We start from the raw sequence: 57,671 nt of genomic DNA, 5'->3' as shown, positions 1-57,671 counted from the left end.
CAGAAGTACAGTCGGGCTTGCCGGGTTTCTGGACGAAGTGGACAGGGTTGTCGCTGCAGTTCGCGTTGAACACATGTTGCGATCCGTCAGTGAGATTGATAGCGGTGACATGTCCCTGGTAGTCGCCCCTGTCGCCGAGATAGCCGCCGTTCGGCATGTAAAGATAAGTCACCCCGTTCTTCGCGGTAGCCATCGTAATGGGTGATGAGCCCTTCTCGTTGAACGGCTTCAGCGTCGTGAGCTCAGGCCAGCCTCCGCCTTTTACTTCGTCTCCGCTTTCGATGTGATATTTATGAACAAAGCCATCCAGACCATATGAGTAAACAAATTCCTTGTTGAAATCGACTACGGGCGAAGAGGTCGTATAGGTCGGTTGATATCCGTTGTTAATTCTGTATGACCCCGATCCGTACTGATGCTGCCATATTTTCTCTCCCGTTGAGGCGTCGAGCGCAACAATGTCGCCCTCCTTTGTCGTTACAAAAATCATGTTTAGCGTTCTGTGCGCAGTGTAAACATTGCTGAGGTAAACCGGCGCGCCATCTGCGACATCGGGCAGAGACACATGGTACAACTCGCGCAGTCCACTTATGTTTTCCTGACCGAGCCCTGTTTCCATTGTATCATTCCCGCTGTGCTGTGCATCGAAATTAAATTGGAGCCAGTCATACACTTCTGGTCTTTTGCTCCCACTCTGTGAATACGCGGGGAATTGCACGCCGACGCAAATTAATGCCGCAACCGTCGCAGCAAGAGTCGTAATTCCTCTGCAATTCTTATTGTAAACCTCGTTTCCCATTCTCATGACACTCTCCTCCTCTTCGAATTTCGCAAAGCTGATTCCTGTTACGTGAGAACCGATACTCTAGGATCCTCTATTTCAGCAGTCAAAGCAAAACAATTTCACCGGGCGGTATCCTGAACTTTGTAGTATCGCTATTCTTGTTCCGGTCCTGTCCGAGACGTATTATTACTTTTCTCTTCTAGATATCGAATCAATTGCTCTCCTTGCCGCATCTTTCAGTCTGCCGTCTATCTCCACTTTTTCCCTGTCCTGAAGCACCGTGAGCACGCTTTTGTCTCCGATTCTGCCGAGCGAGCTGATTGAAACGAGTCTTGCCCAGATGTATGGATCATTGATGTAAGATTCCAGAATACTCATAGTATTTGCATCGTGCGGACCGATCCGACCGATTTCGTTTATTGCGCGCAGCCGCAGAGATTGCGGCTCCCCGTAGTGTGCGAGCTTAACCGCTTCATCGAATGCCTTCGCCGAATCGATGGACGCGAGCGAGGTTAGGGCGGTGCTCTGCAACACTTCTTCGTATGAGTCCTGTGTGAGAGCATTCTCAACAATCGGAAGAGCCTTGTCGGGATCTGTGGCAGACAGTGCTCTTACGGCCGCCGCACGCACGAAATAGTTCTTCCTCGAACTGTAAATCCGGGAAAAAAGGTCGACAAGGTCTTTGTCCTTGAAAGCCGCAAGTCCGTCGATCGCCTGCTCCTGCACGCGCGGATCTTTGTCATCGACCGCATTTCCGAAAGCCTGCTCGACATCAGGCATATGGAAATGTCCAAGAGAACGCACGCATGCTTCGCGCACTCCCCAGAAATCATCTTTACTCAGTGCTTCAAGGAGCGGGGACACCGCACTATCTCCCTTCGCAGTGCCGAGTTCCTCCGCAGCCCAGATTCTCCCAGCGACGTTCGGGTCGTTCGCAAGCTGGTACGCGAGCTCTGGAATAGACTTGCTGAAGTTCAACACTTTCAACAGGTAGTTGTTTTCGTCGAAGTTCACCATCAGGGGCTTGTCCGTTACATCAAATGTATAATTGTTGCTCACGGAGTCGACCCAGATCCTCGCCGTAATCTTTTGCGACGCCGTGACGATGTAAATATCCACGGGCATCTTATACAATGGCGTCAGGCTGTCGATTATCTGAGCCTGAGTGACGTGAAGATCGAGCTTGTGCGAACTCTGATCATAATCGTAGCTGACATCATAGACCGGATGCCCCGCCTTGTAAACCCACTCGTTGAAAAACCAATACAGATTATAGCCCGTCGCTTCCCTGACTGCGTTCTCAAAATCGTGGGTATCGACGTTCCGGTGCTGGAATTCATTTACGTAATGCCTGATCGCGTTCGTGAAAAGTTGATCACCGAGGATTCCACGAAGCATATTGAGTATGTCTGCGCCTCTTGGATAAATGTAGACGCTGAACAGGTCCACCGGGTCGTTGTACCTGTCGTAGACGGTGGGCCTTCTCTCTCGTTCGTCGGCGGAGATCACTTCCCGCTGGTCGTTTGACATTTCATACTGGAAGTAGTCTTCACCGAACGCAGGTCTCGCGTACAGCGCTTCGAAGTATGTAGCAAATCCCTCGTTAAGCCATGCGTTTGACCACGAGCGGCAGGTCAGGAGATCTCCGAACCACTGATGCGCAGTCTCGTGAGCGACAAGGTCGGTGCTTTCTACCTGCGGCTCGGCATCCTTGTCATGTAATGTCCCATCGGTAAGAGTTATCGCGGATACATTCTCCATTCCACCGAATGTAAAATCCGATACTGCAGCCAGCGCCAGCTTCTGCCACGGATAATGGTAGCCGGTGATGTCCGAGTAAAATTTCAAAATGTCCGGCGTGTGTGAGAAGTTGTCCATGGAATATGAAGCTTGAGCAGGGGGAACGTAATAATAGATCGGATCATTGCCGAAATGATCTTCCGCTACCGAGTATTTTCCCGCCACGATCGATATGAGATAGATGACGTGCGGTTCCGTCTCGACCCATTTGAATGTCTTGGTCTTATCGGCATGGTCCGTTGATTCCCTGTCCAGTGTCCCGTTCGAGACAACGACCCAATCCTCCGGCACTGTCGCAGTCAGCGAGCTTGTCAGGAAGTCATCCGGGTAATCGTGGCACGGGAACCAGTATCTCGCGTCCTCCATTTCACTCTGGCTCCAGACCTGCGGCGAGCGTTTAGGATAAGCGGAGTCGGGCTCGATAAAGAAAATTCCTTTTTTCGGAAAAGTCGAATATGTGATTGTATAAATCAGAGTGTCGTCGATACCGTATTTGCCTCCGAGAGCTATCGACAGTGTGTTGCCATCGTACGCGAAGTTCAGAGATTTTCCATCCATGACAATTTTGTCAATCGTCATGTCGACCGCATCGAGATTAACGGTATCGTAGTCTGTCCGGAGCGGTACGATCTTCTCCACAGCGGTTCCGAAGACTTCTTTCTTCTCCATATCGAATTTGAATCTCAAGTCTATGTTAACCATATGAAATTCTCTATCGGGGGGATGATGACGTGGAGGGAGTACATCACCAGACGGAGTTTGAGGATAAGCCTGGCTTAATGAAAAAACGAAAATTAAAAAGGAAACATGTAAAATGGATTTCATTCATCCTCCACGATTTGACTGCCGAAGAAATGAGACCAAGGCGCCGTTTGAAAGATCAACTTAGCAATTCCAACTAATTATAAAAAGAGAAGCGGGGCTAATAAGTTCCCTGGCAGGAAGTGTGGCGGAGTTATCCGTCTATTTTGAGAGTATCCTCGTCGGGATGGATCGTGGCTAGACTGTCTCTGGAAAACGGGGTGACAGGAATGCTCACTCTCCGATTCGAGTAATCATACGGATGTTTGGGATCGCTGAGGTTGCTGTCCGCATAACCCCGCAGCTGTAGAACCTGGTCTTTGTTGAGCGCACCATCAGCCATTACTTTTCTCGCCGCGTTTGCCCTGTCTGTGCTCAGTTCCCAGCCTGTGTAATCTGTTCTCAGGTACTGACGCGCGTCGGTGTACCCCCAATGGTGTCAAAATTAAAAATTGTTAAGGAGGATTGTTCCTTAAACTACTCCAGCACTCAGACGTTATATTTACTATGAAACGGAGGTCGCGATGAAGAAGTTATTTTTCGTGCTGATGTTCGCCTCGACGATTTTTATTGTTCCTCAAGGAACTAAGGCGCAGGGGATTTCATTCCGGGATTTCTATTCTTCACTGTCACCGTATGGCGAGTGGGTCACTGTCGGTGACTACGGAAGATGCTGGCGCCCGATCGGAACGCCGATTGGGTGGAGACCATATACAGACGGTCACTGGGTTTGGACCGAATACGGCTGGACGTGGGTTTCAGGATACCCCTGGGGATGGGCAGCATTTCACTATGGACGATGGACATTCGATCCCGAATACGGGTGGGTCTGGGTGCCTGATTATGTATGGGCACCAGCGTGGGTCGAGTGGAGATGGGGCGGCGGTTACTGCGGCTGGGCACCGATGCCACCTGGATTTCATTTCAGGGTTGACGTCGTCGTCACGGGCGACAACAGGGATTTTGGAGTAGGGATGGGCGGATGGATTTTCATTCGGGCCGACGACATGGGAAGGGATCGATACAGATTCGTTGAGAGAGCAGCGGTTCCGAGAGCGATGGGAAGCACACGCAATGTGACGGAGTTCAGGTTCACCTCAGGAGGCGTGTACAACTCGGGACTTCATCGCGAGGAAGTCGAAAGATTTACGCACAGGCGGATCGAGACGATTGCCGTCGAGCGCTCGAATGAAGCAGGACAGGAGCGACTAGAAGGCAATCGCGTCCGGATTTATTCGCCGGCACCGTTCGCGCCGCAGGTGAGAAACGAAGGACCTGGAGTTCGAAATGGCAGGAGTTCGAATCCACATCCTGGACCACAGCAAGCGGTTCCTCCGGCTCGCTCGAGGGTACGTTATGTAGAACGCCACGACAATCCTGGAAAAGCCCAGCCGCATTATCAGCCGCGGCGAGACGACAGAGGAAAACCTGCAAAACAAGAAAACCCCAAGAACAACGATCGCGGCCGGGAGCGTGAGTCGAAACCGCGAGACAATGGACCAGGTCGCCATCCGTAATAAGAATTCAACGAATATCAGAGAGCCCCGTTATAGACGGGGCTTTTTTGTCCGCCAATTCCACGCGACACACTTATGTCTTTTTAGTAAATTAGTGACGTTATGAAAATTCTTGTAATCGAAGACGAAAAGAAAGTAGCTCGGTTCCTGAAATTGGGGCTGAAGGGTGAAGACCACGAAGTCGATAACGCTTATGACGGCGAATCCGGCGAGAAGATGGCTCTGACCGGAAAATACGATGTCATCGTCCTCGATATAATGCTTCCCAAGAAGAACGGGTTCCTGGTGCTCAAATCGATTCGCGCGGCAGGCGTGCCGACACCTGTCTTGATTCTCACTGCTAAGGGAAATCTCGAAGATAAGGTCGAGGGATTGGATCAGGGTGCTGACGACTATCTTGTCAAGCCGTTCGCGTTCGCGGAATTCATTGCGAGAGTCAGATCGTTGGGCAGAAGGAGCGGCGCGGAGAGAACGACGACGCTTCACGTTGCCGATCTGGAACTCGACACCCTTACTCGCAAGGCGAAACGAAGCGGCAGAGAAATCGAACTGACGAACAGAGAATTTGCGCTCCTGGAATACTTCGTGAGGAATGTCAACCGGGTCCTGACAAGGACGGTTATTTCCGAGCACATCTGGGAGTATAATTTTGATACCGGGACGAACATAGTGGAGGTGTACGTCAACAAGCTGAGGAACAAGATCGATTCGGGTTCCGATAATAAGCTCATTCACACAGTGCGTGGCGCAGGTTACATGATGAAGAGCGAATAATGTTCAAATCTATCCGACTAAAACTCACACTCTGGTATTCGATCGTCCTCCTGATTGCACTCGGGACATTCGGCGTGTCCTCGTACTTGTACACGGGAGAAACTCTCTCCGAGAACCTGAACATTTCACTGAAGAGCGAAGCTGAATGGCTGCGCGACATTCTGGAAGGTAAACTCACAGTCGAGCGCGGGAGGACCCGGAACCTGCGACGCGATCTTTTCGTGCCGCCTTCGAACACCGACACCAGCTCGGAGTCCGACAACCAGGACAGAAGCGATGAAGACTTCGCGATCTGGAACAAGATTTACGAGCACTCGCTTTTGAACTCCAAGAAACAGTTCGTCTACATATTCGACAGGCGGGGGAGAACATTTTACAAATCTTACAATCTCGGCGCCGACACGCTCTCCTCGCCTCCCGACCTGAAACCGTATCAGGTGTCTGTGACGACGGCGATGATAAACGACCAGGCAATCCGCCTGGCGGCGATGAACACAAAATTCTACCGGATACGTGTCGCTTATCCTGAAGATGAAATAAAGGAAGTCCTTCAAAACCTGTTTTCCATTTTTCTACTCCTGATACCTATAGTCTTTCTCATATCGGTCGTCGGCGGTTACTTCCTTGCCAAGCAGTCGCTTCGCCCGGTAGACAGGATTACGCAGACCGCACGCGAAATAACCGCAAGAAATCTGCGGCAGCAAATCGAGGTCGCCAATCCGCGAGACGAGATCGGCCGCCTGGCGGAAACTTTAAACGACATGATCAGCAGGCTCGAAGCCTCCTTTGAGCAGGTGAGCCAGTTTTCCATAGATGCTTCTCACGAGCTCCGCACGCCGTTGACGATAATGAGGGGAGAAATCGAGCTCGCGCTGCGCGGAAGCAGGACGACGGCCTCATACAAGAAAACGCTGGCCAGTCTCCTCGATGAAGTCATCAGGATGAGTGAGATCATTGAAGGATTGATCCTCCTTGCAAAGGCGGATACCGGAGTTGCGAAACTTGAAAAGAAACCGACGCGCCTCGATCAACTGGTAACGGAAATCAAGAGCGACATGGAGATCCTCGCAGACCAGAAGAAAGTGGCGATCTCCATTTCCAAGCTGGAGGAGTTGACGGTGAGCGGCGACGAAGTCAAGCTCCGTCAGCTCATGTTGAACCTCATCGACAACGCGATAAAATACACCCCCTCAGGTGGGCGTGTGACTCTCTCGCTTCAGGCAGTGGATGGCTGTGCGGATTTTGTCGTGGAGGATAGCGGAGTCGGCATCGCTTCGGAAGATCTTGCAAAGATCTTCGACAGGTTCTACAGGGTCGACAAAAGCAGGAGCAGGTTGCCCGCCGGACTCGGACTTGGCCTATCAATCGCTAAATGGGTAGCGGAAGCCCACGGCGGACATATTACGGTTGAAAGCAAATCGGGAGTGGGGAGCAAGTTCAGTGTTTTCATTCCCGCTGACCCGGTCGTCCCCAATTAAGATTTTTTAATCTCCATTTAATTGGCCGGAGCACATGCGTCTCGTATGTTATCACCAACAAAAAACCTACAAAGAAGGTGAAACATATGAAAAAAGTCATGTTGCTTGTGCTCCTTGCATCGTTCGTGGCATTCGGCTCGGTCTATTCACAGGACGCTCCAAAACAGGAGAAGAAGACCGAAATGAAAAAGATGCCGAAGAAGAAAATGGCTATGAAGCACAAGAAGAGCACGAAGATGCGTGCGAAGAAATCAATGAAGCCGATGAAGCATACAAAGGCTATGAAGTCGAAAAAGGACATGAAGCCCAAGACGCCGGACAGTCAACCTTCCGGCAAGTGAGATTTTCTGTCCTCACGCAGAGATGCAAAAAGTCCGCCGATGGCGGACTTTTTTTATTATAAGAGACAAGAACCCGTTGAGAGCGAACCGGGACTTTCTTAGTGTCGCCCTACTTCGGTCAGCTTGAACGGATCGAGGATTTCATCAAGGAGTTTTTCCTTCACGAGCTGCTTCTCCAGAAGTACGGCTCTGATGGTTTTGTTTTTCGCTACCGCCTCCTTGACGACTTCAGCCGCCTTGAGGTATCCGATATGCGGTGTCAGGGCAGTCACAATGCTGACGCTCTTCTCGGCGAAATCTTTGCAGACTGCTTCGTCGGCTTCGATCCCGTCTATACACTTATTTTTCAAAATGCGAAGCGCATTCCCGTAAATTTCAAGCGCGAAAGTCAGGTCAAATCCGATTACTGGCATCATGACATTCAACTCGAGCTGTCCTGCCTGAGCGGCATATGCGATCGTGGTGTCGAGCCCTATGACCTGGAACGATACCATGTTCACCATTTCCAGAATACTCGGGTTGACTTTCCCGGGCATGATCGATGACCCCGGCTGGACGGCAGGGAGCTTCACTTCGGCAAATCCCGTGCGGGGACCGCTGCCAAGAAGACGCAGATCATTCGCTATCCTCGTGATATCCAGAGCAAGGTTGCGGAGCGCTCCGCTTAGAGCGGCTGCGCCGGCCATACTCTGCATCGCCTCGAAATAATTGTCCGCCTGTTTGAAGCCAATCCCGGTGAGTGACGACAACTCTTTCACCATCATGGCACGGTATTTCGGATCGGCGTTCACCCCTGTCCCGACCGCAGTCCCCCCGATTCCGAGATGAGTGAGTTCTTCTCTCGCCCGCTTGATCCTGTCCATATGACCGCGCACGCACGCCGCGTATCCCGAAAATTCCTGGCCGAGTCTTATCGGGGTAGCGTCCTGCAAATGAGTCCGTCCGGATTTGATCACATGGTCGAACTCCTTCGCCTTCTTCAGAAATGATTTCTCCAGGTCCGCAAGCACCGGCAGGAATTTGTCGGTCATCAGAATCGCAGACACCCGGATGACTGCCGGTATCACATCGTTCGTGGATTGCGCCATGTTCACTTCGTCGTTCGGATTGACTAAGGAATAATCCCCGCGTTTTCCGCCGAGAATTTCTATCGCGCGGTTCGCAAGAACCTCGTTGGTATTCATATTGTGAGAGGTCCCGGCGCCGGCCTGGTACACATCCACAACAAACTGGTCCGCGAGTTTCCCGCCGAGCACCTCGTCGCACGCGGCAATTATCGCGTTTGCCTTTTTCTTGTCGAGAAGCTTAAGCTTCCTGTTCACTATCGCGGCGGCTTTTTTGACCAGCACAGTGGCCTTGACCCAATCCTGGTGCGGCCTCACCCCGCTTATAGGAAAATTCACAACGGCTCGCTGAGTCTGAACTCCGTAATACGCGTTGACAGGAACCTTCAGCTCGCCCAGCGAGTCCTTTTCGATTCTGTACTCCATTTTACAGCCCTTTCAAATTTGGACGGAAATTCCCGCCGGTGATGGAACCGACAGATTAGAAATGACCACCTCATTAGAAGTGACCCGACCTAAACCACGCCGGCGTCACCGAACTTGAACCCGATTTCAATTTACCGCTCTCTTTTTTCCGGAGAGGAGTTTGTCTTCGATCTGTGAGGTCGTCAGGATCTTCACACCTTGATTCGACCATTTTCCAAGCAGCTCTCTCCCCTTCTCTTCGTATATCGGCTTCACTGCATCGCTTACCAGGAAGACGTTGTACTTCCTCATCGCAAGAAATCCTTCAACCGCGTAAGCATCGCACACGTCGAGCGCAACTCCGTACACAACAATGTCCGTCGGTCCGAGAATGTCAAGCACGTCGTGAACGTTTGGATTTGAGAAGACATCGAACTTCTGTTTTCTAAACACAATCTCGCCATTATGATCGTTCACCATCGCATCGAGTATCTTCTTATCGAGCTTGATGCTGTCGATCCAGAGCGGGTTCACGGGTTTCGTTGCGCTAATCTTCTCCTGTCCGGACGTGCCCTGCAGACAATGCGGAGGAAACGTCTCGTGAAAGTCGGGTTGATCGGATATCTCGGGATCCGAAAGCGTATGATAATCGACCGATCCGCAAATTGGAATTCTCTGCTCACGTGCGAACGAAGTGAGTTCTTCCAGATTTCCGATCAACGATTCCGCCTCGGGGACATACAATTTGCCGTCCGGCATCATGAAATCGTGCTGCGTATCGACATCCCAAAAGATCAGACTTCCCGCTTCCACATCATTCCCTTATTCAAATCGATCTGTCCGGTCTGCTTCTGGTGAAAAAAACTACTAGTCCGATCCTTTCTCAGGATCTTCCTTCTTGCCGGAAAAAGATTCCTCGAGAGTATGCCAGGCAAGGGTAGCACATTTCACGCGTACCGGGAATTTGGAGACACCGCGGAGTGCAACCGCATCGCCAAGTTCCTCTTCAGATTCCGGGGCGTTTCCCTTCACCATCTCATAGAACTTCCTCGCGACTTTCTTAGCCTCCTCCACTGTCTTCCCCTTGACGAGATCAGTCATGATTGAAGCCGACGCCTGGCTGATCGAGCAGCCTGCGCCCGAGAATTTCGCATCGCTTATCACCCCGTCGCGGACCAGGAGAGTCACTTCGATGTCGTCGCCGCATGATTCGTTGAATCCTCTCGAGCTGTGACTGGAGTTTAAGATAACTCCGTGGTTATGAGGATGCTGGTAATGATCCAGAATTATTTCCGTGAACAGGTCATCTAACGACATCAGCTTTCTTCCTTGGTTTGAAAATTGCCGCCGCTTTCTCAAGTGCCGAGCCGAGCGCCTCGACGTCGGAATCGTTGTTGTATATATAAAAACTCGCACGGGCCGTCGATTGGACCTTGAGTTTTCTCATAAGCGGCTGCGCGCAATGATGCCCGGCCCTGATCGCGATCCCTTTTGAATCGAGGATCGTGGAAATGTCGTGAGGGTGGATGCCATCAATCGTGAAAGACACGACACCCGTCCCTTCGGACTTCGGACGAAGGATGTGGATCCCGTCGATTTTCTGCAGACGATTGACCGCGCGATTTCCAAGCTCGATCTCATGCGTTTCGACATCGCGCATGCCGATGGACAGCAGATACTCGACTGCAGCTTTGAGTCCGATCGCTCCCGCGATGTTCGGCGTCCCGGCCTCGAACTTGTACGGAGGCTTCGCATAGGTGGATGACGTCGGGTATACCTCGTTGATCATTTCTCCGCCTCCGAGAAACGGCTCCATTTTTTCCAACATCTCATACCTGCCGTACAACCCGCCGATTCCCGTCGGCCCGCACATCTTGTGGCCGCTGAACGCGTAAAAGTCGCACCCTATGTCCACGACATTCACGGGCATGTGAGGTGCACTTTGAGCCCCATCGATTATAGTGAGGGCGCCGGCGCTGTGTGCGAGTCTTACAATTTCCTTCACCGGGTTGATTGTGCCGAGGACATTTGAGACATGGACCAGCGATACGACTTTAGTCCTGGTGCTCAGAGAACTCTTCAACGATTCAAGATCAAGACGGTATCCGTCGTCGAGTGTGATAAACTTCAGGACCGCTCCAGTATGCTTTGCGATGATGTGCCATGGAACAAGATTGCTATGATGTTCCATCTCAGTGAGGAGAACTTCGTCTCCCTTTTGAAGGTTATTCAGTCCCCACGCGTAAGCGACCAGATTTATCGCCTCGGTTGCGTTCCTGGTAAACACGACGGTCTCCGGTGCGGGAGCACCGATGAACCGTGCGACCGCGGCCCTGGCTTCTTCATACAAATCGGTCGCCATCTGACTTAGCTCGTAAGTTCCTCGATGTACGTTCGCATTAAATCTCGAGTAGTATTCCTCGAGAGAGGAGATTACTGCCTGCGGTTTCTGGGTCGTCGCCGCACTGTCGAGATATATGAGCGGCTTCCCTCTCGACTCCCAGTTTCGAAATATAGGAAAATCATTCTTTATGTCGTGACGCATGTTGACTCCAATCCTTAAATGCTTCCTTCACTACAACAAAATCCCCGCGCGTAAAATTCTTTTCGAGAAACGGAGATCTGCCTTGCCGACGCGGAAGTTCATCGGATTCTATTATAACGTCAGCGTTTCAGGGCGATTATGATGGTGCCGACACCCGAAAAGATCAGAGCGACATCCCGGAACACCGACAGGATCTCCTCCACGGCGCTGAAAGTCGAGCCGGGTACGATAATCGTGTCACCCGGCAAAAGGAGCGGCGTCTTCACACCCGTGTTCTGGTAATCCGTTAAATCTACGGGTATGACCTGCGTCTGATAGCTGGAATCCGGCTGCAATATTTGTCGCACGATCTTTATGTCGGTCAGCTGCGCATGTTCAAGCGGGCCTCCTCCGAGCGAGACAAGCTGAACCAGGTCCGTAGAGCTCGGGACTTCATATCTCCCCGGGTGCAGGACAAATCCCCAAAGATTGACGACGATTGTCAATCCTTCCCGTCCTCCCAGATAATAATAGGATGGCGCACTTGAACCCTGAGGAGCCACCTGCTGACTGCTGAAAAGTCCCTGCGCTGAAACTTCTTCCCCGATAAATGAAAATAGAATCATCGATAATACGATTGCCAATTTGGATCGCATTTCTTTCCTTTCTAATTGACAGTAAAAGTCTGCCAGATCGATTTTGCTTGCTGGTCTGTTTTGATATTGTATCTATCGATCCGCCATTGGTATTGATGACCCGATGTCAACGAATCGAAGGCGGTTGTAACCGTATCATAGGGAAAACTCGGGCTGCTCCTGTAATCGGAAAACGCTTTTGGACTGACATAAATATATTTGGACGCTATGATATCCTTGAGTCGAAGGACTGTGCTACCGCCGTTCGTATTATCAGTCCATGTGAAGACTATTCCGAGTTTGGAGATTGATTGACCTAATCCCGGGCTGATCAGCGTCGGTCTCGCAAGAAGCATTATGCTGACGGTATCCGACCAGTTGCTGAGGCTTTGATCCGGCGAGACAGCTTTCATGCTGTAGTAATATGTCGGTCCGATGACGACGGAATTATTGTCTATCATCGTAGAATCTGCAGATGATGCGGAACCAATCAAGACGAAATTTACGGGTGATCCATGTGTGTCGACAGAATCGGCCCGGTAGATATTGAAGCCGGCCGTTCCGGGTACCGGGTACCACTGCAAAAATATTCCTCCTGCGGGCGAGTCATCCTGTCCTATGCCTTGTTCCACCACCGAGGTAGGTGAAGACTGCGGGACAAACTGCGGAGTTCCTAAAGTATAGACCCGCGTGCCCTTTGTTGAGCAGCCGTAGAGCACGGGAAAAATCGCCGCCATCGCTATCAATGAAATTTTCTTCATTTGAAAATCCTGTCGAGATAAAACGAAGCGCTCACCCTGTTGACGTTGCCGAGACTCTGGGCAAGAAACGCATAATCGACCTGCATAAAATTAAGATCGATGCCTGCCCCAGCGGTAATGTCACCCGCGTCGAGGCCGGCGCGTATCGAGAGCAGGTTCTTATAGACATACTCGAGGCCGTAACGAAGATCGCCGTATTCCGTGTCCCTGTTAAAAGCGAGGACGACATGGCCGTTTATGGCGTCAACGGGCGCGTCGTACGACAATCCCCACAGTATGGTTCTCGGGATATATTCGGTCGTTTGTGTGTCCCACGCTATCCTGGTATTAGTCACATCGCGAACATTCATTCCGAAAGCTAACCTCCCGCGATCTGAAGCGGATGGGAAAACCGTGAGCGGGACACGGAACATGAATCCGCCGTCGAGCCCGACTCCAGATCCCGCGCGGCCGTAGAGCGAGCGGTGAATTATCTTGAAGTTCACACCGATTGGCATCTCAACGGGAAGCTTGAAGAGGGACCACCCGAGGTCTAAATCGAACTTGAACATCCTCGAGATGTTCAGATAGATTCCGTCGTCGGCACTACTGAAATATCCGTTGTTGGAGCTCGTCTTCACAAGCTGTTCTCTTTGAGTCGGCGATAAGTCGATCCAGTCCAGGTCCGGCTCGAAGGGAATATTGTCCACACTGAGCCTTACCCAGTCGACTGAAAGATTCAGGTCCTGTACTTTCTGCGTATACCCGACGAAGAAGAAATTAGAGAGGGGCGAAAGTATTGAACCGTATTGTGAAGAATACATCATGGTAAGGATCTTAGAATTAACAAGTGCTGTCCCTGCCGGATTATAGTGAAAGGCCGTCCCATCGTCAGCCAGAGAAACGTAGGCGTCACCGAGCCCGAGGGCTTTCGCGCCGACGGGAATCTCTAGAAAACTTCCTGCGTATTGGGATTGAGCGGATACTGTCGACGCCAGAAGTGAAATATATATTATGAGACGCTTCACCTCAACCTCGCCAGTTTTCCGATGTCTTGGACAGTCTTGCCTCCGCTGCTTACGCTGACCTTATAAAAATAGACGCCGTTTGCCACCTGGTTTTGAAAATTATCGGTACCGTCCCACCAAGCCTCGTGATAGCCGACAGCCGTAGGCGAACCGGTACCTCCCCGGAGGAGACCGAAGGTTTCGTTGTTGTCATTGCTGGGGTACCGGATTGTCTTCACCAGTCGCCCGCTCACCGAATAAATTTTTACTTCAACTGCGTCAATCGGGTTGGAAGAAGTGACGTCGAACGCGATAAAAGTGTCGTTTATAAACGGATTCGGATACGCCCCGTAAACTTTCAGGTTGAAATCTGATCTGACCACGAAGTTCACTGTAACAGGCGCGGAGACATTTCCGTTCGCATCTTCAGCCGACAGTACCAGCGCGTGCGCGCCCGAAGTAAGCGGAAGCTGAACTGCAGCCGTAACCGATGTCGGATTGGTGACTGTGTCTGGCAGGATTATCAGTGAGGTGTCAATCTGCTGATTGTCAAGAAGAACTTTGATGCTCTTTCTTGAGAGATATATCCCGTCCTCGTCGTGAAGCAGGAGCGAGAACCGCGGATTGGGCGGGACATTGTCGCCGTCCGAGAAAAACTGTTCCCCGACTGAAACCGTTACCTGTGGCGGTGTGTTGTCGGAGGAAAACCCGGCGACAAATGTGCCGAGCGAGCTGACGGTCGCGGAGACTGCTCCAGCTGCAAAATTCCCTCCAACTTTATTAACCGTGTGAGTCCTGTCGTCATAAATATAGAGATGAAGAGCGGAGAGATTCGCTTTCGTGGTGGAATCGGGATTAGTGACTAGAACTGATACGGTGTAACTGCCGCTCTGAGAGCTTCCGATGGAAAGAAATCTGCAGAATTGAGATCCGCCGCTCTTGTACTTCGCCAGAATTATGAATGGCTGCTGAAACAAAACCGGAGAAAGTTGGTCGACCTGAAATATCTGCCCGGGGGATGCTCCGGTCAGAGTGCCGGTCGTGTCGAGAATTACTGTTCCGCCTGGGCTCGCGGATGTGTAATCGACATTGATGGTGGATGAAGCGAAGTTGTTTTCAGGATGAAGATCATAGCCGTTGGTAAGACTGTCAAACGCGAGGTACATATAAATCCGGTGGCTGCCTGTAGTTAGATTTACAGGTACACTTGCCAACTGTTGAAAGAGAGTGTCGAAACCGACTCGTACCGATCCGAGGAATTTGCCCGCGGGATTCTTCGCTCCATCATAGAAATCTACCCTGACATTTTGTGCCGGGACTTTATTCCAGTCGTAAACGAATGCCTGGAGCCGAACCGATGTGTCTGCGACGACCTTTATGGTCGAGTTCACATTTACATAGCTGCCGGGTGAATACGCGGAAATATCGGATGCCCCAGGCACAGTGTAACTGGCCTGGGTGCCCGTGAATGTTCCACCCGACGATACATTCGCTACTATGCTGCCGATGATGATCTCGCCCGGCTTCAGTGTGTCTCCGCCTACCGAGAAAGTGGCGGAGTATTCGCTTTGCGCAGAAAGTGAAAGCGGAATATTTAGTGTTGCTATGATTCTGTCGCCCGTCGTATTGATGGAGGAATAAATCTTTCCCACAAAATTGACCGAGGTAAATCCCGATCCGGAACTGGCCAGAGCTCCAATCGAAAGCTGAAATGCGGAACCATTTGATGTTATTCCGAACCTTTCGATCTGCGCAAACGAACTTTCCGTGGAGAAATCAATGCTGGATGAGCTCTGGGCGGTGCTATTGTGTACATACACTTTTGCATGGCCCACTCCGGCGAAACCGCCGCTGAAGGGGATATTGAAATTTCCGCTGCCGCTGTTATCCAGCGTCACGTTTGACTGTGCCATGATGTCGCCGTCGAAGTTCGTCAGCTCGACCGTGCCTGTGCCGCCCGCCGGGCCGCCGGAGACGGACCCTGACACGGTCTGGCCGGCCGATGCAGTGTAGGAATTCAGTCTTACACTCGAGTTGTTCGGCGGAAGTTGAATCACGAGCGCGGGATCGCCGATCAGATTATACTGCCCGATCATTCCGACGGACTGCGGCCAGTAATAATAGCTGGCATAATACTCTGCCTTCGCGAGAATGAGATTTGAGCCGACGCTCGTGTTGCTTCGGGTCGAATCGAAAATTAAAGGAAGCAGCTGGCTGTCCATATAGAAATCGTTCAGAAGCCAGCCGAGTCCCGAAGAAGCGACAAGTCCGACCGCTCCCTTGTTCTGCGCAAACAAAAGCGTGGAAGAAAGGGGAACTCCTTCCTGACCGTCAAAAGCGCCGGCAAAACAAGTCATGCTCGCGATGAATGGGTACTTTCCGTTATTCGACATGCTGCTGACCTCGTCATTGGTGAGGATGCCGTTGTCAGCCCAGATCGCACCGCCGCCGTGACCCATGTAATTGACGAGTGAAACGCCCTGGTTAAAATGATTCAAGAGGTCTTGAGTCGTGCCGTAGTATTTGGTGTCCACTTGCGGATCCTGAATGCTCGTATACAGCCTTTCAGTAAAAAAATGGGAAGGAATCATCGCATGCACGACTGAATCCGTTTGGGTGTGAAAGACTTCTTCTTCGCCGGCTATCAGCAAAGTGGAATTCTGCCATCCGAACGACTTATTCAAATAGTAACTCAACGTTTTGTCTATGGCCGACTTCAGCTGGTCGGAAGTCAGTGCCGGGATCCTCCCGACAGCGACATCGGGAAGCGGGTCGTCTCCGTCTACACAAGCGTAGAAATTGTCGGCTGACGTCGCCCCGAAGGTGTAAGTTTGAACGAGCATCACCGGGAGGAGATTGGTAACATCATGGCCGTTCTTTGTGTCCCACGTCCCTCGTCCGACGAGGAGCACGTACTTCGGCGCCGACGACCATTTATGGTACGCGTTCGATATGAAATCTCTTATTGCATATGGGCTTTTTATTCCATAATTGAAATCATCATAAACCTGGACGGCGTCTACCACAAGAGTTTTCACTCCGTGCGTATTGTACCATGACGCAAGCTGGTTCACCGGGTTCGAAGGGTCCTGTGTTTTAGTAATATCGTCAAGCTGGCGGCTCGATATAATTATGTAATCGGCTGAATAGTCGTACGAAGACAATCCCGAATTCGGGACCTGTTCGATCAAAATCGGTCGAAGTTTACCCGCGTCGCTCACCGCTATCAGCTGATCGTCGGGGGATTGCATATACGCCTGGAAGGATGCGGTGTAACCGACTGGCGAGCCCGGTGTATTGATATAACGGATCGTGATGTCGGTGATCTTCGAAACATTCAACCTGTAAACCGAGACGGTCGAGTTATGAAAATTCTGAATGAGGAAATTGTAATAGCCGGGCTGCGCATTGTCGGGAATTGTGAACTTAATGTAATCGTTATCGGCCACATACAAACGCTGGTATTCCAGTTCGACCCAGTTCAAAGCAAACGTAGAGACGGCAACATTTCCCGGGTTCGCGTCGAAGACCTGGAGATTGTTCGACCCGTTGTGAAGCACGCTCTGAGGGATATTAGCAGCCGAACCGACTGAAGATATTTGTATGTTCTGGTCGTCCCATGTCGAATTAAGAACATGAGTCTGGTTAATAAACAACTCGGCCTGGTGTTCGTTTGGTACATTAGGCGAGTTATTCGAACCGTCAAGATGAGTTATCCCGTGAAATGCCGCGGTAAGCGTGAGAGGTTGTATCGAAGTTGTATCGGGATATGAAAGTGTAAACGGAACTGTCACCGTGTGATTGCTCGAGACTTCCGCCCAAAACCAGTGATCACGCCTGTCAAAGTTCTGATTTAGGTCGACGGCGTCCAGTCGCTCGAACCTGAGGTCCTTTTCGAGATGGGCGGTCTGAGTGAATGAGTAGCCTGAAAGATCGACGGCGTTGCTTACTCGATTCAGTGCGCCCGATTCGGTGACGAGCCTCTGAGCAGGGGCGGTAGAATCATCCGTAAGGAGATAGACATTGTTGTCTGTAAAAGGATCAGCGTATAGATCGGGACGGCCCCCGGAGTAGTTGACCCTGTTCGCCGTTCCATAAAATTCAAAATAGCTGTCGCCGGTAAAGGCGGTGCCACCGGAGGTGTGGACGTAAATCGGAATCTGCTTCCCGTGATTCCACAATGTCATGTTTTGTGAAGTGAAACCGGAGAGGTTCACGTGCGAGGTGTCGAGATCGGTGGCGGATACGTGATAAATGCCGTCCTGGTTCACAATAATCCTGATATATGAACCTGCGGGTGGAGGGGCACTGCTCTGCACTTTGTTGGTCAGTTTCGATGATAGAACCCCTGACGGCTTATCGAAGTCCTCAGCGAATGGCTGTGTGGAATTAAGGCTGACCGTTACAGACTCGTAGTAAGTCAGCTGTCTGGAGGTCGGGCTGTAAACGTAAGGAACAACGATCAGAGAAAAGACTTTTCGCCCTCGCATGATCCCGACCTGTTTTAGAATTACTCCGCTAGACGCGCCGAGCGCCGCAAGATCCGGTTCCGCAACTCCGGGAAGTCCGGTGGAGCTGTCTACGAAAGCTGGAGGCGGGCTGGAGAGAGAAAGTATGGCGGGATTGGATCTCTGAACCGAGTAGCTGACATTTCCGGTCGACACAAAAGGGAACGAGATATAAGGAACAGAACCGTACGAGCCATCTATGAGCGAAAGGACGCTTGTTTTGTCGGATGTAATCGTGAGAACTCTTTGAGTGGGCGAAATCGATTTGACACTCAATCCTTTTCGCACAGCCGCGTTCAGCTGAGACGTGAATGTGAAAAGAACTACTAGAAGAAAGACCCTTTTTCTGTCGATCACTTTCCGTGGCAGTTCTTGTATTTCTTCCCGCTCCCACAGGGACAGGGATCGTTTCGGCCGACTTTCTCGGCGACTCTGATCGGCTTTCGTTTAATTTGGCCCTGCGCCCCTTGCGCGGCGGGCTCTCTGTTGCCCTGAAGACCGAGTCCGGCGGCGGAATCGTGATGAAGCTGCATTTGTTCCCGTCTCGGCATCTTCGCCGCTCGGCGCTGCGGGATTTCTTCCGGCACTGCAGGAAACGCCCTGAAAACTATCTGAAGTACTTCTCTGTTTATCCCTTTCAACATCGTCACAAACATATCGAATGCCTCACGCTTGTACTCGACAAGCGGATCCTTCTGTCCGTACGCGCGGAGATTGATTCCCTCCTTGAGGTCGTCCATTTCCCGCAGGTGCTCTTTCCATTTTTCGTCGATGACCTGGAGAGTCGCCATCCTTTCGAGACGACTCATTATCTCCACTCCGAGCTCCTGTTCCTTCCGATTGTAAAAGTCGACAGCCGCGTTGTATGCCCGATCAGCAACGCCGTCCTTACCAAACCGCCTGAATTCATCGGGCGTAAAACTTATGTCTGTGAGGAACGTGCGTCTCAATTCATCTATGAAACCGGCGATATCGCCGTCGTCGTAATAATTCTCCACGATCTCATTCATATGCTCACGGAGCATGTCGAATATCTCGTCCTTCAGACGCTCTCCGACGAGCGCGTGCCTTCTTCTGTCATAAACGACTTCTCTCTGCTGGTTCATGACGTTGTCGTACTCGAGAAGCCTCTTTCTGATTGCGAAGTTGTTCTCTTCGACCTTCTTCTGGGCGCGCTCGACACTTCTCGTAATCATCGAGTGTTGAATGACGTCGCCTTCTTTCATGCCGAACCGGTCCATGACTTTCGCGATCCTGTCGCTGCCGAAGAGTCTCATCAGGTCGTCTTCGAGGGACAGATAAAACTTTGACGATCCGGGATCGCCCTGTCGTCCCGCGCGGCCGCGCAGCTGCCTGTCGATCCGGCGCGCTTCGTGCCTCTCGGTTCCGATGATGTGAAGCCCGCCCTTTTCAACAACACCGGGACCGAGCTTGATGTCGGTTCCACGTCCCGCCATGTTTGTTGCAATCGTGATAGCTCCCGGCATTCCGGCGCGCGAAATGATTTCCGCTTCGCGTTGATGCTGCTTCGCATTCAGAACTTCGTGACCGATACCGCGCCTCTTCAGCATTCTGCTCAGAGTTTCGCTGACTTCAACGCTCGTCGTTCCGACCAGAACAGGCCGGTGCTCTTTTTTCATCTCTTCAATTTCTGTGAGCACGGCGTTGTACTTCTCACGCTTTGTCCTGTATATGAGATCGTCATGGTCGTCACGGACAACAACTCTGTTCGTGGGCACCACCACAACATCAAGTTTGTAAATGTCGTAAAACTCTCCCGCCTCAGTCTCCGCCGTCCCGGTCATGCCGGCGAGCTTCTTGTAAAGTCTGAAATAATTCTGGAGAGTGATCGTTGCGAGAGTCTGTGTATCTCGCTCGACCTTGACACCCTCCTTGGCTTCGATCGCCTGGTGCAATCCCTCCGAATACCGGCGGCCCTGGAGAATTCTTCCCGTGAATTCATCTACGATCAGGACCTTGCCATCCTGCACAACATACTCGACGTCCTTTTCGTAAAGCGAATAAGCCCGCAGCAGCTGGGAGACGGTGTGTATCCTGTCGCTTCGTTCCGCGTATAACTTGTAAAGCTCTTCCTTCTTTCTCTGCATTTGACCCGGCGTGAGGAACTTGTCTGCTTCTATCACGCTGACCTCCGTTCCAATGTCGGGAAGAACGAACATATCTTTATCGGCCTGCGACGACGCTAGAAAGTCTCTCCCTTTTTCCGTAAGGTCTATGACGTGTGTCTTTTCGTCAACAGCGTAAAACAGCTCGTCGTCGATTTCGTGCATGCGAGAGCCCTGGTCCTTCAGATATTCTAGTTCGGTCTCCTGCATCAGGCGCTTATTCGACGGCTCGTTGAGGAGTTTCGTCAGCCTGTTGTGCTTTGGAAATCCCCTGTAGGATCTCAGGAGCAGTACCCCCGCTTCTTTGGTTTTTCCTTCTGCAAGAAGCTTCTCCGCATCTGCCGCGTACTTGTTGATCAGTCTGATCTGCTCATTTACAATTCTCTCTACTCGCGGCTTCATATCGTCGAAGGTATGTTCCGAAGACGGCACAGGCCCGCTTATAATGAGAGGCGTCCTTGCCTCATCGATCAGAACTGAGTCTACTTCATCGACGATCGCGTAATAGTGCTCTCTCTGGACTATATCGTCGGCTTCCACACCCATGTTGTCGCGGAGATAATCGAATCCAAATTCATTGTTGGTACCGTAGGTTATGTCGCACTCATACATCTTTCGTCGCTGGGAGGTATCCATGTCAGACTGAATACAACCGACAGTTAATCCGAGAAATTCGAATACTTTCCCCATCCATTCGCTGTCACGCTTGGCAAGGTAATCGTTAACGGTTACGAGGTGCGCCCCTCTTCCCGGCAACGCATTGAGATAGAGCGGCATCACGGCCACAAGTGTCTTTCCTTCACCCGTCGCCATTTCCGCGATCTTTCCCTGGTGGAGGACTACCGCACCCATCAGCTGAACGTCGAACGGAACCATGTCCCAGACTATTTTGTGTCCGGTGACATCCCAGCTTTGACCTACGAGCCGTTTGCAAGCTTCCTTAACGACTGCAAATGCCTCCGGAAGAATCTCGTCGAGTATATCATATATAATATCATCACGATCGCTCTCAATATTCTCCAGACGCTCGTAAATTCCTTTTCGCTCTTCACCCCGGATATCTTCTTTGAGTTTTTCCTTCAGCTCTGCGATCTCTTTTTCGACTTCGGAAGTCTCACCCCTTATTCTTTCCCTGAACGCTGTGGTCTTTTGCCTTAACTCGTCGTCAGTAAGTCCCTCCACCCCCTTTAAAGCTTCATTAATCTCCACTGCAACCGGGACCAATTTCTTTGCGTCGCGTTCATGTTTCGAGCCAAATATCTTCTTTAGAAGGGATGCTGCCATTTTTCCTCTTAAATAGTCCAAAAAATATAGTTAGGCGGGTACCCGTAATCAAGGTGAACGGAATCAGCCTTCCGCTCCCTCCAACGCACGCTATCAGCCTCTCCGAAGTTTATTCTGGGCCGCCACCTCAGGTGACAGATTACCCCCTCACTATTTTCCCGTACCGGCTGTCCAGATGTTGTTTGTGGCGTCCACGTCGGGAAGTATCTTATCGGGATCGACAACGACGGAATCGAGGGACGAAGTCGATGCATACCTGAAAGTGAACAACCCGCTTCGCTCCCAGACTTCAACAGGTAGATTGAGTCTTCCGGTTTTACCGTCTGATTCTTTGACCTCAACAGTTGTAGGCATCACCATCTTTCCTTTATTCTCAAGGGTGATAAGAGCTCCCTTTGAGGGATCACCGCCGACGTACCTGACGCTGTCAACAGCCTGATCGAGATCGTACTTCTTCACGAACCAGCCTTTCCAGAACCAGTTGAGGTTTTCTCCGGACGCATCGTTCATAGTTCTAAAAAAATCTTCAGGCACAGGGTGTTTATATGCCCAGCGCTCTATGTAAGTCCGGAATGCGTAATCGAATCTGTCTTGGCCGAGAACATATTCCCTCAGCATGTAAAGGCCGAGCGCGGTTTTATAATATTCCAGTGTGTGAACGTATCTCCCCGGAATAGCGTCTGCGTAAGTCACAATCGGGAGCGAGTTGGGTCCGACCATGAAGGGTACAATGTCGCGTGCCGGGTTCTTTCCTTGCGGATCAAATTCATTGTCCCTTTTAGGAGCGTACTCTCCGCGATTGAATTCGTCAGACGCGTAAACGTCGATGAACGTATTGAAGCCCTCGTCCATCCAAGCGTTCGCCCGCTCGTTTGAGCCCACGATCATTGGAAACCAGTTATGTCCGAGCTCGTGCGCGGTAACATACCACATCACCTTGTTGTACATTTTCCACCAGCAGAAAACGATGGCTGGATACTCCATTCCACCGACCGGCCCCGCGACATTTATCGCCGACGGATATGGATATTCGAACCAGTCTTTTGAAAAGATCTCGATACTTCCTTTTACATATTCAGTAGATCTTCCGTAACACGAATCAGCCGAGCTCTCTATCGGGTATACGGACATGGCGAGAGATTTTCTGCCGCTCGGAAGATTTATGCAAGCTGCGTCCCAGATAAACGCGCGGGAGCTCGCCCACACGGCGTCCCTGGAGTTCTTCATACTGAAGTGCCATGTAATCATTCCCTTCGCTGTTGGACGCGTTGCGGCACTTCCTACCTCAGTCGGCGAAACAATGTACACTCTCTTGTCACTTTTTCTCGCCTCGGCAAGCTGCGCAATTTCTTTGCCGGTCAAAACTTTCTGCGGGTTTACAAGTTCTCCCGAACCGACTACAATCTGGTCGGCAGGCACCGTTACCGAATAGTCGTAATCCCCATATTCAAGATAGAACTCTCCCGCTCCAAGAAACGGAAAGCTGTTCCATCCATGGACATCGTCGTAGACTTCCATTCGAGGGTACCATTGGGCGATGTCATAGATTGCTCCATTCTGAGTGTACATCCATCCCGTTCTGCCCATCCCACCCGGCGGGATCACGAACGAGTAATGAATAGTGATCTTGATTTTGTCTCCCTTGGGCCTCATCGCTATCGGGAGCCTGATCTGCATCCTTGTATCATTGATGAGATAATCTCCCTTAATGCTCTTTCCGTGTTCCTCAATCATGACGGATTCAATACTGTCTCCTCCAGCGAATTGAATGTCCGGATTACCGCCGCTTATTATCCCACGTGAGCCCTTTGCGAGCTCGTTTTGCTCAAGCTGCATCCACAGATAAGAAAGCTCGTCCGGACTATTGTTAGTATATGTTATCTCCACTTTACCATTTATTGATTTTGAATTTGTGTCGAGCGCCGCTTCTATTTTGTAGTCGGCTCTGTTTTGCCAATAGTTTGCGCCCGGCGCTCCGCTGGCGTCCCGGAATGGAGAAGTCGAAGCGCTGCCAAAAGCCGGATCGAATGTCTCATGCGGATTGTACTTCGCGTCGTCCTGCGATCTGCATACTTTCGCATGTACTAGAATCGCGAGAAAGCAGATAACGGATAAAAGTCCCTTTTTCATTTTGAATCCTCAGATAATGTGAATAAACAAACCGGATTAAAGATATGCCGAATCGGCAACTTTCCCTATTTAAATCGTACTCTTAATGAGTGACACTCGAAATACGCTTCCGGTCTGTGTCAGAAATATAGTTTTGATCGTTTGCAAAGGCAAAGCATGAAGGAGGCATGATGGCACAGCTTGTTTGGAATCGACTAAGCTCAATACTAAATTCATCTGACTATGAAGATTAAACCGATCGCCGCAGTATTCGGCATAGCCGCTGTTGCAGGGCTGGCAATATTCGTTTATTTGTTGCCTTCATATACGGGTCTCTATTCCGTCGACAGCAGGCTTACTCCTGCTGATGCGCGCTCAATGTCAGAGAGTCTTGCAAAAGAAATCGATGTGAAGATCCCGGCAAGATCGATGAACAATACAACATTCGGCCTGGATGAGATCGCCCTAGTTTATCTTCAGAGCAGTGTGGGTACAAAACGCGGAAACGAACTTGTAAGGTCGGATTCCATACCATTGAATTACTGGACGGTTATTTGGTTCGACCCATCGCAGCAATCAAAAGAGGGAGAGATTTTCCGTGCGAAATATTCCCAGGGGGGACATCTTATATCTTACTCAATCACAATTCCCGACACGGCCGCCGGAAAGCTCCTCGACGAGAGCAAGGCAAGAGACGCGCTCAATTCGTACTGGCGGACCCATAACCTCAGTGTCATAACCGGAACGAACCTGGATGAGTGGAAAGAGAAATCGTCCGAACCTGTGAGGCTCGAGCACCGACAGGACTGGACATTTACTTTTACGAAGCAAAGGGCGGATTCCTTTGGTCTCGAAGGGAGGATTTCAATCAGGATTTCCGGCGATCAGTTGGTCTCATTTGAAAAATCGTACGAGGCCCCGTCGGAGTTCACACTGCTTTATAATTCCAGGAGCACACCTTATGTGTTTCTCACTTTTGCGTCCTGGGTGGTGATTTTTGTCCTCTTCGCAATCGGTCTCGTGATATTCCTGAAAAGATACAACGAAGGAGAGGCCGGAGTCGGCTCATCTCTCCTGGTTAGCGGAACATACTACATCGCGGCTGCCCTATCTATGGTTCTCTCTTTCCCGTCGATCTCCAAAGGAGTTCAGATCTCGACATTAAACCTGTTCTACGAAGGGCTGGTAGTTCTTGCCGCGCTTCTTCTCCTGTGGACACCGCTCCTCGGAATCCTGACTTTCTCAGCGTGGGGCATAGGTGAATCCTCGGCGCGCGCCCAATGGCCGAACAAATTGTTTACCTTCGATGCCGCGACTCATCTGAAGTTCTTTAATGAGAAAGTCGGCATCTCGATACTTCGCGGATACGCGTTCGGCCTGATACTTATGGGTCTCTACGCGATCGCCAATCCGGCTTTCTCACTCAGAGTAGTTCTCGCTAATTCCAGTACTCCTCTGGATTCGTACGTCCCTTCGGTCCAAGTCATAGCCGAATCGTTCGCGCTCGCTCTCTTCTGCGAAACCTTCTACAGGTTCGGTGTCCTTTCCTTTTTCGGAAAGAAACGGCTCGTCACCGGAATCACAGTTTCAGCGGTGTTGTTCGTCCCTTCGCTTTTTTACTCGCTTCCATACGGCGAGTATCAAATCCTCCCTCGCATATTGATCACTGTCGTCTTATCTCTGGCACTGACTTTCATTTTCCTTCGATATGATTTCCTTACGGTCCTGGTCGCGAGCATTCTTTTCAATCTCGCACACTCGCTCGTGCCGCTATTCGGTTCCGAGAACTCCTATTATCGCTTGAACACGATTGTTGCTTTCGCGATTCTTGTTCTTCCGGTGATTCTTTCGTTCGTCGCTCTTGTAAAGAAACAGCACTTCGAGCTTTCAGTCAACCTGATGCCCAAGCATATCCGGCGGATAAGTGAAAGAGAGCGGATGGCGCGCGAACTCGAGATAGCAAAGAATGTTCAGATCAACCTCCTTCCGAGATCCAACCCCTCTCCTTCCGATTTCGAATTCGGAGGAATATGCATTCCCGCCCTCGAAGTCGGGGGAGATTACTATGATTTTGTCCAACTCCCGAACGGAATGATCGGCACCGCGATCGCGGACGTTTCAGGAAAAGGTCTGCCGGCTGCCATATACATGACTCTCACCAAAGGAGCGCTCCAGGCATACGGTGAAGACCAGCCCTCTCCGCGGAAAGTTCTGAACAGGATAAACTCGATAGTATTCAAGTCAATCTCCCGCGGAACTTTCATTAGTATGATCTACGCGGTTCTCGACACGCGTACGAAAGTGGTGCGCTTCGCCAGGGCAGGACATAACCCGCTTGTGTTCTTTTCGACCGGCGCAAACTCGGCGAAACTTTTCACGCCGAACGGACTCGCGCTTGGACTCGACAACTCGGATAAGTTCAATTCTACGCTGGAAGAAATGGAGATTGCGTTGAAGCCTGGAGACGTGCTTGTGTTTTATACCGACGGGTTCAGCGAGGCAATGGACTCACAGGCAAACGAATTCGGCGAGCCGAGACTTGTGGAACTCATTGAATCTGCCCGCCATCTCCCCGTGGACGAGATGCTCACCGAAATCGAAGAAGGTGTCAGGAAATTTGTCGGCAACGCCCCACAGCATGACGACATGACAATGGTTGCGATAAAAGTGAAGCCGACGCCGGCTCACTGACCATCTGTCGCACCCCTAGCCGACAGCCGCTTCAGTATCAATTCATGGATATAAGGATTGCACGCGAGTCCGGTGCTCCCGTAGATTGTGCGGTTTCCCTCGAAGTCGGTAAATACTCCGCCCGCTTCTTCGATGATAGGTTTTATTGCGGCCACGTCCCATGGCTTAACGATCGGGTCGACCATCGCCTCTGCCGAGCCTTCCGCGACAAAAGTGTAGCCGAAGCAGTCGCCGAATCCCCGGTCGTGATACGAAGACTTGACGATATCGAGGAACCTCCTTTCGTAATGCGTCCCGACGAAGTAGCTGAGTCCTCCGAACACAATACCCGCCTTCTCCAGAGTTCTGATTGTGCTGACTCTTATTCGTTTCCCGTTTTTGAATGCACCGTGGTGTTTTGAGGCGTAGTAGATCGACTTCAGCGCCGGTAGAAACATGATTCCCGCGACCATCTCGCCTTCATGCTCGAGGCCGCAGAGGGTCCCCCAGAACGGAATACCTCGGGTGAAATTCCTCGTCCCGTCGATCGGATCGATGATCCACCTGAATTCCTTCCCGACGGCGCTTTCTCCGAACTCTTCTCCGTAAAAACCGTGATGAGGAAATTTACGCGATAATTCGCCGATGAGGAACTTCTCGCACTTTTTGTCGGCAATCGTAACAGGACTACGGTCGGACTTGTAGTCCACTCTCAATCGCGAGCGGAAATACTTGAGAGTGACTTTCTCCGATGCCCTGACAATCTTAAGAGCACATTCCAGCTCTTTGGAATATGATTTCAACAATCTGACCCCCCGATAAGAGTGGAAAAAATTAATGCCAGATTAAGTTACGCGCCCGCTTTTGATTTGTGCGCCTGCTCGCGTCGTGCTTTTATTTTCGCCTTGATCTTCTTCACTTTCCTGTGGTGTTTCTTCGCTGCCTTCTTTGTCTTCTTGTTCATCTTGCTCCTTTATGATTGCCGTTGTGAAATGTCTGAAATCCGAACCCGATTACGGTTCGCTGCACGAGTGGAAGAAGCCGCACTTTGGACAAACGTACCTGCACCTGAATGTCTGAAGTCTCGACCCGCAATTGTCGCAGTAGTTCCAATATTCAGGAGAAGGATCGTTCGGCTTAACGGAGCCTTCGCTGGGTTTCAACTGCAATTCAGGAACATGTCCCGGTTCCAAAGTATGATCGTTTTCCACGTTCACGCGTATCAATTTTAACTAAGGTCGAAAGAAAATCCAATTTGATCCGCCGGACTCCACCCGGGTCAGGACATAAAAAAAGCCGGGCTAGACGGCCCGGCTTTTCAGTCAACCGATTTAAACGTCAGTTCGTACTCACATCCGAAAGATTGGGATCTTTTTGTCCGGTGGTCTCCTTCGACTCGGAAAACTTCAACTCGCCCGATCGCTTATCAATCTTGACTTTCACCACCATTCTTTCCGTGAAAGTTCCCTTGAGCATTTCTTCGGCGAGCGGGTCTTCCAGGTATCTCTGGATCGCCCTCTTCAGCGGACGGGCGCCGAACGCCGGATCGAATCCCTTCTCAGCGAGAAACTCCCTCGCCGGCTTGGTAAGATCCAGCTTAACTCCGAGAGCGCCCAGCCGTTTCCGAAGACTCTCGGTATGAATGTCGATTATCTTCTTGATGTCATCCGTTTCGAGATTATGGAATATAATCACGTCGTCGATCCTGTTCATGAATTCAGGATTAAAAAGACGCTTCATCGCCTCTTCGATGACGCCCTTCATCGATGTGTATCTATCTTCGGACGATGCTTGCCCGAACCCGAACGCGCCGGCCACCTTAATGTCACGGGTTCCGATGTTCGTGGTCATTATCAAAATAACGTTCTTGAAATCCACCCGCCTTCCGAGGCTGTCCGTCAAAATGCCGTCATCAAGAACCTGCAGAAGTATGTTGAAGACGTCAGGGTGCGCTTTTTCGATCTCGTCCAGCAGCACAACACTGTACGGCTTGCGTCTTACTTTCTCGGTGAGCTGACCGCCCTCTTCGTAGCCGACATATCCCGGAGGTGCTCCGACCAGGCGGCTGACGTTGAACTTTTCCATATACTCAGACATGTCGATGCGGACAAGCGCGTCCTCCGAATCGAAGAGGTATCTCGCAAGCGCCTTCGCAAGCTCGGTCTTTCCTACTCCTGTGGGACCGGCAAAGATAAACGAGCCGATCGGTCGCTTGGGATCTTTCAGCCCCGCGCGGGCACGGCGAATCGCTTTGCTCAATTTCTGAATCGCTTCACTCTGCCCAACGACAACTTTCGTCAACTCGTCGGACATTTTGAGCAGCTTCACCGACTCGCTCTCGGCAATCTTGTTAACGGGAATCCCCGTCATCATCGCGACGACGTCGGCCACGTGGTCTTCCGTAACTTCGTGCACTGTCGTCTCGGCCTTCAACTCCCATTCGCGCTTAGCGATTTCAAGATCTGACAGGAGTTTCTTCTCGAGATCGCGAAGACGCGCGGCCTCTTCAAAGTCCTGAGTCTTGACGACCTTGTTCTTCTGCTGTTTTATCTTTTCAATTTCTTCTTCGAGCTCGACTATTTCTTTAGGGGCGATGATGTTCGCAAGATGGATCCGCGAGCCAGCTTCATCCATTACATCGATGGCTTTATCGGGGAGGAACCTGTCGGTCATGTACCTGTCGCTTAGCTTCACCGCAGAGTCTATTGCAGCGTCCGTAAATCTGACGTTGTGATGCTCCTCGTACTTCTGTTTGATGTTATTGAGGATTTGAATCGTCTCATCGACCGTAGTCGGTTCCACCATTATTTTCTGGAATCTCCGGTCCAGCGCGCCGTCTTTCTCGATGTACTGCCTGTAGTCGTCGAGGGTCGTAGCCCCTATGCACTGTATCTCGCCTCTCGCGAGCGCGGGCTTGAACATGTTCGACGCGTCGAGCGATCCTGACGCGCCACCAGCGCCGACAATCGTGTGAAGTTCGTCTATAAAAAGGATCACGTCTTTCGCTTTTTCAAGCTCGTTCAGTACGGCTTTCATCCTCTCTTCGAACTGTCCGCGATACTTGGTTCCGGCGACAAGAGCCGCGAGATCGAGCGTCACAACCCGTTTATTATGAAGTACCCTGGAAACTTTTTTCTGCACGATCCTGAGAGCCAGACCTTCCGCAATTGCCGTCTTGCCGACACCGGGTTCCCCGATCAGGACCGGATTGTTCTTCTTCCGTCTCGCGAGCACCTGCGCGACTCGCTCAATTTCCTTTTCACGTCCGATTATGGGGTCGAGCTTGTCCTCAAGCGCGAGTTTTGTCAGGTCGCGTCCGAAGTTATCGAGGACCGGGGTCTTAGACTTCTCGCTCTTTCGCTGCTCGGTCCCCGCGCCGGGCGCGTGCTGAGTTGTCGGAGCCGCCGGTTGAGAGGGTCTCCCGTTTATAATATTGTCCAGCTCCTGGCGGACACTGTCATACGTTACATTAAACTGGTGAAGGATCTGCGAAGCGACATTATCATCGTCGCGCAAAAGCGACAGAAGGAGATGCTCCGTTCCGATGACATCGGATTTGTAAAGCTTCGCTTCCAGGTAAGTTATCTTTAAAACTTTTTCCGCCTGTTTTGTGAGCGGTATGTTCCCGATCGTAAGCGTGCCCCCGGACGTGCGTACCGTGTCCTCGACCGCTTTCTTTAATTTGTACAGGTCAACGCCGAGGTTCCGCAGTATCTTTACCGCTATCCCCTCACCCTCGCGAATTATCCCCAGAAGGAGATGCTCGGTCCCGATGAAGTCGTGCCCAAGCCTCAACGCCTCTTCGCGGCTGAGTCTGATTACGTCCTGTACCCGGTTAGAAAAATTACCTTCCATTTCAATCCTAATGGTTTAGTTCCGTTCCTAAAATCAACAAATTCGCGTCTTGTCAAGTTTCAACTTATCAATTCAAAGGACTCTGACAGAATTCTTATCGTTAATTTATACTAGCATCCTACTATTATCAAACAACGAAATATGACAAAAAACACCCTTGCCTTCTCTTTCAATTTCGGAATCCCACGAAGAAAATCAAGTCAGCCAGGAAGCGCGTGAAACGGAGGTTCAAATCGGGATTAGGGAACTTGCAGTGGTTGGCGGACTTGGGAAAGTTTTTCCGTGATATTCGGATATCCACTCGACTCTGAATGTCATGCTGGTGATAACGCTCGGAAGGTTTCTCTCTGACCCCGCCAAATGGATTTGAACAATCGACATGAGAGCTTAAATTCAAAAGCTTCGGAACCAATCACTTTTATTGTGGCACTACCGTGAAAATTGATAGACTAATTCAAACTCTGCTCCCTCACGACGAAAAATTCTATACCCTGTTCGAGGAATCAACGAAGCTGCTTCTGAAAGCCTCCGTCGCTCTGAGGAAGATTCCGGATTCCGATGCGGTACAGACGCAGGCGCTCGTGAAAGAGATAGAGGACCTCGAGCACCAGGCGGACGAAGTCACGCACAACATATTTGCAGAGCTCAATAAGACTTTCGTCACTCCCTTCGATCGTGAAGATATCCACGAGCTTGCGTCAGCGCTTGACGACATCATGGATTATATAAACGGAAGCGCGTCCAGATTCGTGCTATACAATGTCCACCAGAGAACCCAGTACCTGAGGCGGCTTAATGAGATAATACAGCAATCCGTCGAGGCAATCGGCAAAGGGGTTTCATACCTGAGAGATTTCCGGAATTCCGCTGCGCTCCAGGAAATCCTGAAGAAAGTAAACGAATACGAGAACGATGCGGACACTGTGTTCGCTCTCGCGGTAGCAGATTTATTCGAAAACGAAAAGAACGTCATCGAACTGATAAAGTTGAAGGAGATCTACGTGGGATTGGAAACGGCGACAGATCGCTGTGAAGATGTCGCGAATGTCCTCGAATCCATATTGATCAAACATGCCTGATACATTCCTTCAGCGATGAGCACACTCGTAGTCCTCATCATCCTCGTCGCGCTTGTATTCGACTTCCTGAACGGCTTCCATGATTCAGCCAACTCAATAGCAACCGTTGTGTCCACCAGAGTGCTCACGCCTCGCAAGGCCGTGGTGTGGGCGGCATTTTTCAATTTTGTCGCGGCCTTTTTCTTTACGCTGAAGGTAGCAGGCACGCTGGGGGAAGGGTTGGTCGAATTGCATTCGGTGACAGTCTATGTAATTCTCGGCGGACTCATTGGCGCAATTCTCTGGGATATCATAACATGGTACTACGGACTTCCAACCAGTTCCTCCCACGCTCTTATCGGCGGATACGCCGGAGCCGCGATAGCCAATGCGGGTTTCTCAGTGATAATCCCTGCCGGATGGACGCCAACACTTGCATTTATCGTGGTAGCCCCCGTGATGGGGCTCTTGGTGGCTTTCGTACTCATGATGAGCGTAATATGGGCATTCCACAAAAGATCGTCTACACGAGTAAACGGCGCATTCAGAAAATTACAGCTGGTCTCCGCGGCTTTCTTAAGTCTCGGTCACGGAACGAACGACGCACAGAAGACGATGGGAATTATAACCGGACTTCTGGTTACCACCGGTTATCTGAGCTCATTTCATGTACCGATCTGGGTCGTTCTGATCTGCCATTTTGCAATCGCAATGGGAACTCTGTTCGGCGGTTGGAGGATCGTGAAGACGATGGGACAAAAGATTACGAGACTCAGGCCCGTGGACGGATTTTGTGCTGAGACGGCCGGCGGCATCACGCTCTTGATAGGAACGTATTTCGGCATACCGATAAGCACGACTCATACAATAAATGGCGGCATCATGGGAGTCGGAGCGACACGTCGAGTCTCGGCAGTCAGATGGGGAGTTGCAGGGAACATCGTCCTGGTATGGGTCCTGACAATTCCAATTTCCGCTCTTATCGGTGCCGGCGCTTACAAGATTATCTCAATATTCATCAAGTAAGAAATCATTGGCTGACTCAAGCTGCGTCCGAACTGCACGGTGCGATCATCCTGCCGTTATAAATTTCGATAGCTGTTCGCTTGTCGCATTGCCGACCAAAGTTGAATTCCCAACTTCAATTACCGGAAGTGCTCTGATTCCCTTCTTGATCACCAAATCCGGTTTCAATGTCACATCGATCTCGGTGAGCTCGAATCCCATGCTCTTCTGGAGTTCCACCAGTCTTCTTTTCACAATTGGACAAAACGGACAACCAACTCCTGTGTAAAGCTTGACCGCCGCATCGGACGATCTCTGTTCACTCGCCGGCTGATCGTCTACAGAGCCGTATCCCATGTACCGCGAGATCTTCGGGAAATAATGAACGTACGCTCTCATCGCGATGTAAATAAATACAAGCCATAGCGCCGCTTGAATGTAATTACCGAACAACAAATAGGCGATCACGCCGCCGATCAATATCAACCAGCTGATGTAAACTAAACTAATGTGACATTGCTGTTTCATTTTGCCTCCTGATTCTCACAACCGACAGACTTCAACGACAAAATATTGATCTACACCCATCCGAAATTACGTGTGCTGTATTTGCTTTCCTCTGACATTTACCCACCACATTCGAGAATGCAGTGGATAGATGAAATTAGATTGTGGATTCGATTCGGTCAACCCGTCCGCAAATTGCCATAGGAATCGTGGTGTTAGGGCAAGTGGCATCTGGGCTGGTCGTCCGCGAGAATGATTATGAGAGGAAACGTGCATATCTTGCAGCGAGAAACAGCTCTGAGAGGTTTGCAAATGGAATTGGGAAGACAGCTTGTGCTCGACGAACTTTTCGATCTGACGCTGTACAAAAATGTGAGCCGGTACGCTCCGAAGGGTATGGAGCCGATGTTCGCAGAGCTTATCCCGACAGAAGCGAGACACTTTGCGTTCTGGCAGGATTTCTTTTCAGTGAAGGTTGATAAGCTCGACCTCAAGCGTCGGATAAAGCTTTTCATTTTGACGATGGTGATCAGAGTTCTGGGCACTCTTGGTTTGCACCTCGTGTTGGAGGCCATTGAAGTTTACGGCGTTCGGAAATACGTGACAGTCTGGGAGAAATACAAAGGAACTCCCACCGGGGACGCAGTCCGGAAAATACTCGAAGATGAATTTCAGCATGAAGACGAAATCGTCTCATCGTCAATTGAAAGGCGTATTCATCCGGAACGGGTGCGGAACATTTTTCTCGGATTGAACGACGGCCTCGTCGAGATTCTCGGCGCAGTATCAGGATTCTTCGCGGCTCTATCGAACATACCCGCGATCATGGCCGCCAGCGTGGCGGTAGCGATTGCAGGCGCGATTTCGATGGCGGCAGGCGCTTATGCTGCCGTCAGCTCGGAAAAAGAAGTGGAAAGGATTGAGACTGCGAAAAAGGAATTCACGGATGAAGGTCCAGTAAAGATCGACGGGGATTCGTCAAGCCCTATGGAATCTGCAGTCGTAGTCGGCGTGTCGTATCTCCTGGGCGCGGTCGTGCCGATATTGCCCATCCTTCTCGGCGCGAAAGTCATCTTTTGGCCTCTCGCCGTCGCAGCCGTCATTATGGTCGTCATCTCGACGATCATCGCGTTCCTTTCAGGCATGCGGATCTCGAGGAGATTGCTTATGAACCTCGCGATACTTCTCATAGCGGTCGGTGTAACCTACGCGGTGGGTCTGCTCGTGAGATCGGTGTTCGGGATTAATATCTGATCAGCTTCCTGGGCTCGCGGGGCGCATCCTTCAATGTGCGTCGAGCCAATTCGGTCCCTTTCCGACTTCCACATCTATCGGAACGTCCAGCTTGAGCGCGTTCTTCATTTTATCGGAAACGAGCTCTTCCAACTCCTTGACCTCATCTTTAGGAGCTTCGAAGACCAACTCATCGTGAACCTGCAGGATCATCCGCGATCTCAGCTTCCTTTTTTTCATTTCACGGTAAATCGCCACCATCGCGAGCTTGATCATGTCCGCAGCGGTTCCCTGAATCGGCATATTTATCGCCTGCCTTTCTTCTGCCATCCTCACCGCCGAGTTCTTGCTGTTGATGTTGGAGAGATAGCGTCTTCTCCCGAGAAGCGTCTCGACGTAGCCGTGCTTCCTGGCGAATTCCAGAGTGCTGTTGATGTATTCTTTCACACGGGGAAATCTCCGAAAGTATGTGTCGATCACTTCCTTTGCTTCGCTCTGTGAAATCCTGAGACGGATCTTTAAGCCGAACGGTCCGATGCCGTACAAAAGCCCGAAGTTCACCTCCTTCGCTTTGCGCCTCATGTCAGTCGTGACCTTGTCAGGGGTCACACCGAACACTTTGGATGCGGTAGTTCGGTGAATGTCTTCGTGCTTCTTGAAAGCATCTATGAGCCCCTCGTCCTTGCAGATATGCGCCATCACTCTCAGTTCTATTTGTGAATAGTCGGCTGAAACCATGACCCAACCTTTTTCACCGGGCACGAACGCTTTCCGGATTTCCTTTCCCATTTCTCCACGAATGGGAATGTTCTGCAAGTTGGGATCGGAAGAGCTGAGTCTCCCCGTCGCGGCCACAGTCTGGTTGAACGAGGTGTGAATTCTCCCGGTCTGCGGATGCACGAGCGTCGGAAGTGAGTCGACATATGTTGACTTAAGCTTCGTAAGTTTCCGGTATGTCAAGATCTTCTCGGCGATCGGATTCTGCGCGCTGATTTCTTCAAGCACGAAGACATCCGTTGAAAATCCTGTTTTCGTCCTTTTTGTCGGGCCGAGTTTCATTTTGTTAAATAAGATATCGCCGAGCTGTTTCGGCGAATTTATGTTGAACTCGGTTCCGGCGAGTTGGTAAATCTCACGCTGCGTATTATCCGCCATCCTCTCGAGCTCTTTCGATATTTGCGAGAGTATTTCAGTGTCTATCGCAACGCCCGTCCGCTCGACCGTCGCGAGGACTTCCACTAAGGGGAACTCCATTTTCTGGCAGAGGTCGGTGAGCTTGAGCTTGTCGAGTTTCTCGCGGAGTACTTCGGCAAGCTGTAGCGCGATATCGGCGTCTTCTCCGGAATATTCCGCCACCACTTTCGGTTCAACATCCCGCATATTCTTCTGGTTTTTGCCTGATCCTATGAGCTCCTCTATTGCCACCGGTTTGTAGTGAAGATGCTCCTTCGCAAGCGCATCCAGATTGTGCTGGGAATCAGGATTGAGAACGTATGCCGCTACCATCGTGTCGAATTCGATTCCCTGTGTAATGACATCGTAGTTCGAGAGAACCAGAAAATCATATTTCAAATTTTGCCCTATCTTCCTGATCTTCGCGGATTCAAAAATCGGTTTCAGAACTTTGATCGCGTCTTTCGCCGATATCCCCTCCCGCGCCTCGCCTCCCGAAAACAAATCTCCGTCTTCAGACACTATACTCACGTAGTAAGCCTCGTGAGGTTTTACCGACAGAGAAATTCCGACGAGCTTTGCCTTCAGCGCATCGGTGTCGGTGGTTTCGGTGTCCATCGAGAGTAACTCGGTTTCTTTCAATTTCACGGCGAGCTTCTGAAGATCCGACAGCCGATTGATAAGTCTGTAGTTATGTTTGACAGTGGCTATCGTGTCGTAGTCGGATGTGTCGGGAGCGATTTCCGCCTCAGGAACGGGTTCATCTTCTTTGCCAGCCGATGGGAGAACCATTTCCCTTGCCTTTCGGAGGAGCGACTTGAATTCAAGCTCTTCAAAAAGACTCGTGATTGCATTACCATCCGGATTCTTTTCTTTGAGCGTGTGAAAGTCGACGCCCAATGGAACATCTGTTTTGATCGTGACAAGCTTCTTCGAGAGAAGGGCCATCTTCTTCCCCTGTTTGATCTTCTCACGCAGAGCCGGCTTGTCTATCTCGTCCGCGCTCGCAAGAAGTTTTTCTACCGATCCGTATTTTTGGATCAGCGGGATAGCAGTCTTATCGCCGACGCCCTTGATTCCGGGTACGTTATCGACAGCATCTCCCGTAAGTGCAAGGACTTCGATAACCTGCGACGGCTTCACTCCGAATTTCTTTTCCACGCCTTTTTCATCTACGATCTCCACGTCCATTCCGCTCTTGCCGGGTTTATACATTTTTATTTTCGGCGTGACTAACTGCATGAAGTCCTTGTCTCCCGTCACCATCATGACGTTTATATTTTCTTTCGAAGCGATCTGGGCGAGAGTGCCGATGACATCATCGGCTTCATAGCCGGGCCGTTCGACTATGGGCACGCCGAACGCCTTGAGAATTTCCTTTATATGCTTCATCTGTTCTATCATCTCTTCAGGCATCTTCTCGCGAGTCGCTTTGTACTCGGGATATTCCTTATGACGGAATGTAGGTTCGGGAGTATCGAAGACCGCCACAAGATAGTCGGGTTTCTCGTCGCCGATGATCTTCAGGAGATAATTGGTGAAGCCAAATGCAGCGCTTGTATTGACACCCTTGGAATTGATCAACGGCCGTCCGATCAGGGCGAAATAAGCACGATAGGCCAGTGCGGTGCCGTCAAGGATGAAGAATCTTTTCGTGGACATCGAGTGCTCCTCTTTGTTCTAATTTAACAAAGATAACGGGTGCTAGAAAATCAAAGGTTTTCTAATTATATGGAATGACATTTCAGCAGACCGGGGAAAATCGTCATTGAGTTTGTACTTCTACGAACGCTCGACTATCTTAATCGAAAAAGGAGGATCGATGTCGGAACAACCTGTCAACACGGAACAACCACCCTCGCCGGGTTCCTCAGGGCAGGAGTCGATTTCATTCCTCGACAAAGCGGCAGGCGTCTTTTACGAACCGTCTAAGGTTTTTGAATCATTGAAGACATCTCCCTTGAAGTTCGCAGACTGGTTCGTGCCGGTTCTCCTTGTCGCTTTGCTCGCGGGAGTCAACGTCTATCTCCGCTTTGCGTCGCCCGACTTGAGGTTCCAGATGGCTCAAATGCAGGAGCGTTACATAGACAACATGGTGACGCAGGGGAAAATGACTGCCGACCAGGCGCAACAAGCTAAGGACAGGATGGAGAACGGTTCGACTTCTGTGACTGTCGTCAGTGTCATCGTGGCAATCGTTGCCGTTTTCATTTTCTTCTTCATTATTGCCGGGATCTGGTTCCTGGTGGGCAAGTTTGCGCTGAAGGGAAACATCACTTACACCCATGCCCTCGGCATACTCGGGCTGTCTGAATGGATCGCCGTCGTGGGAGTTATAATCGGAACCGTTGTTATGGTCGCAATGTCACGACTGGACGGTGGACTGCATCTCGGTTTACTCACTCAGATGAACACGGACAGCAAGGCTTATCTTTTTATGTCGAAGATCGACGTGTTCACAATCTGGTCATTAGTCGTCATAGCGATCGGGCTCGGGAGATTTGCCGGGAGGAAAGGTATCATGCCGGCTGCGTGTGTGTGTGCAGTGTGGGTGATATGGGTACTCGTCAGTATCTTCGCACTTGGCGGTCGGTTCGGCTGATAAAAATTTACAGATTGACCGTATCAAAAAGGCAGGAAACCACAACTCCTGCCTTTTCTTTTTGATAGTCTCAATCCTTTATGAGTCCGGTCAACTCGTTACGAGAAAAATTCCTTCGGGATTTAATCAAATCTCTCGCCACGTCTACCTTGCCCCACGTGTTCCAGAGGAGCACCCCTCTCAGTTTTCCAGTCTCCAGATAGTAGACCACACCTTTCCTGTACTTCTCTTCCCACTCCTCAACTGTTTGCAGCCTCGAATCAATCAAGCCGACCGCTTCATATCCCAGATCAAACATGTCCGTATAGAAGAACGGGAGGTGGTCATAGGACTCGGATCTCCCTGCCATGTTATGGCCGGCGGTAAGTCCCATCATGTTAGCATTATCCTCGTGCTCCACACGCATTCGCAAATCGAGTGGCTTGCTGTAAAAGTTCGCCACGTCACCTGCCGCAAATATGTCATGGTTGTCGGTTCTGAGAAATTCATCGACGACAATTCCATTCCCGACCGCGAGGTTCACTGATTTCGCGATTTCGTCGTTCGGGATGATGCCGAGACCCGCGACTATCCCGTCGGTGGATATCAATTCACCGTTCCCCGTCCTGAGTTTGTAATGCTCGCCGACCGACTCAATTCCATCTACCGTTCCCCCTGATATCACCTTCACGCCTTTTCCGGCATAATACGAATTGAGGAATCCGGACAGTCCACCGGGATATGCCCTTGAACCGATTCCGTCTTCGGGAAAGATCATTGTCACGTGCTTGCCGTTCATGGCGAGTGCAGCCGCAATTTCCGATCCGATGAAGCCGCCGCCTATGACCACAAAATCATTCTTCACTTGGCAAAGCTTTTTCAGTTTCCTGTAATCAGCCACAGTCCTGAAGTAAATGACGCCGTCACCACCGAATGGAAGCTTGCGTGGAGTTCCGCCGGTGGCGAGCAGGAGTTTCTCGTAGCGAAAGGTTTTTCCGTCGCTTGACTTCACAGCCTTCTCCTCCGCGTTTACCGACAGAACGCGGGTGGAGAGAAAGATGTCCCGGGATTCTTCATCCCCCTTTCTCCAGATTGAATCGAGCGGATCGCCTTTCCATAGACCTTTCGATAATGGCGGCCTGTTGTACGGTGCATCGGCTTCTGAAGAGAAAACAGCAATCTTTCCCGATTTGTCCACTTCCCCGATTCCATTCACCGCAGAATCCGCGGTCATACCGCCGCCCACGATGATGTATTTATATTCGCTCATTACTCTCCTTGAATTTCGATAAGATAAGATCCCTGCAGGACGATCCGAATATTCTAACAGAAACTTTCGACATTAGTTCCAAACGCATGGTTAACCGGTTTCCGACACGATTGCTATTTAGTCTGCCGGCTCTTAAACTTACGCGCAATCTAATCTTGAGGGTCCATTACATGAAAGCCGAATTCCTTGATCGTGTGAATCGCCTAGCGACAGATAACGTCTCGAGCGCCCAGCAAATTGTGAAAGATGCTCTCGGTCTGCTTTACGATTACTGCACTGTCGAATTCGCGAGTCCGGATTTCGCAAAGGAACTGGCCTCTTTGTGTTCATCCGTTTCGAACTCGCAGTCCCAAATGGCCGCGCTATCTAACGTCTGCAAACTGGTCACTGCCGGTGTTTCAAGCATGGATGCAGCGCACGCCGCAAAGTACATAGATGATCTTCGTGCGAGTGTGAACAGAGCGCCGACGGATGCCGCTAAGCTGGCAGCTGAGTTGATCAATGACGGGAAATCTTATGCGACGCTAAGCCAGAGCGAATTTGTGCTGAGCGCATTTGGAGCCGCTGCCGAAAACGGGAAGTTTGTCCGCGTATTTGTAATGGAGTCCCGCCCGCTTTTCGAGGGACGACAAACGGCGCGGTCGCTGAAGAGAATGGGACACAGACCGACACTTATCGCTGACGCCTCTGTCGGTTGTTTCATAGAGGAGATTGATTCGGCATTCGTCGGTGCCGACGCGATACTGGCAGACGGCACACTGGTTAACAAAATCGGCTCTTACCCGCTTGCCACGCTGTGTGCCGCGGGAAAAAAGGACTTTTATGCTGTAACCAGCGTGTTGAGATGCGATCCCGTCAAGAAGCCGGCTGATTTCGTGAACAAGGAAGAGAGCTCGCATGAGATATTCGCAAATCCTGAGTTTGAAATAAAAAATCTCTACTTCGATAAAATAGCGCCTCATCTCATCACCGGCTTCATCACGGAAGCCGGCGTCTTCTCACCGATAAGCGGGCTCGAACAACTAAAAGCCGCAATGCATGACCGCTATCGATAAACCTCTCGCCGGCGAAATTCAATCAACGCGACAACGAGTTGGCAAGTTCGAGCGCGAGGTCAACGCGACTACAATACCACTTATAGCTTTCGGCGCAGCTCTCAACGTCGTCATCGGCCAGGCGGTGCAGCTAATCAAACTTCCGATCTACCTCGACTCGGTAGGCACAGTCCTGATCGGATGCATAGTGGGACCTATTGCCGGAATGCTTACGGGCGCGATAGCAAATCTCACACTGGGATTCTTCTTCAATTATGCGTTCATCTTTTTCATACCTGTCGCTCTGGTCATCGGGGCTTTTAGCGGGATGGTTGCCAGACTCGGAGTTTTCAAAAGATGGTACACAGCGGTTGCTTCGGGAATCCTTCAAGGCGTAATCTCTGCAATCGCCTCCGCGCCTATTGCGGCCTTCATGTTCGGGGGCGTGACTATGGGCGGGACGGACTTTCTCGTCTTGTATTTCCGAGCCGTGGGCAAGTCGATCATGCAGAGCACTCTCATGCAGGGACTCGCTGCGGATCCGGTAGACAAGGCGATTAGTTATTTCCTCGTTTATTTACTCTTGACAAGAATCCCGCGCACAATTTTGAGGAGACTTCCGGGCTTTGCCAATTCCCGATAGGTTCGTCAAAAGATACAACCCACTGAATCACTACGCCGTGCTCGCTGTGATTATCGCGGCTTTCTCTTTCAAGCTCGAATGGCAAGCCGTATTGCTCGCGGTTCTGATTAGTGTGACACTGGTTTCGAGGCACCGCAGACAGATTTATAGAGGCTTCATGAAGTTCGTCTTTCCACTTATCGTAATCGGCTTTGCAATAAACGGCATGTTCTTCACCGGGGATGTGGCATTCTCTCTTGGCCCGATAGCGTTTAAAGAGCAGGGTCTGATTTTCGCCGCCACCGTCTCAGTCCGCCTCATGCTCATTGTAATTTCAATCGGATACTTCTTCTCGAAAGTCGAATCAGAAACGCTCGCTGAGTATATGGTCTCAAGTGGCGCCGATCGTCGGCTAGTTTATATTTACCTCCTTTCGATCGCGATGGTACATCTTATGAAGGACAAGCTCGGGAAGATCTTCGTAGCTCAATCGGCACGAGGCCTCGACCCTACACGTGATTTATCCGCTCGCGCGAAATACATTTTACCCCTCCTTGTCCCGCTCGCGTATTCTTATCTAGCTGAAAGCCTCGACAGGGGCATGGCTCTCAACGCGGCGCATCTTGACACCCACATGAGAACGAGAAATGCAGGCGCCAGCACAAGCACACTGCTTGTAATCGAGACGAACATCCCTGGTTTGATCACGGGGAGACTATTACTTGCTGCAACTATCGTGTTCGGAATTTTCGAGTTGCTCGGATGAACATCCTATCATTTAAAAATTATTCGTTTTCGTACTCCGATGATACCCACGCTGCGCTGCACAACATAGCTCTTAATGTTGAGGAAGGGGAAAGTATTGTGGTCTCCGGCCTGAGCGGATCGGGCAAATCGACATTGTGCATGGCCGCATCCGATCTGACTGGAAATTTTCCGGCGTCGATCTCCGAGGGTGAAATTCGTCATGGCAGGCGTTCGGAGTCAACGCGTTCGAGTGTCAGTGTGGTTCTGCAGAATTTTTACGCTCAGATCACGTATTTGCGATCCACGGTCTTTGAGGAGATTGCGTTTCCCTGCGAGAATATCGGTCTCGAAAGGAACGAGATCATAAAAAGAGTCGAAGACACGATATCGAAGATGAAGATAGAGAATCTTGCGTACAGGAACCCTCTCGAGCTTTCAGGCGGTGAAAAGCAGAAAGTCGTCATTGCAGCCGCAATCGCGGTGAAACCTTATTTACTCGTGCTGGACGAACCCATGAGCCAACTTGATTCGGAAAGCACACGTTATCTCGGCGATTTGCTATTAGACCTGAAGCGAGAGGTGACACTTTTTGTCGCAGAAAATGATCCCTACCTCTCTCTCAAGATTGCCGATCGATTGGTCCTATTGTATGAAGGTCAGATTATTGCCGACGGCCCACCCGCTCAGGTTCTCGGACCATTAAGCGAACCGCATGTAGACCTACCCGCCTGGACAAAATGCGTGTCGGAAGCGACGCGCAGAAAACTTTTTTCGGACCGGAGCGATGTAAATCCTTTCGAACTCAATTATCGTCTTGCTTTATCAGCGCTCATGAGCTTGAAATGAAAATCACGTTTGAACGGGTCAGCTACTCATATGTGAACGATCAGAGTGACCGCGGATTGGTTGCCGGCAATAGACTTACCGAAACGAACTCACCTTCGGCTTCTTTCCTGGCTCTGGAGGACGTTTCCTGTGTCATCGAAGAAGCAACAGTATCCCTGCTGGCAGGGCACAACGGTTCAGGAAAAAGTACGTTTTTAAAACTTATGAATGGAATCCTGAAACCATGTGGTGGAACAGTAATCCTGGGCGACATCCCAACGGCCGACAGGAAGACAAGCGAGTTAGCGCGATACTGTTCTTTGTGTTTCCAAAATCCGGACGATCAATTGTTTGCAGCCACAGTGGAAAAAGAGATAAGATTCGGACTTGAGAACATTAAATCAAATGATTCTCTCTACAGGAGTGTGTTGCAGATTCTCAATCTCACTGAATTACTTAAGTCAAATCCATTCGCACTTACATATGCTCAGAAGAGGATTGTGGCGATCGCGGCGTGCGTGGCGATGGATACGCCTATCGTTGCTTTGGATGAGCCGACAGCGGGCCTCTCCATGAGAGAGAAGGAGAATTTGAAGGGCTTGCTGGAATTCCTTAAATCACGGGGGAAGACAATCGTTATCGTATCTCACGATCTGGAATTCTTTCTCCCTATAGCCGACGATGTTGTGTTGCTATCGAAAGGACGAATCAGATACGCCGGTGGCAAGAACGGACTTTTCGGCAAAGGAAATTCACGAGTGGTATTCAGGGAATCCGGAGTGAATTATCCGGTCTTTAGACGTATCGCAGAAGTTCTCGGCCTGGAGGAGCCTTCATTCGACGCAAAGGCGATTATCGATGAGCTCTCAAAAAAGAGAGCCGGCACCACCCTGCGCACAAACGGGTAGCGCCAGCTCGAGGGGGCATAACAACATTTGACAAAGATCGGACTATTCAGGATCGACCGGCAACATTCAGCTCTGCCAAGAGTTCACTCTTTGTAAAGTTTCTCCTGTCTATGAACCCAACTTTGGATCCAAAATCCTTCATAAGTTCCGTCACAGTCCTTACGTTCGTGAGTTCCGTTAGGAGTAGGATCTTTTCCGCATCGCGACATGCCGCTATAACTTCGTCGTTCAGATTCTCCAGCGATGCGTCGACTACAAGAACAGTATCGCTGTCTCTTGGAAAGGCGTCGCTTTCCAGCATATGCGGGCTCACTTTCTTAAGCTTGAATCCCATGCCGTCGATCACTGTGGCAAAAAGGCCGAACAATTCATCGTCGTCGGTTATTACATGAATTCGGTCCTTCTTCCCGTCCGGACGATCTTCTACCTCCGATTGCACTAATGGGGGTGAGCCGGGCAAGTAAACGATTACGGTAGTGCCGAGTCCGAACGAGCTGTTGATCCAGATCGCGCCTCCATGGAGCTCGACAAATTTCTTTGTAAGCGACAGGCCGAGTCCTGTCCCGCCGGATTTGTTGCCTACCTGGATGAATGGCTTGAAAAGTCTATCGAGGTCCTCTTTCTTAATCCCGACGCCCTCATCCGTTACTTTCATCTCAATTCCATCTGCAGACCTCGCTAAGCTCAGTCTAACGGTTCCTCTCTCATGACTATAAGTTATCGCGTTGTTGAGGAGATTATATAGAATCTGTTTAAACTTGACCGTATCCGCAGTGAATATGTCCAACCCCGGTTCAATTTCGATTTCCAATGCGACATTCTTCTTGTCCAGCAATGGTTTGAGTATCCTGCGGATGCTTTCTATAACATCGGTAAGCGAAAATTCCTGGACGTCGAGACTCATTCTGCCGGTTTCTATCTTTGCAAGATCGAGTATGTCATTGATCAGTGTGAGAAGATGTTTGCCGGCGGTTACTATGTTGCCGCTGAAGTCGGCAAGCATTTCCTTTGTCAACTCTTCAGCCTCCGAGTGGATAATGTCCGCGAATCCAATCACAGAATTGAGGGGGGTCCTGATTTCGTGACTCATGTTAGCCAGGAATTCAGACTTCGATTTCGTTGCTGCCTCCGCACGGCGGGCATCGGCAAGAAGTTTCGCGTTCTGGAACTGAAGGCGACGACTTTCATTGTGTAGGGAATTATACGCTTCAAGAAGTCTTGTTCCCATGAAGACAGCCTCAATCGAATCCGGGTTCGGATTAAGAGCAAGCACCGCGCCTGAAAGATCATCGTTGTCCTTCAGAGGAATGACAAGATATCCCTGTGAATTTACAAACTCGCGCGAGGGCAGATCTTCGAGAAGGAGCGGCGGCACGTTCACGATAAAGCCGACCTTTTCGCTGATCTCGTAGGTCTCCATCACAGGAGTCTTTCTGACAAGCGCTACTCCATCGGAGCGAGTCCCATGCATTAGGTCTTTGAGATACGCCCGCTTGTCGCCCGTCGCGATCAAGCGCTGGGTTGCCTTGAGGAGAAACCTGTAGGAAGACATGAGAAACCGCGAATCCTCCACTGGCTCGAAAATTATCACACCCGATCCACCGACTCCTCTCAGCACATTTACGCCTGCGCGTACTCTAAGGCCGTCCCGCCTCATGTATGTGAACTCGCCGGTAGAATGCCCTTCCCCTGACAGAAGGTTCTTCATCTCATTCGGTTGCACGGCACTCGTTAGTATCTCTTCCACTTCATCTGATTGAGCCGTCGACCCTTCGAGGCCGAATATCCGGTAGAATCCCCGGTTAATGTTTGTTACTTTGTATTCGGAGTCCTCATGTTCGCCGTCCCTCTCCAGAATAACCGTTCCCACGCTTAAGTCGTCAAGAGCTCGAAGGATCACGTCATCTCTGCTGATGTGGGGATCCGAATTAGTGATTCCGGTACCCTTTCGGATCGACACCATGACAAGCTCCGTGTCAATCTTCCAGAAGAGATATTGCGACTTGCCGTCCTCAGAATTTACGATTGATGATTCTTTGTCGGCATTTTGGAAATTCAACGAGAGTTTTGTAATTGAGCTTTCTTCCCGATCACTGACTGTGCTCGCGAAAGCCGTGTTGCGGTGAGAGTAATTACCATTACCATCCAAAATCGCGAATGGCGTCTCTGCAGTATTCAAGAGACCCATTCCCGCTTCGCTTATCCTGCTGTAGAGCAATCTGGACATTTTTTCCCACAGAACTTCGTGCATATTACTGTACTCGTCCTGATATGGGATCTTGTCCGTCTTAATCTCGAGGCGCGACGTGAACAACTGGTCGCTGACAACATATATTAGCTTTCTGTCGCGGGGTTTTCCAGCATAGCTTAATCCCTTTAGCCTCAGACTGAGTTCGTCGATTTTTCCTGACAATCCGCGAATGACCCCATCGGTTTTCTCATGACTGCCCCTAGTTTGGAATGAGAAGTTTCCAAACAGCTCGCTCTGGAACTCAAGTGAAATATGATTCGCCTCGTAGGCCACGATAAGACCATGGACGATTTTCTCGATCGACTCTTTCACGGACGACAGGGGAGAAAATCTCAGGCTTGCCACAACCGCTATCCTTCTGGATGAACTGAGTTCTCTTTTTAGAGTCCTTTGCCTTTCAAGTGCACCACGTCCGAGCATCAACAACAACGATATGATGGCCGCGGCGATAAGGACTAATTCACTCATGTTATTTGTTTTCCAGCAGCATGTCAGCTTGTATACTCAAGTGCATCAAGGATCCAGTCGAAGTAATTCTTCCGGAGGAGTCGGCCGGCAGCCATTCTGATTTTATTCACCTCATCGCCGGAGGTATCAAGCCCATGACATTTTTGAACATGATCGGCTTCAATAATGAGTGTCGGCAATTTGTCCACGATCGATTTGATTCTCTCTTCCTTCTGCATTCTCGCATCAACTATAAAAAGATCCATTCGGAGGGCGAGGATGCACGATGTAGCTTCGTCTAACGAGCTGACGAAATGAAGTTCATACTTCGGCTGCCGAAAAGCCGCCCTCACTACCTCCAAGGTTGGTTCATCTTCGATGAGCACGAGCGTTTTGCAGACTAGAGACATCTTTTCCTTTCATGTTTCATCTTGCAAAATCATGCCGCACCCGACAAGTTGGCGACCCTTCGGGAAAACCGCGAAAGCCATTCAAAAACCGAGGGTTATAGGGAGATCTGGATCGTCGTTGCCGTTTTTTTTTGTTCTGTGGGAGTAAAGATTACAGGAAGGTTGGAATTATTACCTTCATAGAAAGCGAATTTCTTCGAAATTGTGACCCCCGAGCCACTTTCCGGTTCTCAGAATATGCTACGAAGGGATTTCCGGCTTGACGAATATTACTTCCTCACGGTCGAGCAGCACAGCTCCCGGTATACCTCTAGCCTTTTTCACAAATTTCCTCATCGTGTACGCAACCGGCACAACGCCACTTGACCTGGCCTTGCTGTAGTGCGCCGCTATACTGGCGGCGTACTTTATGACTGGCTTCTGCGGATAGTCTCGTGAGGAATTCCTGATGATGACGTGTGACCCTGACGCTCCTCTCGCGTGAAGAAAGACATCGTTAGGTTTAGCGAAACCGAATGTGAGTTCATCGTTATTCTTTGCGTTCTTGCCGACGTATATCATGAAGCCGTATTTCTCGAACAAGCGAAACGGGTTCTTTTCTCCTGCCTCTGTCGGATTGCGCTTAGCAAGAGACTCCAGGTTATTGAGATCGCCGGCTTCGTTGGCTTCGCGCAGTAGGATTTCATCCCCCCGGATTTTTTCGGACAGCTCTACCTTCCTGAGCACCGACTGTTCAACTGAAGTCTTCGCTTGTTTTGCCTTCGCGAAAAATATTTGGGCGTTTTGAATGGGGGTCAGCGATGGGTCCAACGAAACAGTGAAGTCACCGTCCGCGATTGTGATCCGAACCTCTTTTGTGCCTTTGCGAATCGAATTGTGATTTGCCATCAGATATTCGGCAGCCGCTTGATGTCTTGTCCATCTGTTGCTGTAAACGTCGGAATCGATTTTTGAAATCGTACGTTTATAAGTCTCTATCCTCCGAGCCAATTTTCCGACGATGTCCTTACGCGCATCCATAAACGTGTCATCTCTCTCGTGAATCAAAACAAAGTCGCGAACACACTCGTTTACCGAATCGTATTCCCTAAATTCTGTCATTGTCAGATGCTTGAGCCGGATTAGGGCAAAACTCACTGCCTTCCCGTCACTCATATAGATTCGAGGTGAAGGGTTATCAAGCTCGTTCTTAATTTCCGTAAGGATTTCGAACAACCTATCCAGGCTGATCATCTTCCCGGTGCTTTTCTGGTCGCTAGATTCAGATTCTCCATGCTCAATGACAGCCTCGTATCGGAAAAGCGTCTCCCTGGCTAACGTAGAGTCAAATGTTGGTATGCGTTTCGATAATCTTCGGGCGAGCTCTCCTTCGGGCCCTCCGGCACATTCTCGCACCTCATCCATGCTCGTCGGAAACGGAACTCCGGATGGGTTCAATTCAATCTTCTTACCGACATGATCATGAGGCCGTAAGAAGGAATTGATCACCATCCCGTCACCGTCCACGTAATGAATGTTAGCAGAACTCCCAAAGAGCAAGAACACGAGACACGAGCTGTCGGAAAACCTCAGAACAATTTTCCTGTCACTTACGGCGACGGCGATTGAGTCGACAGTCTTCCCCACAATTTCCGGAAGGACATTGGCTCCTTTTGGCTTTGGAGCTCCCCGATACAGCGCATATAAAAAATTCTCTCGAGGACTGCACGAGCAGACCAGGGCTGTGATTCCGCCTCTCGCATCCTCGAAATAGATTTCGATGGTGGACTTCTTCTTTGTAACGGCATGAAAAATCTTGGTAGCGAGAAGCCGCCCACGAAACTCGTGAACCAGGCGAAGGAGTGTGTAATAGTTGTTTAACATATCGGCCATATAATTTATATGTTAGTCCCAGTCCCTTCCAATAATTGCTTTTCAGCCCCGACCAATTAATTTTAATAAATGGCAAGGACAGTCAGAAAACCCAGTCTCTATGAAATCATTTATGAAGGAGTCCGTAAGATTCCCAAAGGAAAGGTGGCGACTTATGGCGAAGTCGCGCGCCACTGCGGTCTGCGCGAACATGCGAGGCTTGTGGGATATGCTCTTCATAATCTCCCGGCAAACTCAGGCGTACCATGGCATCGGGTAATCAATTCCAAAGGAGAGATATCATTGCCTCGTGAGAGTGGAAGTTATGAGCTCCAAAGAAGCCTTCTCGAAAGTGAGGGGATAAGATTCAGCGGGAACCGGATCGATCTGCTGAAATATGGAGTGGCGGCGGGAGCGGGCCAAGCAAATCGTCACCACGGAATCAAGAAGCGACGAAATAAGAAATCTTAAGATGACTAAAGAAGCTTACCCGGTTACATCTGCAATCCGCGAGTTAAGGGAGAAGAAAGTCAATTTCATCCCTCATTTTTACACATATATTGAGCACGGAGGCACAAGAGTCTCAGCTGAAAGTCTCAAAGTATCTGAGCGGAATATTATCAAAACACTTGTTCTTGAAACGGAGTTTGGAACTCCTCTACTCGTCCTGATGCATGGCGACATGGAAGTCTCGACCAAACAGCTTGCCCGCGTCCTCGGGGTTAAGAAAGTAGAACTTTGTTCTGCGGAAGTCGCGGAGAAACACACTGGATACCAGTTTGGGGGAACAAGTCCATTCGGTACCAGGAAGCGGCTTCCGATCTACGCTGAGAAATCTGTATTCGACTTACAGACTATTTACATAAACGGCGGTAAGAGAGGCTTTCTCGTTCAGATTGATCCGAGGGATCTGAAGCGCTTGCCTGATGTGACGGAGGTTGAGGTCGCAATTGACGGAACTTGATACGACGTTTTTGACTTTCACAACGCAATCCGGCAAGAGCCCGAAAAGAAACGCGGCCCGGAGGAGGCCAGGCCGCGTTAAGGAGGAGCAGTCGATTCTCAGGGAGGAGGATCGTGCTCTCTGGAGCAAAATGTTCTTTTTTTAAGCCACGTCCAATTTCACGGCTGCGGACGCGACCATTTCAAAAAACGATTCGAGCGGACAGCCGAAGCTGTCGCTGGTGTAGCAATATCCAGTCTCACCCTTGAACTTGCAGACTGAGCAGACCTCAGTTCTAAGCGAAAGCATATATTCGTTGACGCTTCCACCGTGCGCAGACTCAAGAGCCTTTGTGACTTGTGGCAGGTAAAGTTCTAGCGAGCATTCCACTCCCGGCGATGCGATGCATTTTCCACTGGCGTCGCTCTTCGAACAAGCCCTGCACACGCTCGACCTGATAGAATCCAGGTACTGAAAATCAATTTTCGACATTTTCCTGCACCTTATGTTCGCTTTCTTGTGCGCGGATATTGTCTTGTGAATGGTCTTCCACGCCAGGGCGTGAAGCCGAAAAATCAGATCGCGACAACCGCCGCGCTACAGTCTCTTCCGTAAATCGTCTGTACATCGAAATTGCCAAACCAATGAATAGAATGATCGTGCCCGCCCAAAGTAGCCCGATCAGGGGTTTCCTGCTAACTTCCGCGGTAAGAGTTGGAACCGAAGCGGCAGACATATCGCCTGAATGCACCGCGAGATTGACTGTGGCAGGACTCCCGGCGCCCATTCCGACATTCATGCTCATTATTATCAGCATGTCCCCAAAGGCAGTTGCGGGAACAGCATTCTGTTTACCGTTGGTAAAACTCAATGAAGGGACAACCTCTATAGATTTTCCGCCTTTCGAAGCTTCGATTACGGCGCCGACGCCAAAACTCCCGCCCTGTTGCATTGTGGTATGGCCGCTCGTATTCATGTCGAACTTCGTCAGAAGAAGTTTAGTACCATCAGCAAGTGTCGTCGGCTTACCCTTCACGACGGTGACCAAACCGACGCCACCTGCACCCAAGTTGCCGCTACTACCATTTTCAATTTCCATCGGGCTCACATAAATATCGTAAGCGAGGTAACTCTTTATATCAGGCTCGCGCATTGTTCCCTGGTTGTAATCACTGTAATACATCACCGGCCTCAACTCAGACGTCCCGTTACTCCCTTTCAACACGACTTTGAACGCGTCCCTTCCATCTACTTTCGTGTTTCCTGTATAAGTCAGCTGTTGCCCGAGGACATTTACCGTTTTTCCCTGCGGAAGCTGAACGGTGGTTTTCGTTTCCAACGCTGTCGAGGTGATGATGCCGATGAATATCAGTGCGAGTCCGGCATGTGCGATCGGTCCTCCGATGTACCTTGGATTCCCCTTCACGATTCTGACCAGTGCGGCTGCATGCGCCGTGAAAGCAAACGATGCAACACCGATAGTAATAACGGCCACGACATTAGTCACGGAAAGGAGAAGAGCGATAATAGCCGTCAGGATACCAACACTGCCGGGGAGCGCGAGACTTTTGGTGAAAGCATTCTTGTCAGACTTGTCCCACCAGACAAGCTGGCCCAAACCGATTAAGGCGATAATAAGGAGCCCGAGCGGGAGGCTTGTTGTCACGTAGTATGAGGAGTCAACCGCAGTTGGTTTTCCCTGGAGCAGTCCAGTGATTATTGGAGAGGAGGTTCCTACGAGGACGAAAAGCGACAGCACAGAGAGGGAAGCTGCGCCTACGAACAACGCGTTCTCTCGCGACAACAAATTGTGGCTTACCCCCGCGCTCGGGATTGAAATCCTGTTCTTGAAGAACGGAACGAAGCCGAGCAGAGCAAACGTCCCGATCAAAATCAATAGTAGTATGTAAATACTTTTTCCGGGATCCATGAACGCGTGGACCGAAGTATCGCCCAGTACGCCGCTGCGGGTTAGGAACGTACTGTACAATACGAGAACAAAACTAAAAATCACAAAAACAAAACTCGTCTTGAGGTATGTCCTGGTTCGCCTTGCGACGATGACGGTGTGGAGCGCGGCCGCGGAAAAGAGCCAGGGAATCAGTGAAGAATTTTCCACCGGGTCCCATCCCCAGAATCCTCCCCAGCCGAGCGTGACATAAGCCCAGTAACCGCCGATGATTATACCCGCACCCAACGTCAGCACATTCATGACCAGCCACGGCTGGAGATATCCGGTCCAGTTCAGGTAGTCCTTCTTGACAAGACCTGCGACCGCGTACGCGAATGGAACTATCGCGGAAGCGAAGCCGAGAAACAAAATCGGCGGATGAATGACAATCCAGAAATTCTGAAGAAGCGGATTCAAACCGCGACCGTCCTGAGGCTGAGTTCCGTAAGGAACATTCGCGAATGATTCCCATACTTTCATGAAGGGACTCTTGAGTGTGAGAATCGCGAGCACAAAAATTTCAAAAAGCAAGATGACCGGGATAACCGTAGACTCGTATTTGTGTTTTCTGGAATATCTCAGGACAAAAATGCTGATGACCGCTGTAAAGAAAAGCCAGAGAAATAGACTTCCCTCCTGACCCGCATATGAAGTCGAGAAGAGCAATGGCACAGAAAGATTGTTCGCGCTGTAGCTCCAAACATACGAGTATTGATACTGATGAGAGAAGATCAGGAAAAGGAAATATGCATATAGTATTACGGTCGTATAGAAACCGGCAAGGAAAAACATGCGCGCCGGTCGGATATAATCCTCTCTCCTGTGCGATAAAGAGTAATACACAATGCTGGCCGCCGAGGCCAACAGGGGTATTATCGTTAGGTACTGTTCCATCTCTTCTGCTCCAATCTATTTGTAAAATTCCTCATACTGGATTCATTATCATCAATGGTTGTGCCGACAGTTATGGGGGAAAAACGAAAGAATTACGCGAATGGAATTGTGGATGACGCCGAAACGGGTGGCAAATGGGAACAAACACCCGGTTAATTTGCCTCGAATAGAGCCAGACTCTTCAAAAGTCTTCTATTTTACGTGTTCTTCCGTTATATTTTGCATAAAAGGAATGACTCTGGAGACGCTGAACGTTCTTTTCGTGGGAGACATCGTGGGCAATCCGGGAATGGGGATGGTCTCGAACTTCCTTCGGAGCTTTATAGACAAGCACTCGATAGATTTTGTAATCGCCAATGGTGAGAATGCCGCCGATGGAAAAGGCATCACTGACAAACTGGCTCAGAAGCTTTACGCTTCGGGCGTGAATGTTATCACCAGCGGCAATCATATCTGGGACAAGTTTCAAGTCCACGAATACATGATGCAGGAGAAAAATCTTCTCCGTCCTTTGAATTTTCCGAAGGGCTCTTACGGATCTGGGTTCGTGGTTTACGATCTCGGACAGAAAGGAAAGATCGCGGTACTAAATCTTCAAGGAAGAACATTCATGTACCCGATAGATTGTCCGTTCCGCACTTCGGATTGGGCGCTGGAGAAAATAAAATCCGAGACTAACCTGATTGTCGTAGATATGCACGCGGAAGCGACAGCCGAAAAAGTTGCGATGGGTTGGTACCTCGATGGGAAAGTAAGTGCCGTGATCGGAACGCACTCGCATATCCAGACTGCGGATGAAAGAGTCCTGCCTAACGGCACAGCATACATAACGGATGTGGGAATGACCGGTCCATACGACTCGATAATCGGAATGAAAAAAGAAAGCGCTCTCAAACGATTTATTTATGCTACTCCGGCGCGGTATGAGGCGGCGGAGAATGAGGCGAAGTTGGCGGCGGTCGCTTTTACGATAGACAAATCAACGGGGAAATCGGTGAGTATCCAGAGAATTTTTTACCCTCCCTTCTCAGCCGAACAACCAACCGGGTCCGCAGGATGACCGCGAAAATTATAGACGGCAAGATAATCTCACAGGAAATCAAGGATGAGGTGAAGGCACTGACGGATAAGTTGAAACAGCATAACGGAACAACTCCAGGTCTCGCATTCATTCTCGTGGGAGACAATCCCGCCTCACAGGTTTACGTACAGAATAAATCGAAGGCCTGCGCCGCGCTGGGTTTTTATTCGATAACCGAGAAAATGCCGGAAGACTCGTCTCAAGACGCGGTAATTTCAAGGGTCGAGGAATTCAACAGCGACAAGAGAGTTCACGGGATTCTCGTCCAAATGCCTCTTCCGAAACACATCAACGAGTACATGGTAATAGAAGCAATCGATCCGTCGAAAGATGTGGATGCGCTTCACCCTTTCAACATCGGGAAGTTTACTGAGGCAAAAGCCTGGGATGAGATTATGAGCAAGAAGCTCTTCCTTCCGTGCACTCCTTACGGAATGATGATACTCCTCGAGAGATACAACATCGAGGTATCAGGCAAGAGGGCGGTTGTGGTCGGCAGATCAAATCTCGGAGGGAAGCCGACGGCAGCTTTGCTGCTTTCGAAGAATGCAACTGTTACGGTGGCGCATTCGAGGACCGAGAACCTCGACGCCGTTTGCAGAGAAGCGGATATACTCGTTGCCGTTATGGGTAAGGCAAATTTCATCAAAGGAAATTTCATAAAGCCGGGCGCGGCTGTTCTTGATGTTGGGATTAACAGAACTCCCGGCGGTTTGGTGGGCGACGTGGACTTTGAGGAAGCGAAAGAAGTCGCGGGTTGGATCACTCCTGTTCCGGGTGGCGTCGGGGCAATGACGATTTCGATGCTGATGAAGAACACGTATATGGCAGCAGCCAGGACGATGGGGCTATGATATTTACAGAATCGCCGGGTGAACTCACAAAAGGACTTCTCCCAGCCAAGACAAAACCGCATATACTCATTTGATCCTTGATCGCTGAAGACTTTTTGCTTGAAAGCTGAATCTTGAAATTACTCTAGATAAACCGATCGTTTATTCATTGAAAGAAGACTCGACACTCATTGAGTTAGCCCGCGCGGGGGATAAGCGCGCATTCGGACAGCTGGTCAAGAAGTACGAGCAGCTTGTGTATAGTTTCTCATTCAAAATTTGCCGGGACCCTGAGAAGGCTGAAGAAGTCCTCCAGGAAACATTCATCAATGTCTGGAGGGGACTAAAGTCCTTTTCGGGAAATTCCAAATTCTCGACATGGCTGTACAGGATCGTGACAAACAATTGCCTCATGATGCACCGAAAGAAATCCCACGATCCGGTCGTTTCGCTTGAAGAGAGCAATTTATTCGGTGGCACAGGAGAACTGCAGGTTCCACATTGGGGGGAGACTCCCCAAGATGCCGTCGTCAACAAGGAGCTGCGCGCATTTCTCGACAATGCAATTCAGAAACTTCCTCTCGAATATCGCATCGTATTCGTGATGAGAGACGTCGAAGGGCTTTCGACCGAAGAGGTGGGAAAATCGCTCAAATTATCGGTTCCCGCAGTTAAGTCCAGACTCCATCGGGCAAGATTATTTTTGAGAAACGAACTCAACAGTTATTTTTCAAAGTGAAATTAATCGACCACAAGAAATATCTCCTCGAGATGTGCGAAAAGGTTGACCGTGACCTTACCTCTCCAACGTGCAGAAAGTTGAGGGAACATCTGGAGCACTGTCCTGATTGCGCCGCGTATTACGATTCGCTAAAGAAGACGATAATACTATACAGGAACTGTGATGTGGAGATGAAGGGCTCTCGCGTCAAGGAGATTCTCGCCAGATTGGACCTGGAACAACCCATCAAGATTTCAATTCCAAAGAAGCACTCTCGCTGAATCCTCACCCTTTCTATTGCATCATACCGATTGACAAAACTATTGGAGACTGCAATGAAGAGAAACATCGGAAAAGTTGACAGGTGGATAAGAATCGTAGTCGGATTTATCGTGGTGAGTCTGGTTTTTTGGGGGCCCGCGACAGCATGGGGTTGGCTCGGATTGATTCCTCTTGTAACCGGAGTGCTTGGTTTTTGCCCGCTGTACGTCCCGTTTAAATTTTCAACTTACAAAGAGCAGCAGAAGCCGGCGTAACCCGCAGGTCCAGGTCGTCACACTCCAGAATACTTGAGAAGCGCACTCTCGGTACAGTAGCCGCAGTGTTTAGTGTAGGTGCATCGATTGACACCTCCGCGTCGGCACCAAGAGTGCGATTGGGGAGTCTCATTTTTCCAGCTGGATTAAAATGTCTTTTGAAAGGAAATGATATGTTTCTAGACCATCAGGCACAAGAGGAAATTAAAAAGAGGTTCGCAGTGCTTGTGAATCCGGTCAAGATAATAATCTTCACTCAATCCCTGGAATGCCAGTATTGCAAAGAGACGCGCCAGATACTTGAAGAATTGGCCGCGCTGTCGGATAAGTTTACACTAGAAGTCTACAATTTTCTGACAGACAAGGACAAAGTCGGGCTTTATAAGATCGACAAGATTCCGGCAATAGTTATTGCCTCGCCGGACAGGGATTATGGCATCAGATATTACGGCATTCCTTCGGGTTACGAGTTTTCATCCGTGCTCGAGGACATTGAAATGATCTCTACCGGCAGTCATGGACTGAGCGACCTCACAATAGAAAAACTGAAAACAGTGGACCAGCCTGTTCACATACAGGTATTCGTCACGCCGACATGTCCGTACTGCCCGCGAGCTGTGGTTACCGGACACCAGTTCGCCTTTGTCAACGAGAACATAAAGGCGGACATGGTGGAAGCCACGGAGTTCCCGGATCTTTCAATGAAATACAACGTACGCGGCGTGCCGAGGATCGTGATAAACGAAACGCGTCATTTCGAGGGAGCGATGCCGGAGGAGATGTATATCGACGAGGTAGTGAAAGCCCTCGGCGAGAAGCAAGGTAAGCTGATGAACTAAATCCCGGACCGAGACGAAGGAAAAGAGAGGATCAACTCTTCATGTTTCTCAGTAAAGCTTCCCGTTTTTCTCGGCTGATTTGATAATCTCCTCGTTATTGGTCAGTAGAAAGATTTCGTCGGGGAGCGAATAAAAATCACTGTCGTTGGAGAAAATGCACCATAAGTTCCTAGGCGACACAGTCACGGTCTCGTAGAGAAGGTGGTCGCCGAAATCCAAGCTCCCGCCCGCAAAATTCAGAACTGTTTCCCCCGGGTTGGGTGAACCATCGTACACCGGGAAATTCCTCGTAAAAGTACGCTTGAGCATTTTCATTTGAAGATCCCATGCATTCATAAAATCGATATCCTTGTCGCGAAGTCGTTTGAAGTCCCGAATCTGGAATTGTTCGTTTCCCGTTCGCACTTTATAGAAACCCACTTGAATGTTCTTGTAGTATTCTAAGATAACACTGACCGTGCTTAGGCTCTTGATCCCGGATGACTTCAGATAACCTACTATGCTTGAAATCTCACCGTGTCGTCTCTCAATGGTGCGGTCAATGCTTGTCCTGCCAAAGGGGTCTTTGAAATCTATTACAACATTCGTATCAACAAAAAAGGCTTCCTTGGAAAGCCTCCTCTTTGATTCCACCAATTTCAATCCGTCCACGACTATCGCCACGTAGCACCTACGCGGGAAGTCGTGACGCGAAATATTCTCCTATATCTGTAACGCCCTGCTTGATAAGTTTGCGGCGGAATTGCGCATTGTCAATTGCAAGTTCAAGGTCGTCAACATCATCTTGACTCAGACTCATAATTTGTACCTTCTCGTGAAACTCCTCCGTATCCAGGTCCAAGTCGATGCAGAGCTGCCCGAATGCCCTGTTGAGAAACGCACTCGAAATAAATTCGTACCCCGCGAAATCAACCTTCACATTTCCGAAACGCTTCAGACCAGCTTTGATCTTCGTACAAAGCTCCTCTCCCTTTTCGGGAGCGAGCAAGACAGGATTATCGAACAGTTTAACAACTCGTATTGTGTTCATAAATCTTCTCCTGCCATCTTATATAGTTTATCGTCATAAATTACACGAATATTAACGAGAGTCCCGTCAATAGAGTTTCGCATTGTCTCGGTATGAATAGGCATTAAATCCCCACCTGAATGCTGTAAGTATCCGTTTCCCGACACAATTTGAAGCAAACCACCGTTCAGCATAAGGAATTGGCGCAAAAGATGCAAACCCAGTCCTGCCGACTGGTCGACCGGTTCGGTTGAGTGACCTTTCTCTAACGCCCAAGTGATGCAATCAGAATCAGGACTATTTCCGCCAAGAGCTCCAAAGTCCCTGACCCGACCCGGAATGCCATATCCCCTATCATAGAATGCGATTTCAAAGTAACCCATCTTCGGATAAAATTGCCCGGCGGCAGTGACGCCATGTGTTCCGTGGCCGTGCTTTAGTCCATTATGCACGATTTCCCAGAGGTTCTCCACGATTTGCTTGTGTACGCGCGGAGACAATGTGGGTAGACAAGGGATAA

Annotated in this window: 48 protein-coding genes (2 of these 48 running past the window's edge); 22 read left to right on the top strand and 26 right to left on the bottom strand. The window is 50.1% G+C overall.

The genetic code is table 11. The features are described from left to right. The 3 genes from VIS48_16685 to VIS48_16675 all read right to left on the bottom strand — a co-directional run. A protein-coding gene (locus VIS48_16685; protein ID HEY9167792.1) for a PQQ-binding-like beta-propeller repeat protein crosses the window boundary here: on the bottom strand, positions 1-805 show its 5' portion. 752 nt of this gene lie to the left of the window's left edge; 805 of the gene's 1,557 nt are visible here — the first part of the coding sequence; it begins with the start codon at positions 803-805; its stop codon lies beyond the left edge, outside the window. A gap of 165 nt (positions 806-970) precedes the next feature. Continuing rightward, complete coding sequence (locus VIS48_16680) at positions 971-3,286, bottom strand: M1 family metallopeptidase (GenBank protein ID HEY9167791.1); 2,316 nt, start codon at positions 3,284-3,286, stop codon at positions 971-973. Positions 3,287-3,539: 253 nt separating this feature from the next. Then, entirely contained in the window at positions 3,540-3,728 is a 189-nt protein-coding gene (locus tag VIS48_16675; GenBank protein HEY9167790.1) for a hypothetical protein, read from the bottom strand. A gap of 181 nt (positions 3,729-3,909) precedes the next feature. Here VIS48_16675 and VIS48_16670 point away from each other — a divergent pair, with 181 nt between their 5' ends. From VIS48_16670 to VIS48_16655, 4 genes are all read left to right on the top strand, one after another. Next, positions 3,910-4,902, top strand: a complete 993-nt coding sequence (locus tag VIS48_16670) for a DUF6600 domain-containing protein (protein ID HEY9167789.1) — start codon at positions 3,910-3,912, stop codon at positions 4,900-4,902. Positions 4,903-5,004: 102 nt separating this feature from the next. After that, a complete protein-coding gene (locus tag VIS48_16665) occupies positions 5,005-5,676 on the top strand; it encodes a response regulator transcription factor (GenBank protein HEY9167788.1) in 672 nt (223 codons plus the stop codon). Continuing rightward, positions 5,676-7,154, top strand: coding sequence for an ATP-binding protein (locus tag VIS48_16660; protein HEY9167787.1), 1,479 nt, complete (start codon positions 5,676-5,678; stop codon positions 7,152-7,154). Before VIS48_16665 ends, VIS48_16660 begins: the two co-directional genes overlap by 1 nt. Before the next feature lie 86 nt (positions 7,155-7,240). Continuing rightward, positions 7,241-7,495, top strand: a complete 255-nt coding sequence (locus VIS48_16655) for a hypothetical protein (GenBank protein HEY9167786.1) — start codon at positions 7,241-7,243, stop codon at positions 7,493-7,495. A 98-nt stretch (positions 7,496-7,593) separates the two neighbouring features. On the opposite strand, the gene VIS48_16650 is transcribed toward VIS48_16655, so the two are convergent. The 10 genes from VIS48_16650 to VIS48_16605 all read right to left on the bottom strand — a co-directional run bounded on the left by VIS48_16650 (position 7,594) and on the right by VIS48_16605 (position 23,918). Further along, on the bottom strand, positions 7,594-8,985 hold the full coding sequence (locus tag VIS48_16650; protein ID HEY9167785.1) for an aspartate ammonia-lyase: 1,392 nt from the start codon (positions 8,983-8,985) through the stop codon (positions 7,594-7,596). A gap of 126 nt (positions 8,986-9,111) precedes the next feature. Beyond that, positions 9,112-9,777: an isochorismatase family cysteine hydrolase gene (locus VIS48_16645; GenBank protein ID HEY9167784.1), complete on the bottom strand. Its 666-nt coding sequence runs from the start codon at positions 9,775-9,777 to the stop codon at positions 9,112-9,114. A gap of 54 nt (positions 9,778-9,831) precedes the next feature. Further along, positions 9,832-10,281, bottom strand: coding sequence for an SUF system NifU family Fe-S cluster assembly protein (locus VIS48_16640; protein ID HEY9167783.1), 450 nt, complete (start codon positions 10,279-10,281; stop codon positions 9,832-9,834). Then, positions 10,268-11,509, bottom strand: coding sequence for a cysteine desulfurase (locus VIS48_16635; GenBank protein HEY9167782.1), 1,242 nt, complete (start codon positions 11,507-11,509; stop codon positions 10,268-10,270). Before VIS48_16635 ends, VIS48_16640 begins: the two co-directional genes overlap by 14 nt. Positions 11,510-11,628: 119 nt before the next feature. Next, the gene (locus VIS48_16630) at positions 11,629-12,144 is read right to left on the bottom strand and encodes a hypothetical protein (GenBank protein HEY9167781.1); all 516 of its coding nucleotides are present in this window, start codon (positions 12,142-12,144) and stop codon (positions 11,629-11,631) included. Between the two features lie 11 nt (positions 12,145-12,155). Beyond that, positions 12,156-12,884, bottom strand: coding sequence for a hypothetical protein (locus VIS48_16625; protein ID HEY9167780.1), 729 nt, complete (start codon positions 12,882-12,884; stop codon positions 12,156-12,158). Next, the gene (locus VIS48_16620; protein ID HEY9167779.1) at positions 12,881-13,891 is read right to left on the bottom strand and encodes a hypothetical protein; all 1,011 of its coding nucleotides are present in this window, start codon (positions 13,889-13,891) and stop codon (positions 12,881-12,883) included. The genes VIS48_16625 and VIS48_16620 overlap by 4 nt, the downstream gene beginning before the upstream one ends. Beyond that, entirely contained in the window at positions 13,888-18,735 is a 4,848-nt protein-coding gene (locus tag VIS48_16615) for a C25 family cysteine peptidase (protein ID HEY9167778.1), read from the bottom strand. The genes VIS48_16620 and VIS48_16615 overlap by 4 nt, the downstream gene beginning before the upstream one ends. Beyond that, positions 18,732-21,788 (bottom strand): preprotein translocase subunit SecA, encoded by a 3,057-nt coding sequence (gene secA / locus VIS48_16610; protein HEY9167777.1) that lies wholly within the window; start codon positions 21,786-21,788, stop codon positions 18,732-18,734. Before secA ends, VIS48_16615 begins: the two co-directional genes overlap by 4 nt. A 150-nt stretch (positions 21,789-21,938) precedes the next feature. Next, on the bottom strand, positions 21,939-23,918 hold the full coding sequence (locus tag VIS48_16605) for a M1 family metallopeptidase (protein HEY9167776.1): 1,980 nt from the start codon (positions 23,916-23,918) through the stop codon (positions 21,939-21,941). Between the two features lie 222 nt (positions 23,919-24,140). Here VIS48_16605 and VIS48_16600 point away from each other — a divergent pair, with 222 nt between their 5' ends. Further along, positions 24,141-26,588: a PP2C family protein-serine/threonine phosphatase gene (locus VIS48_16600; GenBank protein HEY9167775.1), complete on the top strand. Its 2,448-nt coding sequence runs from the start codon at positions 24,141-24,143 to the stop codon at positions 26,586-26,588. On the opposite strand, the gene VIS48_16595 is transcribed toward VIS48_16600, so the two are convergent. Both VIS48_16595 and VIS48_16590 read right to left on the bottom strand, forming a co-directional pair. Continuing rightward, complete coding sequence (locus VIS48_16595; GenBank protein HEY9167774.1) at positions 26,582-27,373, bottom strand: inositol monophosphatase family protein; 792 nt, start codon at positions 27,371-27,373, stop codon at positions 26,582-26,584. The genes VIS48_16600 and VIS48_16595 overlap by 7 nt on opposite strands. A 532-nt stretch (positions 27,374-27,905) precedes the next feature. Further along, positions 27,906-30,422, bottom strand: a complete 2,517-nt coding sequence (locus VIS48_16590; protein ID HEY9167773.1) for an ATP-dependent Clp protease ATP-binding subunit — start codon at positions 30,420-30,422, stop codon at positions 27,906-27,908. Positions 30,423-30,856: 434 nt separating this feature from the next. Between VIS48_16590 and VIS48_16585 the strand changes: the two genes are divergently transcribed. Both VIS48_16585 and VIS48_16580 read left to right on the top strand, forming a co-directional pair. Then, on the top strand, positions 30,857-31,501 hold the full coding sequence (locus VIS48_16585) for a DUF47 family protein (protein HEY9167772.1): 645 nt from the start codon (positions 30,857-30,859) through the stop codon (positions 31,499-31,501). 15 nt (positions 31,502-31,516) lie between these two features. Further along, positions 31,517-32,506, top strand: a complete 990-nt coding sequence (locus VIS48_16580; protein ID HEY9167771.1) for an inorganic phosphate transporter — start codon at positions 31,517-31,519, stop codon at positions 32,504-32,506. A gap of 45 nt (positions 32,507-32,551) precedes the next feature. Here VIS48_16580 and VIS48_16575 read toward each other — a convergent pair whose 3' ends face one another. Continuing rightward, positions 32,552-33,013, bottom strand: a complete 462-nt coding sequence (locus VIS48_16575; GenBank protein HEY9167770.1) for a hypothetical protein — start codon at positions 33,011-33,013, stop codon at positions 32,552-32,554. A gap of 291 nt (positions 33,014-33,304) precedes the next feature. On the opposite strand from VIS48_16575, the gene VIS48_16570 reads away from it, so the two are divergent. Continuing rightward, the gene (locus tag VIS48_16570) at positions 33,305-34,246 is read left to right on the top strand and encodes a VIT1/CCC1 transporter family protein (GenBank protein HEY9167769.1); all 942 of its coding nucleotides are present in this window, start codon (positions 33,305-33,307) and stop codon (positions 34,244-34,246) included. A gap of 30 nt (positions 34,247-34,276) precedes the next feature. Here VIS48_16570 and polA read toward each other — a convergent pair whose 3' ends face one another. Next, complete coding sequence (polA, locus tag VIS48_16565; protein ID HEY9167768.1) at positions 34,277-37,060, bottom strand: DNA polymerase I; 2,784 nt, start codon at positions 37,058-37,060, stop codon at positions 34,277-34,279. Between the two features lie 160 nt (positions 37,061-37,220). Between polA and VIS48_16560 the strand changes: the two genes are divergently transcribed. Further along, the gene (locus VIS48_16560) at positions 37,221-38,000 is read left to right on the top strand and encodes a YIP1 family protein (GenBank protein HEY9167767.1); all 780 of its coding nucleotides are present in this window, start codon (positions 37,221-37,223) and stop codon (positions 37,998-38,000) included. Between the two features lie 70 nt (positions 38,001-38,070). Here the strand turns inward: VIS48_16560 and VIS48_16555 are convergent, their stop codons facing one another. Then, positions 38,071-39,249 (bottom strand): FAD/NAD(P)-binding oxidoreductase, encoded by a 1,179-nt coding sequence (locus VIS48_16555; protein HEY9167766.1) that lies wholly within the window; start codon positions 39,247-39,249, stop codon positions 38,071-38,073. 170 nt (positions 39,250-39,419) lie between these two features. On the opposite strand from VIS48_16555, the gene VIS48_16550 reads away from it, so the two are divergent. From VIS48_16550 to VIS48_16530, 5 genes are read left to right on the top strand one after another with little or no spacing between them, the layout of a single operon-like run. Beyond that, positions 39,420-40,304, top strand: coding sequence for a hypothetical protein (locus VIS48_16550; GenBank protein ID HEY9167765.1), 885 nt, complete (start codon positions 39,420-39,422; stop codon positions 40,302-40,304). Continuing rightward, positions 40,288-40,926 carry an ECF transporter S component gene (locus VIS48_16545; protein ID HEY9167764.1) on the top strand — a complete coding sequence of 213 codons (639 nt, stop codon included), beginning with the start codon at positions 40,288-40,290 and terminating at the stop codon, positions 40,924-40,926. The genes VIS48_16550 and VIS48_16545 overlap by 17 nt, the downstream gene beginning before the upstream one ends. Beyond that, complete coding sequence (locus tag VIS48_16540) at positions 40,910-41,671, top strand: energy-coupling factor transporter transmembrane component T (GenBank protein ID HEY9167763.1); 762 nt, start codon at positions 40,910-40,912, stop codon at positions 41,669-41,671. Before VIS48_16545 ends, VIS48_16540 begins: the two co-directional genes overlap by 17 nt. After that, positions 41,668-42,498, top strand: coding sequence for an ABC transporter ATP-binding protein (locus tag VIS48_16535; protein ID HEY9167762.1), 831 nt, complete (start codon positions 41,668-41,670; stop codon positions 42,496-42,498). Before VIS48_16540 ends, VIS48_16535 begins: the two co-directional genes overlap by 4 nt. After that, positions 42,495-43,385 carry an ABC transporter ATP-binding protein gene (locus VIS48_16530; GenBank protein ID HEY9167761.1) on the top strand — a complete coding sequence of 297 codons (891 nt, stop codon included), beginning with the start codon at positions 42,495-42,497 and terminating at the stop codon, positions 43,383-43,385. Before VIS48_16535 ends, VIS48_16530 begins: the two co-directional genes overlap by 4 nt. A gap of 46 nt (positions 43,386-43,431) precedes the next feature. On the opposite strand, the gene VIS48_16525 is transcribed toward VIS48_16530, so the two are convergent. From VIS48_16525 to VIS48_16515, 3 genes are all read right to left on the bottom strand, one after another. Next, the gene (locus VIS48_16525) at positions 43,432-46,104 is read right to left on the bottom strand and encodes a HAMP domain-containing sensor histidine kinase (protein ID HEY9167760.1); all 2,673 of its coding nucleotides are present in this window, start codon (positions 46,102-46,104) and stop codon (positions 43,432-43,434) included. Between the two features lie 23 nt (positions 46,105-46,127). Next, entirely contained in the window at positions 46,128-46,493 is a 366-nt protein-coding gene (locus tag VIS48_16520) for a hypothetical protein (GenBank protein HEY9167759.1), read from the bottom strand. 240 nt (positions 46,494-46,733) lie between these two features. Further along, entirely contained in the window at positions 46,734-48,365 is a 1,632-nt protein-coding gene (locus tag VIS48_16515) for an NFACT RNA binding domain-containing protein (GenBank protein HEY9167758.1), read from the bottom strand. 69 nt (positions 48,366-48,434) lie between these two features. On the opposite strand from VIS48_16515, the gene VIS48_16510 reads away from it, so the two are divergent. Beyond that, positions 48,435-48,815, top strand: a complete 381-nt coding sequence (locus VIS48_16510; GenBank protein HEY9167757.1) for an MGMT family protein — start codon at positions 48,435-48,437, stop codon at positions 48,813-48,815. A 1-nt stretch (position 48,816) separates the two neighbouring features. Beyond that, positions 48,817-49,308, top strand: coding sequence for an aminoacyl-tRNA deacylase (locus VIS48_16505; GenBank protein ID HEY9167756.1), 492 nt, complete (start codon positions 48,817-48,819; stop codon positions 49,306-49,308). 141 nt (positions 49,309-49,449) lie between these two features. Here the strand turns inward: VIS48_16505 and VIS48_16500 are convergent, their stop codons facing one another. Together VIS48_16500 and VIS48_16495 are read right to left on the bottom strand one after the other, a co-directional pair. Continuing rightward, the gene (locus VIS48_16500; protein HEY9167755.1) at positions 49,450-49,779 is read right to left on the bottom strand and encodes a hypothetical protein; all 330 of its coding nucleotides are present in this window, start codon (positions 49,777-49,779) and stop codon (positions 49,450-49,452) included. After that, the gene (locus VIS48_16495) at positions 49,766-52,132 is read right to left on the bottom strand and encodes a cytochrome c-type biogenesis CcmF C-terminal domain-containing protein (GenBank protein ID HEY9167754.1); all 2,367 of its coding nucleotides are present in this window, start codon (positions 52,130-52,132) and stop codon (positions 49,766-49,768) included. Before VIS48_16495 ends, VIS48_16500 begins: the two co-directional genes overlap by 14 nt. Before the next feature lie 232 nt (positions 52,133-52,364). Here VIS48_16495 and VIS48_16490 point away from each other — a divergent pair, with 232 nt between their 5' ends. The 6 genes from VIS48_16490 (at position 52,365) to VIS48_16465 (ending at position 56,142) form a co-directional block, all read left to right on the top strand. Then, positions 52,365-53,192, top strand: coding sequence for a TIGR00282 family metallophosphoesterase (locus VIS48_16490; protein ID HEY9167753.1), 828 nt, complete (start codon positions 52,365-52,367; stop codon positions 53,190-53,192). Beyond that, positions 53,189-54,067, top strand: coding sequence for a bifunctional methylenetetrahydrofolate dehydrogenase/methenyltetrahydrofolate cyclohydrolase FolD (gene folD / locus VIS48_16485; GenBank protein ID HEY9167752.1), 879 nt, complete (start codon positions 53,189-53,191; stop codon positions 54,065-54,067). The genes VIS48_16490 and folD overlap by 4 nt, the downstream gene beginning before the upstream one ends. A gap of 148 nt (positions 54,068-54,215) precedes the next feature. Beyond that, positions 54,216-54,785 carry a sigma-70 family RNA polymerase sigma factor gene (locus VIS48_16480; GenBank protein HEY9167751.1) on the top strand — a complete coding sequence of 190 codons (570 nt, stop codon included), beginning with the start codon at positions 54,216-54,218 and terminating at the stop codon, positions 54,783-54,785. Further along, positions 54,782-55,048, top strand: coding sequence for a zf-HC2 domain-containing protein (locus tag VIS48_16475; protein ID HEY9167750.1), 267 nt, complete (start codon positions 54,782-54,784; stop codon positions 55,046-55,048). Before VIS48_16480 ends, VIS48_16475 begins: the two co-directional genes overlap by 4 nt. 54 nt (positions 55,049-55,102) lie before the next feature. After that, positions 55,103-55,303 (top strand): DUF2892 domain-containing protein, encoded by a 201-nt coding sequence (locus VIS48_16470; GenBank protein HEY9167749.1) that lies wholly within the window; start codon positions 55,103-55,105, stop codon positions 55,301-55,303. 173 nt (positions 55,304-55,476) lie between these two features. Continuing rightward, on the top strand, positions 55,477-56,142 hold the full coding sequence (locus tag VIS48_16465; protein ID HEY9167748.1) for a thioredoxin family protein: 666 nt from the start codon (positions 55,477-55,479) through the stop codon (positions 56,140-56,142). 48 nt (positions 56,143-56,190) lie between these two features. On the opposite strand, the gene VIS48_16460 is transcribed toward VIS48_16465, so the two are convergent. The 3 genes in view from VIS48_16460 to VIS48_16450 are tightly spaced (at most 37 nt apart) and all read right to left on the bottom strand, a layout consistent with a single transcriptional unit that may run on beyond the window. Then, positions 56,191-56,775 (bottom strand): hypothetical protein, encoded by a 585-nt coding sequence (locus VIS48_16460; GenBank protein ID HEY9167747.1) that lies wholly within the window; start codon positions 56,773-56,775, stop codon positions 56,191-56,193. Positions 56,776-56,812: 37 nt separating this feature from the next. Further along, complete coding sequence (locus VIS48_16455; GenBank protein ID HEY9167746.1) at positions 56,813-57,172, bottom strand: STAS-like domain-containing protein; 360 nt, start codon at positions 57,170-57,172, stop codon at positions 56,813-56,815. Continuing rightward, positions 57,169-57,671, bottom strand: the 3' portion of a protein-coding gene (locus VIS48_16450; protein ID HEY9167745.1) for a hypothetical protein. The gene runs 235 nt beyond the window's last position; 503 of the gene's 738 nt are visible here — the last part of the coding sequence; the start codon falls outside the window, past its right edge; it ends in the stop codon at positions 57,169-57,171. The genes VIS48_16455 and VIS48_16450 overlap by 4 nt, the downstream gene beginning before the upstream one ends.

This window comes from Candidatus Kryptoniota bacterium, from assembly GCA_036567965.1.
GTDB lineage: Bacteria > Bacteroidota > Ignavibacteria > Kryptoniales > JAKASW01 > JAKASW01.
The sequence above is the reverse complement of the archived record's forward strand: the minus strand, read 5'-3'. Positions and strand labels throughout refer to the sequence as shown.

Coding starts and splice junctions, on each gene's coding strand:
- VIS48_16525 (HEY9167760.1), bottom strand. CDS start 46,104: ATGAGTGAATTAGTCCTTATCGCCGCGGCCATCATATCGTTGTTGTTG.
- VIS48_16500 (HEY9167755.1), bottom strand. CDS start 49,779: ATGTCGAAAATTGATTTTCAGTACCTGGATTCTATCAGGTCGAGCGTG.
- VIS48_16675 (HEY9167790.1), bottom strand. CDS start 3,728: ATGGCTGATGGTGCGCTCAACAAAGACCAGGTTCTACAGCTGCGGGGT.
- VIS48_16655 (HEY9167786.1), top strand. CDS start 7,241: ATGAAAAAAGTCATGTTGCTTGTGCTCCTTGCATCGTTCGTGGCATTC.
- VIS48_16470 (HEY9167749.1), top strand. CDS start 55,103: ATGAAGAGAAACATCGGAAAAGTTGACAGGTGGATAAGAATCGTAGTC.
- VIS48_16575 (HEY9167770.1), bottom strand. CDS start 33,013: ATGAAACAGCAATGTCACATTAGTTTAGTTTACATCAGCTGGTTGATA.
- VIS48_16660 (HEY9167787.1), top strand. CDS start 5,676: ATGTTCAAATCTATCCGACTAAAACTCACACTCTGGTATTCGATCGTC.
- VIS48_16550 (HEY9167765.1), top strand. CDS start 39,420: ATGAAAGCCGAATTCCTTGATCGTGTGAATCGCCTAGCGACAGATAAC.
- VIS48_16530 (HEY9167761.1), top strand. CDS start 42,495: ATGAAAATCACGTTTGAACGGGTCAGCTACTCATATGTGAACGATCAG.
- VIS48_16635 (HEY9167782.1), bottom strand. CDS start 11,509: ATGCGTCACGACATAAAGAATGATTTTCCTATATTTCGAAACTGGGAG.
- VIS48_16520 (HEY9167759.1), bottom strand. CDS start 46,493: ATGTCTCTAGTCTGCAAAACGCTCGTGCTCATCGAAGATGAACCAACC.
- polA (HEY9167768.1), bottom strand. CDS start 37,060: ATGTCCACGAAAAGATTCTTCATCCTTGACGGCACCGCACTGGCCTAT.
- VIS48_16555 (HEY9167766.1), bottom strand. CDS start 39,249: ATGAGCGAATATAAATACATCATCGTGGGCGGCGGTATGACCGCGGAT.
- VIS48_16465 (HEY9167748.1), top strand. CDS start 55,477: ATGTTTCTAGACCATCAGGCACAAGAGGAAATTAAAAAGAGGTTCGCA.
- VIS48_16510 (HEY9167757.1), top strand. CDS start 48,435: ATGGCAAGGACAGTCAGAAAACCCAGTCTCTATGAAATCATTTATGAA.
- VIS48_16455 (HEY9167746.1), bottom strand. CDS start 57,172: ATGAACACAATACGAGTTGTTAAACTGTTCGATAATCCTGTCTTGCTC.
- VIS48_16515 (HEY9167758.1), bottom strand. CDS start 48,365: ATGGCCGATATGTTAAACAACTATTACACACTCCTTCGCCTGGTTCAC.
- VIS48_16580 (HEY9167771.1), top strand. CDS start 31,517: ATGAGCACACTCGTAGTCCTCATCATCCTCGTCGCGCTTGTATTCGAC.
- folD (HEY9167752.1), top strand. CDS start 53,189: ATGACCGCGAAAATTATAGACGGCAAGATAATCTCACAGGAAATCAAG.
- VIS48_16630 (HEY9167781.1), bottom strand. CDS start 12,144: ATGCGATCCAAATTGGCAATCGTATTATCGATGATTCTATTTTCATTT.
- VIS48_16535 (HEY9167762.1), top strand. CDS start 41,668: ATGAACATCCTATCATTTAAAAATTATTCGTTTTCGTACTCCGATGAT.
- VIS48_16670 (HEY9167789.1), top strand. CDS start 3,910: ATGAAGAAGTTATTTTTCGTGCTGATGTTCGCCTCGACGATTTTTATT.
- VIS48_16640 (HEY9167783.1), bottom strand. CDS start 10,281: ATGTCGTTAGATGACCTGTTCACGGAAATAATTCTGGATCATTACCAG.
- VIS48_16625 (HEY9167780.1), bottom strand. CDS start 12,884: ATGAAGAAAATTTCATTGATAGCGATGGCGGCGATTTTTCCCGTGCTC.
- secA (HEY9167777.1), bottom strand. CDS start 21,788: ATGGCAGCATCCCTTCTAAAGAAGATATTTGGCTCGAAACATGAACGC.
- VIS48_16650 (HEY9167785.1), bottom strand. CDS start 8,985: ATGGAGTACAGAATCGAAAAGGACTCGCTGGGCGAGCTGAAGGTTCCT.
- VIS48_16490 (HEY9167753.1), top strand. CDS start 52,365: ATGACTCTGGAGACGCTGAACGTTCTTTTCGTGGGAGACATCGTGGGC.
- VIS48_16590 (HEY9167773.1), bottom strand. CDS start 30,422: ATGGAAGGTAATTTTTCTAACCGGGTACAGGACGTAATCAGACTCAGC.
- VIS48_16600 (HEY9167775.1), top strand. CDS start 24,141: ATGAAGATTAAACCGATCGCCGCAGTATTCGGCATAGCCGCTGTTGCA.
- VIS48_16560 (HEY9167767.1), top strand. CDS start 37,221: ATGTCGGAACAACCTGTCAACACGGAACAACCACCCTCGCCGGGTTCC.
- VIS48_16680 (HEY9167791.1), bottom strand. CDS start 3,286: ATGGTTAACATAGACTTGAGATTCAAATTCGATATGGAGAAGAAAGAA.
- VIS48_16495 (HEY9167754.1), bottom strand. CDS start 52,132: ATGGAACAGTACCTAACGATAATACCCCTGTTGGCCTCGGCGGCCAGC.
- VIS48_16505 (HEY9167756.1), top strand. CDS start 48,817: ATGACTAAAGAAGCTTACCCGGTTACATCTGCAATCCGCGAGTTAAGG.
- VIS48_16665 (HEY9167788.1), top strand. CDS start 5,005: ATGAAAATTCTTGTAATCGAAGACGAAAAGAAAGTAGCTCGGTTCCTG.
- VIS48_16570 (HEY9167769.1), top strand. CDS start 33,305: ATGGAATTGGGAAGACAGCTTGTGCTCGACGAACTTTTCGATCTGACG.
- VIS48_16605 (HEY9167776.1), bottom strand. CDS start 23,918: ATGAAAAAGGGACTTTTATCCGTTATCTGCTTTCTCGCGATTCTAGTA.
- VIS48_16545 (HEY9167764.1), top strand. CDS start 40,288: ATGACCGCTATCGATAAACCTCTCGCCGGCGAAATTCAATCAACGCGA.